This is a genomic window from Streptomyces sp. NBC_00258 (assembly GCF_036182465.1).
Classification (GTDB): domain Bacteria; phylum Actinomycetota; class Actinomycetes; order Streptomycetales; family Streptomycetaceae; genus Streptomyces.
This window is the reverse complement of record NZ_CP108081.1, coordinates 2407116-2463238: the sequence shown is the minus strand read 5'-3', so window position 1 is coordinate 2463238 and position 56123 is coordinate 2407116. Positions and strand designations below refer to the sequence as shown.

Here is a 56123-nt window from a genome sequence, read left to right as displayed (position 1 = left end):
CATCGCCCACTACAAGTCGCCCCGCAGCGTCGACTTCACGGACGAGCTGCCGCGCACACCCACGGGAAAACTGGCCAAGTCCAGGCTGAGGAAGGCCTACTGGGACTGAGAGCCCCCGGTGCCCAGCGCGCGGGCGAGGTACGGAGCCGTGACGCTCGACTCCGCCCGGGCGACCTCCGCCGGCGGCCCCGCCGCCACGATCCGGCCTCCCGCGTCGCCGCCGCCCGGCCCCAGGTCGACCACCCAGTCCGCGCCCGCCACCACCGCCATGTCGTGCTCCACGACCACGACGCTGTGCCCGCCGTCCACCAGACCGTGCAACTGCCGCATCAGGACCTCGACATCGGCCGGGTGCAGACCGGTCGTCGGCTCGTCGAGGAGATAGAGCGTGTGACCCCGGCGTACGCGCTGGAGTTCGCTCGCGAGCTTGATGCGCTGAGCCTCGCCGCCGGACAGCTCGGTCGCTGGCTGGCCGAGCCGCAGATAGCCGAGACCGACGTCGAGGAGCGTGGCAAGGCTGCGCGCGACGGCCGGGGTGTCCGCGAAGAACTCCGCGGCGGCCTCCACCGTCAGGTCCAGCACCTGCGCGATATTCCGTTCCCTGTACGTCACTTCGAGTGTCTCGGGGTTGTAGCGCGCCCCGCCGCAGTCCGGGCACGGGGCGTAGGTGCTCGGCAGGAAGAGCAGCTCGACGCTGACGAACCCCTCGCCCTGGCACGTCTCGCAGCGCCCGCCCGCGACGTTGAACGAGAACCGTCCCACGCCGTATCCGCGCCGGTGCGCCTCCTCCGTGGCCGCGAAGACCTTGCGCACGACGTCGAAGAGCCCCGTGTACGTCGCCAGGTTCGAGCGGGGCGTACGGCCGATCGGCTTCTGGTCAACACTGACCAGCCGCCCCGCACCCGGAAGGTCCTCCGTGATCTCCCCGATGAGCGTGGACTTGCCCGAGCCGGAGACGCCGGTGACAGCGGTGAGCACGCCGAGCGGAAACTCGGCGGTCACCCCGCGCAGGTTGTGCCGTGTCACCGGGCCGACCTTCAACTGGCCGCGCGGCGGCCGGACTCCACGTACCGGAGCGGGGGAGCGGTCGAAGAGGAACCGGGCCGTCGCCGACTCCGTGACACTCTCCAGCTCCGCCACCGGGCCGCTGTGCAGCACCTGCCCGCCGTGCTCGCCCGCCTTCGGGCCCACGTCGACGAGCCAGTCGGCGCCGCGCATGACGTCGAGCTGGTGCTCCACGACGAACACCGAGTTGCCGGCCGCCTTCAGCCGGTCGAGGACCGTGAGCAGCGCCTCCGTGTCCGCCGGGTGCAGCCCGGCGGACGGCTCGTCGAGGACGTACACGACCCCGAAGAGACCGGAACGCAACTGCGTTGCCAGACGCAGCCGTTGGAGTTCGCCGGCCGAGAGCGTCGGGGTGGCGCGGTCGAGGCTGAGATAGCCGAGGCCCAGCTCGGTGACGGGGGAGATGCGCGCGAGCAGATCCTCGGTGAGGACGCGGGCGGTCTCCGAATCGCCATGTCCGGTGAGGGAGCCGGCCAGGTCGACGAGCGGCAGCGCGGCCAGCTCCGCGATGGTCCGGCCCGCGAACGTCACCGCGAGCGCCTCGGGGCGCAGCCGACTGCCGCCGCACACCGGACAGGGCGCGGCCTCCAGAAACCGCTCGGCCTTCGCCCGCAACGTCTGGCTCTTGGAGTCCGAGAAGGTCTTCATGACATAGCGCCGCGCGCTCATGTACGTGCCCTGGTAAGGGCGTTGGATCCGCTCGGCGTCCCGCACCGGATGCACGGTCACGACCGGCTGCTCGTCCGTGAACAGGATCCACTCGCGCTGCTCGGCGGGCAGCTCGCGCCACGGCCGGTCCACGTCGTACCCCAGCGCGTCGAGGACATCGCGCAGGTTCTTGCCCTGCCAGGCACCCGGCCACGCGGCGATCGCGCCCTCGCGGATCGACAGCGACGGGTCGGGGACCAGCGACTCCTCGGTCGTACGGTGCACCCGCCCGAGCCCATGACACTCGGGGCAGGCCCCGGCGGCCGTGTTCGACGAGAAGGCGTCCGAGTCGAGACGCCCGGCCCCCGGCGGATAGTCGCCCGCGCGCGAGAACAGCATCCGAAGCGAATTGGAGAGATTGGTGACCGTACCCACCGACGAGCGTGAGGTGGGCGTCGACCGCCGCTGCTGCAACGACACCGCGGGCGGCAGCCCACTGATGTCCCCGACCTTCGGCGCCCCCACCTGATGGATCAGCCGCCGCGCGTACGGGGCCACCGACTCGAAGTACCGCCGCTGCGCCTCCGCGTAGATCGTCCCGAAGGCGAGCGACGACTTCCCGGACCCGGACACACCCGTGAAGACCGCCAGCACATCCCGCGGAACATCGACATCGACCCCTTTGAGATTGTGCTCACGGGCGCCACGCACACGGACGTAGGGGTCGTGGGGCTGTGCATGGGGTGACTCCTGAGGTACGACGGGCGGGGCAGGACCGATGATGCACGGTGCGGCGTGGCGCGCCCGATAGGGGCGCGGGGAACTGCGCGACCAGCCACGGACGGCCCGCAGACCCAAGGTCACCCCAGTGGAGCACTCACGAGGGGACCAGCCCCGCAACCCGAGCCAGCCGCCGAAACGAGTCCACCAGCGCCTCCCGGTCATACGTGCTGGTCGTGACCAGCACCTCATCCGCCGCGGTCTCCTTGATCAGAGTCTCCAGCTCATGGGCGACCTGCTCCTCGGTCCCCACGACATGGCCGGAGAGACCGGATTCGTAGAAACCGCGCTCCCTCTCCGTCATCGTCAGCGACTCGACGCGCTCGGCAGACGGCAGTGGCGGAAACGTGCCGTGCGTGCGCGAGTAGGCCATCGACCAGGCCTCCGGGAGCAGGAGGCGCCGGGCCTCCTCCGGGGTCTCCGCGACGGCGACCGTGCCGGAGACGACCACGTACGGCTCCGGAGCCCAGGCGGAAGGCCGGAATGTCTCCCGGTAGTGGTCGATGCCGCGGCGCATCCTGTCGCGGTTCCTGAGGTCGCCGATCACCATGGGGAGGCCGGCCTGCGCGGCGATCGTGGCACCCTCGCCCATGGCGAGCACGAACGGCGGCACGGTCAGGCCCTCGGCGGGGCGTGCGTGCACGCCGGTCGGGGACGTACCGCGGAACCATCCGAGCAGTTCGTCGAGCTGGGCCGCGAAGTCGTCGGCCACGTCCTTGTCCCGGCCCAGCGCCTTCCGTACGCCGTCCGTGAACCCGACGGAGCGGCCCAGGCCCATGTCGATGCGGCCGGGGAACAGGGACTCCAGGACACCGAACTGCTCGGCCACCACCAGGGGCTGGTGGTTGGGCAGCATCACCCCGCCCGTGCCCACCCGGATCGAGCCGGTCGCGGCGGCGACCGCGGCGGCAAGGACGGTCGGCGCGGAACCGGCCACACCCGGCACGCCGTGGTGCTCCGAGACCCAGATCCGGTGGTACCCGAGCCGCTCCAGCTCCCGCGCCAGCCCGACGGTGTCGCGCAGCGCCTCGGCATCGTCGTGTCCCTCCCGGGTGCGCGAGCGGTCGAGGACGGAGAACCGTGTCGCTCCGAGAAGAGAGCCCTGGTCCCGTCGGGCTCCGCGATCCTGCTGGTTCGTCATGGCTTCTCCACTGGAAGAACAGTGCTCTGTTCTCTCAACAGTCGTTCCGCCGATTTCTTCCGCGGCTCCCGACAAAGCCGGAGAGGGCGGTGCCGGAGCGGCACCACCCTCTCCCGTCGCTCTCCGACCGTGGCCGGACGTGTCTTCAGACCCCGGCCGGAAGGACCGTCCGCGGTCGCGGCGAGAACCCGGCCCCCCGGTAGCAGTCGTCGATGAGCCGCATGGTGGCGAGCGCGTCATCGGCGTCCAGACGAAGGGGCGTGCCCCGGCGCAGATGCGCCGCGAACGCTTCGAGCTGGTAGGTGTACGAGGACCGGCGGCCGAGCATCTCGGTGCGCTCGCCCGTGGCCGTGCGGACCAACACCCGGTCGTCCACGTGCGGTTGGACGAAGTTCACCGCCGTGGCCTCACCGAGTGAACCCACGATCCGGCAGCTGAACTGCAACTCGTGGTGGGCCATGTGGCAGCGGGCGGTACCGGTGGCACCACCCGGGAACTCCAGGTCCGCGTCCAGCCACTCGTCCACTCCGGGCGCGCCCGGACGCTCGCCGCCGCGCGCCGCGACGAGCCGCGGTGCGCCGCCCGCCCAGGGAGCGAGCACCCGCTGGGCGTGCAGGCTGTAGCAGCCCAGGTCCATCAGAGCGCCGCCCGCCAGCGGAAGCGACCAGCGCACGTCGCTGTCCGCGGGCGCCGGCATGACCATCGTGGTCTCCACGTGCCGGAGTTCGCCCAGCTCCCCGCTCTCCAGCAGCTCGTGCAGGCGCCGCGTGACCGGGTGGAACAGGTAGTGGAAGCCCTCCATGAACGCCGTGCCCGCCTTCGTGACGGCGTCCCGGACCTCGATGGCCTCCTGCGTGCTGCTCGCGGAGGGCTTCTCCGTCAGCACATGCTTGTCCGCGGCGAGGGCGGCGAGGTTCCAGGGACCGTGCAGACCGTTGGCGAGAGGGTTGTAGACGACCTCGACCTCGGGGTCGGCGATCACGTCGGCGTACGAGTCCAGGACCCGCTCGACATCGTGCTCGGCGGCGAACGTCTCTGCGCGGGACCGGTCGCGGGCGGCCACCGCGACAAGCCGGTGGCCGGTCACACGGGCCGGGCCGACGATCGAGAGCTCGGCGATCCGGGCCGCGCCCAGAACGCCGATCCGTAGCGGTTCGTCCGTCATACCTTGCGTACCTCTTCCAGTCGTACGGGCCGGTGCTCGTGGAGCGACAGCGTGCACGCCTCGGCGATCCAGCTGGCTTCGAGGGCGTCGGCCACGGTGCAGGGGGAGGGGCGGGACCCCGCCACGACCTCGGTGAACGCGGTCAGCTCGGCGCGGTAGGCGTCGGCGAAGCGGTCCATGAAGAAGTGGTGCGGGGCGCCGGCGGGGAAGGTGACCCCCGGCTCGACGGACCGCAGCGGCAGCTTGTCCTCCAGGCCCACGGCGATGCTGTCCTTCATACCGTGCACCTCCAGGCGGACGTCGTAACCGCGGGCGTTGTGCCGGGAGTTGGAGATGACGCCGATCGTGCCGTCGTCGAAGGTGAGCAGTGCGGAGGCGGTGTCGACATCGCCCGCCGCCGCGATGTAGTCGGCGCCCCGGTTGCCGCCGGTCGCGTACACCTCGACGACCTCCCGGCCGGTGACCCAGCGCACGATGTCGAAGTCGTGCACGCTGCAGTCGCGGAAGATACCGCCGGAGACGGCCACGTACGCGGCGGGCGGCGGCGCCGGGTCCAGGGTCGTGGACCGTACGGTGTGCAGCAGTCCGAGTTCGCCGCTCACCACGGCCTGGCGCGCGGCGACGCAGCCGGCGTCGAAGCGCCGGTTGTAGCCGATGTGCACCTCGACCCCGCCGTCCTCCACCGCACGCAGCACGTCGAGGCTCTCCTCGACGCCGCGGGCCACGGGCTTCTCGCAGAAGACCGGGATGCCCGCCTTGACGGCGGCGAGGATGAGTTCGGGGTGTGCGTCGGTAGCGGCGGCGATCACCACTCCGTCCACACCGGCGGCCAGCACCGCGTCGGGGGAGTCCACCGCCGTGGCCCCGAACCGCTCCGCGGCGGAGGAGACGGCCGCGGCCACCGGATCGGTGACCACCAGCGAGTCGACCGCTTCGAGTCCTGCCAGGGTTTCCGCGTGGAACGCGCCGATCCGGCCCAGCCCCATGATGCCAATACGCATGTGATTCGTGCTCCTTCAGCCCAGGGGGCGGTTCAGTCGAGTCCGCCGAAGACGATCTGGTCCCAGTCGATCACCGAGCCGGTCACCACACCGCTGCGGTCGCAGAGCAGGAAGACGACGAAATCGGCGATCTCGTCGACCTGCCCGAGTTTGCCCATCGGCTGGGACGCGGCGGCCTTCTCCAGCCAGTCGTCGCCCGCACCGTGGAAGGCGCGCTGGGTGGCGTCCTCGCCCTCGGTGTCGGTCCAGCCGATGTTGAGGCCGTTGACACGGACACGGTCCCAGCGGTGCGCGTGTGCCGCGTTGCGGGTCAGCCCGGCGAGACCGGCCTTCGCCGCGACGTACGGGGCGAGGAAGGCCTGTCCGCCGTGCTCGGAGCTGGAGATGACGTTGACGACCGTGCCGGGGGCCTTGCGCCCCACCATGTCAGCCACCGCGGCCTGCATGGCGAAGAAGGGCGCCCGCAGGTTGATCGCGATGTGCGCGTCGAACAACTCCGGCGTGGTGTCCAGGAGCGAACCGCGTGATGTCAGCCCCGCCGCGTTGACCAGGCAGTCGACGCGTCCGTACGCGTCCACGGTCTGTACGACGCTGTCGCGCGCCTGCGCGGCGTCCGACAGGTCCGCGCGTACGAAGCGGGCGCCGGTGTCCGCGGCGAGTTTCTCGCCGACCTCGGCCCGGCGTCCGGTGAAGACGACGGTCGCGCCTTCGCGTACGGCCGCCCGGACGATTCCCGCGCCGACGCCCTGGCTGCCGCCGTTGACGAGGACGACCTTGTCCTCAAGCAGTCCCATGAGTGCGTTGTTCTCCTTCAGCTCCGGCGGCGCTTGGCGCCCGCCTGTAGTTCCTGGCGGAGGCGGGCCGGGGCCCAGCCTTCGGCGACTGCCTGCCAGAGTGTGTCCGCCTGCGAGGGCGGGGCGAGACCGTCGACCGGCGGGTCGAGGTCCAGGTTGGTGGGGAAGGGGTAGCCCTCGGCGGTGGCGGCGACCACACGGCGCAGCCGGCTCTCCGGGGCGCCCTCCTCCTTGCGGCGCAGCAGTACGGGGAGCAGGGCGACGGCCATGGCCTCCCGGTCCACCGACTCCATGGCGCGGCCGAAGGCGGAGGAGATCTGCAGCAGGTTGGCCATGCGCTTGATGTCCGCCGAGCGGTTGTGTCCGGCGGCGTGGAAGAGCGCGGGGTTGAAGAACACCGCGTCGCCCTTCTCCAGCGGGAGCTGGACGTGATGCTCCTCGAAGTACGCGATGAACTCCGGGCGCCGCCAGGCCAGGTAGCCGGGCTCGTACTTCTGCGAGTGCGGCAGGTACAACGTGGGCCCGGACTCCACGGGCATGTCGCAGTGCGCGACCGCGCCCTGGAGCGTCAGTACCGGGGAGAGACGGTGGACGTGCGCGGGGTACGCGGCGGCGACCTCGTTGCTCAGGAAGCCCAGATGGTAGTCGCGGTGCACGCTCTGCGCGGCGCCGCCCGGATTGACCACGTTGATCTGCGAGGTCACCTGGTAGGCGGGGCCGAGCCAGGCCTCGGCGGCCAGGGCCAGCACGTCGTTGGCGTAGTAGTCCGCGAACACCTCCGGCGCACGCACGGCCACCTTGTCCAGGGCGTTCCACACCCGGTCGTTGGCGCCCGGCGCGGCGAAGTGGTCTCCGCGGGCCGTACCGCTCGACCGCTCCTCCTCGATCAGCGCGTTGAAGGCACCGGAGGCCGCGTCCACGACGGCAGGGTCGGGGAACGCGCCCTTGAGGACCACGACTCCGGGCCCGTCCAGCAGGGCCCGCACCAGTTCGGCCTGCACTTCCCGGCGCCCCCGCGGGGTGACGGCGAGGTCGCGGATCCGGTCACTGGCGTAGATCAGGACGTTCTGCTCGATCCGCTCGGCCGTGGGATACGCCTGCCGTTCGGTGCTCTGCTCGACCAGCGAGCGGAACGCGTCGAGATCGCAGTCGTCGTCGCTGAGCCAAGTCGGTGCTCCCGCATCAGTGGGGGACATCCCGAGTCCTTTCACCATGCCTGCTTTTCTGCCAGTCTTGTGAACCAGAGCCCGTCATTCAATCCGCAGAGACCCATCAAAAGTCCATCATTCTGCTTTCGGGGACCGCCGTGCGACATCCGTATCCGATCAGAGAGATCGCCCGTCAGGCCGGTCTGAGCGAGGCCACCGTCGACCGGGTCCTCAACGACCGGGGCGGTGTACGGGAGAGCACCGTCATGGAGGTGCACCAGGCGATCAAGGATCTGGACCGTCAGCGGACCCAGGTACGCATCGGCGGCCGTACGTTCATGATCGACATAGTGATGCAGACGCCGGAGCGGTTCTCCACCGCCGTGCGGGACGCACTCGAAGCCGAACTGCCGTCACTGCACCCCGCCGTGGTGCGATCACGCTTCCACTTCCGGGAGGCCTGCCCCGCCTCCGACCTGATCGCGACCATGGACAGGATCGCCAAGCGTGGTTCGCAGGGCGTGATCCTCAAGGCCCCCGACCTGCCGGAGATCGGCGCGGCCGTCAGCCGGCTGGTCGCGACCGGCATCCCGGTCGTCACGCTGGTCAGCGACCTGCCCAGCAGCGCGCGCATGGCGTACGTGGGAATCGACAACCGGGACGCGGGCGCCACCGCCGCCTACCTCATCGGACAGTGGCTCGGCGACCGGCCGGGCAACGTCCTCGCCACGATCAGCCGTGGCTCGTTCCGCGGTGAGGAGGAGCGCGAGATGGGCTTCCGCAGTGCGATGCGGATCGCGCAGCCCGGACGGTCCCTGGTGGAGGTCACCGACAGCGACGGCCTGGACGCCACCCAGCGGGACCTCGTCCTCGATGCCCTCAAGCGGGACGAGGACGTCATCGCCGTCTACTCCGCCGGCGGCGGCAACGCCGCGACCCTCGACGCGTTCGACACCCTCGGCAGGGAGTGCGCGGTGTTCATCGCCCACGACCTGGACCACGACAACACCCGCTTCCTGCGCGAACGCCGCCTCTCCGCCGTACTCCACCACGACCTCCGCCAGGACATGCGCCGCGCCTGCCAGACCATCATGCGAGCCCACAAGGCCCTCCCGGACGAGGGCCCCTTCCTGCCTTCGGCGATCCAGGTGGTCACTCCTTACAACATGCCGCCGGGGGCACCGCTGGCACCGTTCGGGGGCTGAGGGGGCGCGCCACCCGGCCCGTCCGGCGTTTGAGGACGAGCGCGTTCAGCGCGATACGGGGGCCTGGGGGCGAAGCCCCCGGAAGGGACGGAACTGGGTAGGGGCGGCGGGGGCGGAAAAGCGGCGAGTCCCACGGGATACCGGCACGAAGAAGAGACCCGCTGTCTGTATATGTAGACAGCGTCTCTAATATGGAACGCCAACGCCTGGCGTGCCAGAACGCCACCGCACCCGTGAAGACAAGAGGTCAACGTGCAAGCGCTGATCGCCGGCCAGCCGGACCCCGGCGCCGCACTGCTGCTCCTGGCCGCAGGCATAGCCTCCGGCCTCGCAGGCTCGATCGCCGGCCTGGCCTCGCTGTTCAGCTACCCCGCCCTCCTGGCCGCGGGCCTCCCACCGGTGGCGGCCAACGTCACCAACACCGTCGCGCTCTTCTCCAACACCGTCGGAACCGCGGTGGGCTCCCGCGAGGAACTCCGAGGGCAGCGCGCACGACTCGTCCGCCTGGCCCTCACGGCGGCACTGGGCGGCGCGATGGGCGCGGCCCTGCTCCTCGGCACCCCGTCGTCGACGTTCGAACTGGTCGTGCCGTGGCTCATAGCCCTCGGCTCGGTCCTGATCCTGGCCCGCGAACCCCTGCGACGGCTGACCGCGAGATTCAGCACCGGCCAGGGCTCCCTGCCGAAGCTCCCGCTGGCCTGTGCCGTTCTGCTCGTCGGCCTGTACGGCGGCTACTTCGGCGCAGCGGCGGGCGTCCTCATGCTGGCCGTCCTCTCCCTGTCCGCCACGGAACCGCTGCGGGTGACCAACGCCGTCAAGAACATCGCCACCGGAGCGGCCAACGTCACCGCGGCCGTCGCCTACGCCTTTCTCGCCCCGGTCGACTGGACGGCCGCCCTCACGCTCGGTGCGGGCTGCTTCGTGGGTGCCTGGATGGGACCCGCCGTCGTACGGCGCCTGCCCGAGGCCCCGCTGCGGATCGCGATCGCCCTCGCCGGCCTCGGACTCGCGTGGAGCCTGTGGCGCGAGGCCACCGCGTCCTGAACGCCGGCTGCGCCGACACAGTGCGGTGCGTATGCCTCCACGTAGGCGTTTGTTTACCTTCTGGGGGTGGTTTTGTTTCTGATGCCTAACAACGCTGTCAGTTCGCACCATCAGTCCCCGGAGGAACAGTGAACGTCTCCCTTGGCGTGTGGGCGCTGTCTGTCGCAGTGCTCTGCGCGCTCATCGCCGTGGATTTCTTCATCGGCCGCAAACCCCATGAGGTCTCCCTGAAGGAGGCCGGCATCTGGAGCGCGGTCTGGGTCGCGCTCGCGGTGGCGTTCGGGATCGGACTGCTGGTGGTCTACGGAGGCGGGCCGGCGGGCGAGTTCTTCGCCGGCTACATCACGGAGAAGTCGCTCAGCGTCGACAACCTCTTCGTCTTCGTCCTGATCATGGCGAAGTTCTCGGTGCCGACCCAGTACCAGCAGCGCGTACTGATGGTCGGCGTGCTGGTGGCGCTGGTGCTGCGCACGATCTTCATCGCCGCCGGTGCCGCGATCATCTCCACGTTCTCCTGGGTCTTCTACATCTTCGGCGCGTTTCTGATCTGGACCGCGTGGAAGCTGGTCCAGGACGCCCGCAAGGGCCACGGGGACGAGGAGTACGAGGAGAACAAGCTGCTCAAGGCGGTCGAACGGCGCTTCGGCGTGGCCGACCGCTACCACGGCACCAAGCTGTGGGTCGAGCAGAACGGCAAGCGCGTGATGACCCCGATGATGGTGGTCATGCTGGCGATCGGCTCCACGGACGTCCTGTTCGCCCTGGACTCCATCCCGGCCATCTACGGCCTCACCGAGGAGCCGTACATCGTCTTCACCGCGAACGCCTTCGCGCTGATGGGCCTGCGGCAGCTGTACTTCCTGATCGGCGGCCTGCTCAAGAGGCTCGTCCATCTCTCGTACGGGCTGTCGATCATCCTCGGGTTCATCGGCGTCAAACTGGTGCTGCACGCCCTGCACGAGTCCGGGGTGCACGTCCCGGAGATCAGCATCCCGTTCTCGCTCGGCTTCATCGTCCTGGTGCTCGCGGTGACGACCTTCACCAGCCTGCGGGCCTCGAAGAAGCAGGAGGCGGAGGCCGACCGGTCTGTGTCCTAGGTGCTCCGGTGGCAGTCCGGCACGTCGTCGGCGGGCGCGTTGTGGCTGGTCGCGCGGTTCCTCGCGCCCCTATGGGGGCGCTGCCGCCGGTGCACCGGACTCTAAGAACCCATCTTTGAACCTCTGCTGATCTCGTACACGCGCCCCGGTGGCGTGCTCGGTGCACACAGACCCCGCTCTTCGCAGTGGTGTGGCAATCCTGCCGCTACGGGGCGGGCCGGGGTTCCCCATTTACGGCGGGGCCGTGCTCCGGTCTGGCAGGGGTGGGCACGGTGCCCAGTACGGAGAAGATCGGCAACCTCAGCGTCCAGCGGTACGAGCAGATCGTGGAGAAGCTGCGCGAGGCCGTCGAAAAGTTGTCGAACCAACACCCCAATACCCCAGCCCTCCGCACTCCGTGATGACCCGCGCCTTCGCTGCGAGCCACGGATCTGACGGACCGGTAGGGCGGCTTCTCGTGGTCCCACCGGTAGCGGCAGTCGAGCTCAACAAGATCGCGGCTGTAAACCAGAGGTGGTCTCGACCGCCGCCTTGCCCGTATTCCGGTGTGCGCGGCGGCCGTTCCTTGTGGGTCAAACGACCGGCACACTCAGCGACCGAGCCGGGCTACCGTGCCCGTCGTACGGGGCTGACACCGGCCATGGCGGTCGCGTGAAGCGGCGCGACCTTGAGGCGGTGCACCACTGACAAAGTTCCCTGCACGGATGACAAAGTCCGAAGCCCACGATGACTCTAAGGTCCATGGGCGAGGACGTCACTGAGGCGGCATCACCGACCGGAAGGATTGCATCGTGCAACGAGTATCAACGACGCTCCGCATGCGGATCGGAGTGTTGGGGGCTTTGGCTCTCCTCTTCGCCGCTGGCCTGACGGCCAGCCCGATGATGACTGCGCCCGCCCACGCCGCCTACGGTCCGTGCAACACGACGGTGAAGCGCACCGATGGGTTGGGCAGTGGCGGCAACCCTGGCAATCACTACAAAATCCCCGCGCGCACCGGTAACGGTCTGAGCTGTTACATGGAATATCAGACGGGCAGCGATAACGCCGTCACGGCGCTGCAGCGTGCCATCACTGAGTGCTACCCCGGTACCTATGCCGCCAGGCGGATCGAAGACACCGGAGGGGCAGACGGGAGCTACGGCACCGGCACGGTGGATGCCGTTCGGTGGCTCCAGGCCAACCGCCTCGGCGTGAGCGCCGACGGCGACTACGGGCCGGCGACCCGTGAACAGATGGAGTGGCCGCTGTATACCGAGAGCGGTCGTTTTATCGCCTGCCTCAACCCCCCTTTCTAGTCAACACAACGTCTGTCGACGCCGACCTGTGTGCCTGAGGTCGGCGTCGACGTCTGCTTTGCAGGCCAATTGGTCAGCCCTGAGCTGGCCAGCGTCCTCGCAACAAACCCCTGCCCGCCCGGTAGCGGCAGAATCCGCCCGCCGACCCGAACCGGAAAGGTGCGCCGCCGCAGTACCTGGAGCACCCGAAAGCTCTCCGCAAAGCCCCTGCCATACCACTGCGGCGAGCGGGTTCTGTGTGTGCACCGAGCCCTCCACCGGGGCTTGTGACGAGATCAGCAGAGGTTCAAAGATGGGTTCTAAGGTTGGCCGAGTGACGAACAGCAGCAAGCCACGCCGCGGGTCGGACGCGCGCCGGCCCCTCGCCGTTTTCGACCTCGACGGCACCCTCGCCGACACCGCGCACCGGCAGAAGTTCCTGGAGCGCAAGCCGCGCGACTGGGACGCGTTCTTCGCGGCGGCGTCCGACGATCCGCCGCTCGCGGAGGGCGTCGCCCTCGCGCTGGAGCACGCGCGGGAGTGCGAGATCCTCTATCTGACCGGGCGGCCCGAGCGCTGCCGCAAGGACACGGAGGCCTGGCTCGCCGCCCAGGGTCTGCCCGAGGGCCGCATGCGGATGCGGCGCAACGACGACCGCAGGCCCGCACGGCGCACCAAGCTGGAGATCCTCCGCGGGCTGGCCCAAGGCCGTGAGATCCGGGTGCTCGTGGACGACGACGAGCTCGTGTGCGAGGACGCCGAACGGGTCGGCTTCACCGTCGTACGGGCGCGCTGGGCGGCCGCGTCCGAGGCGTTGAAGGTGGCGCAGGAGCGGGAGGGGCGGACCTGAGGGGTTCGCGCCCCCCGCTCCCCGCGGCGGTCGGGTTCCGCAGAGGTCAGCCCGCGTCCTCCAGGCGGAAGCCGACCTTCAGGCCGACCTGGTAGTGCTTGATCTGCCCGTCCTCGATCTGGCCGCGGACCTGGGTGACCTCGAACCAGTCGAGGTTGCGCAGGGTCTGCGAGGCCCGGGCGATGCCGTTGCGGATCGCCTCGTCGATGCCCTCGTGCGAGCTCCCGACGATCTCGGTGATCCGGTAGGTGTGGTCGGACATGCGGGTACTCCTCTCCGCCGTGGCCTGTGTGCCACGCGTCATTCCACGGTGCCGCACGAGGCGGGGGACCGCGAGATGTAGGCCCGAGGGACGTGGGTCCGTACGGGTTCCTGCTCGGTGCGGGTCACCGGGCCGTGCTCAGCGACAGCGCGAACCTCCCCTCGGGGTCCGTCCACCAGTGCGTGAGGTCAAGACCGGCCGCGGCCAGCTCCGTACGTACGCTCTCCTCGCGGAACTTCGCCGACACCTCGGTCCGCATCTCCTCGCCCTCCGCGAAGTCGACGGCGAGGTCGAGCGCGGGGATCTTCACGGTCAGCGCCGAACGGGCGCGCAACCGCATCTCGATCCACTCCCGCTCGGCGTCCCAGAGGGCGACATGGGTGAACTCGTCGGGGTCGAAGTTCGCGCCGAGCTCGCGGTCGACCACGGTCAGCACGTTCTTGTTGAACGCGGCCGTCACCCCGGCCGCGTCGTCGTAGGCGGCGACAAGGACCGACTCGTCCTTGACCAGGTCGGTGCCGAGCAGCAGGGCGTCGCCCGGCGACAGCAGGGAGCGTACGGACGCCAGGAACGTGGCGCGTTCGGCGGGCAGCAGATTGCCGATCGTGCCGCCCAGGAAGGCGACGAGCCGCGGACCGGGTGTGTCGGGCAGCGTGAGACCGCCGGTGAAGTCGGCGATCAGCGCGTGCACGTCGAGCGAGGGACGCTCCGCGATCAGCGCATGCCCGGCCTGGGTGAGCGCGCTCTCGCTCACGTCGACCGGCACGTACGTGTGCAGGCCGGGCATGGCGTCGAGGAGGTGACGGGTCTTGTCGGACGACCCGGAGCCCAGCTCGACGAGGGTGCGCGCGCCGGTCGCCTCGGCGATCTCGGCGGCCCGGGCCACGAGGATCTCGCGCTCGGCACGCGTGGGGTAGTACTCGGGCAGTTCGGTGATCTTCTCGAAGAGCTCGCTGCCGTGCGCGTCGTAGAACCACTTGGGCGGCAGCGTCTTGGGCGTGCGGGTCAGGCCGTGCAGGACGTCGGCGCGCAGGGCGGCGTCGGTGGCGTCCTCGGGCAGGGTGCGGGTGACGAGGAACGGGCTCACGTACTGGGCTCCTTGGGTGGGGCGGATGCCAGGTGTTCTTCCACGTCCTTGAGCGGTGTGAGCAGGACGTCCGTGCGGCTCGCGGCCAGAAGGGTGCGGTCCGGCACCTCCTGCCAGTGCGGATCGTCGTCGTACGGCTCGGACGCGACGACGGTGCGCCGGCCGGGCTCGGTCAGGTACCAGAGCGTGTCGCCCCAGGCGGTGGCGGCGATCACCTCGCCGTTGGTGAGCAGGAGGTTGAGCCGTGAACCGGGGGCCGCCGCCGCGACGTCGAGGACCGTGTCGGCGAGCGCCTGACCCTCCTCGTCGCCGCCGCGCAGCCGGTTCAGGACCAGCGCCCAGACGAGCGCCGAGTCGCAGCGCGCCTCCATCGACAGCAGGTCCGCGGCCGGCAGTGTCCGGGCGAGCGGGGCCAGGGAGCGCGGCCAGCCGGCGACCGCGCCGTTGTGGCTGAACAGCCAGGTGCCCGCGGCGAACGGCGCCGCCGCGGCCTCGCCGTCCGCGCTCGCCACGGTCGCGTCGCGCACCGCGGCGAGCAGCGCGCCCGAGCGCACCACCCGCGTGAGATCGGCGAAGGACTGGTCGCCCCAGATCGGCCCGGTACGCCGGTAGCGCGCCGGTACCGGATCGCCCTCGGCATACCAACCGACCCCGAAACCATCGGCGTTGACGGTCCCGTGCTGTTGCCGCCGGGGCGCCCACGACTGCCGGAACAGGCTGTGCGCCGGGTCCACGAGGAGTTTCGCCAGTCGCTCCTCGGGACCCAGGAACGCGAGATGACGGCACATCAGACGGTCTCCGGGTCGGCGTCCCGAGCGGTACGGAACCCGGAGAAGATCTGGCGCCGGATCGGGTAGTCCCAGTTGCGGAACGTCCCCCGGCAGGCCACGGCGTCGACCGCGAACGAGCCGCCGCGCAGCACCTTGTACTCGGGCCCGAAGAAGACCTCCGAGTACTCCCTGTACGGGAAGGCCGAGAAGCCCGGGTAGGGGAGCAGATCGCTGGACGTCCACTCCCACACATCGCCGATCAACTGCCGTACGCCGAGCGGGGACTGGCCCTCCGGGTAACTGCCGGCGGGGGCCGGCCGCAGATGGCGCTGGCCGAGGTTGGCGTGCTCGGGCGTCGGGTCGGCGTCGCCCCACGGGTAGCGCGTGGAACGGTCGGCCGCCGGGTCGTGGCGGGCCGCCTTCTCCCACTCGGCCTCGGTCGGCAGCCGCCGGCCCGCCCAGCGGGCGTACGCGTCGGCCTCGTACCAACTGACGTGCAGAACCGGCTCGTTCGGCGGCACCAGCTCGGTGACGCCGAAGCGCCGCCGGAGCCATTCGCCGCTCTCGCGGCGCCAGAACAACGGCGCCTCGATGGAGTGCGCCCGGATGTGGGCCCAGCCGTCGGGCGTCCACCAGCGAGGGTCGGTGTAGCCGCCGTCCGCCATGAACGCCTGGTACGCGCCATTGGTGACCGGAGTCGTGTCGATGTGGAACGGCGGCACGAGGCGCTGGTGCGCGGGCCGTTCGTTGTCCAGGGCCCACGGCTCGGTGGACGTGCCCATGGTGAACGGGCCGCCGGGGACCAGCACTTCGGACGGCCCGGTGAACGCCGGGTCGGGCATGGGGTCCGGCGCCGTCAGTGCCGTCGGTCCCTTGCGCAGCTGATGGGTGATCAGCATCGTTTCGTCGTGCTGCTGTTCGTGCTGGGCGATCATGCCGAAGGCGAAGCCCGCCTCGGTCAGCTGGGTGCCCGTGCCCTGGAACGAGGCGCTCTCCAGGACGTCCAGCGCCCGGCCGCGCACCTCGGCCGCGTAGTGGCGGGCCTCGGCGGGCGGCAGCAGCGGCAGCGAGGGCCGCTCCGCGCGCGGGTGCTCGAACGCGTCGTAGATGCCGTCGATCTCGGGCCGCATCGCGTCACGGCCGGCGACCGTCCGCAGCAGCCACAGCTCCTCCTGGTTGCCGATGTGCGCGAGGTCCCACACCAGCGGCGACATCAACGGCGAGTGCTGGGCGGTCAGTTCGGGATCCTCCACACAGGAGGTCAGGAGCGCGGTGCGGTCACGGGCCGTGGTCAGCGCCGCCAGCGCGCGCTTCCTGAGCGTCTCCGGGTCGGTGGGGGAGGAGTGGGTGTCGGGGCCGGTCATGTGCGGATGTCCTTCCCGGGGAGCAGGTGTTCCGTGCTCCGGAGTTCCGTGCCGTTGAACAGTTGGTCGGTGCCGTCGGCGTGGTCGAGGATGTCGTCGGCGGGGCAGCGGCCCCGGGCCACGTAGCGGTCGGTGAACTCCGCGACCGCCTCCTGCACCTCGGCGCTCGCGCCGATCCGGGGCAGGGCGTCGGCGGCCGCCGCGAAACAGGTGACGGCGGCCTCGCGCAACTCGGGGTCGGTCAGACCCGCGCGGGCGGCCGCCGTCCACAGCGGGTTCCGCGGAGCGGGCAGCGAACCGGCACGCTCGGCGAGCGGTTTGACCGTCCGGTACGCGGTCTCGGCGGCCTCCGCGTCGTCGAACAGCGCGGCCGTCACGGCGAGCGGCACGATCCAGCCGTTCTCGCCCGGCTGCGCGTCGATCATGCGCAGCTCCAGATGGCCGCGCGGCCGCACCGGCGGGAACAGGGTCGTCTGGTGGTAGTCGAGGTCCTCCCGGTCGGGCGGTGCGTCGGACCGGGTCCACGCACGGAAACTCATCCCCTCCGGCACGCTCCAGGGACCGCTGGGCGCCCGGACGCACATCACCGGCGCGTCCAGGACGTGCCGGGCCCAGGCCGTCCGCGGATCGCCGTCGAGAGGCGGGGCGCTCGAACGGCCCGGATCCATCGCGGCCCACAGGGACTGCCGGGTGGAGCGCCAGCCCGTGAGCCGACCACCGGCCATCGGGGAATGGGCGAACGCGGCCACCAGGACCGCGCCCAGCTGATGCGCGAGCCACCAGCGCCGCCCGTGCCCGAGCGGGCCCGGCTCCTCGTACCCGGCGTCCAGACAGACCTGGACGGAGGCGGAGGTGCACATCATGGCGCGGCCCTCGGGGCCCGTGCGGTCGAGGTAGGTCTCCATGGCGTCGTAGCGCGGGTCATGGAGGAAGCGGGTGGGCGGGTTCCAGGGATCCTGGCCGAGACCGCTGAGGGCCAGGTCCGCCTCGCGCAGTACCGCGCGTACGGCGTCGAGGTCGGCGGACACGGATCCCACGCACTCCATCAGGGAGGCGGCGGGAGCGGAGCTGAGCTCCAGCTGACCACCCGGTTCGACGGTGAGCGCCGAACTCAGGGGCAGGGCCCGCAGTGCGGCGTAGGCCGCTTCGAGACGTTCTGGTGGTACGGGGAGTCGCGGCGAACGCGACTCGTGGACGAGCCATTCGAGTTCAACACCGAGGAATCGGGGTGGGCCGGTCTTGAAACAGATACCACGGACCAGCGCCTCCACCTCGGCCTCGGTGACGGCGGAGCGGCGGCGCTCCGTACAGTCACTCACCGAATCGGACATGTCGGGATCCTCCTGAGATTCCATCCATGCCGCCGGCCCGGCATCGGATGGGCCGGGCCGACAGTCGCTCGTCCCACCCAAGACCCTTACGGCGCCTCGCACAAGGGTGCGTATCGTCGCTTTTGGGGCCGGGAAACTCTGTTGCGGCGCAATACCAGGATCGCTCACCATGCGTTCATGAGCACGACGGGGGATGCGACGGGGGAGTCGGGGGAGATCGCGCGGGACGTGATCATGGCGCGTACAGGGGTGGCGCCATGAGTGCCCGCCTTCGCGGGATCGCGCGGCAGACGGAGGAGATCGTCGCGGCGGGTTCGTACCGCGCGTCCGACGGACGCGAGGTGTCGATCGCCGCGGCGGTGGCCGCCGCGCGACAGGGCACGCGGATGTACGGGCCAGGGCCTGTCGAGACACCGCGAACCGGTCCTGCGGATCCGTCCGGGAGCGGCCCGGTGAACCCCTCTCGGACCAGCCCTGAGGCGTCCTCGCAGGCTGGCCCGGTGGACACGTTCTTCGAGGTCACGGGCGAGAGCAGCCTGGAGGCGGCACGTCGGCTGCCCGGCCCGGTCGCGGTCCTGAACTTCGCCTCTGCACGCAACCCCGGCGGGGGCTATCTGAACGGCGCGCAGGCCCAGGAAGAGGCCCTGTGCCGTGCCTCCGCGCTGTACACGTGCGTGGTGGAGGCCCGGGAGTTCTACGACCACCACCGGGCGCACCGCGACCCCTTCTACACCGATCGGGTGATCCACTCACCGGCCGTCCCGGTTTTCCGCGACGACCGGGGACGGCTCCTGGACGAGCCGTACACCGCCGGATTCCTGACCGCCGCCGCGCCCAACGCCGGGGTGGTCCTGCGCACGGCACCGGAGCGTGTGCCCGAGCTGCCGCGCGCCCTCGCGGCACGGGCCGAGCGAGTCCTGGAGACGGCAGCGGCGCACGGCTACCGACGGCTGGTGCTCGGGGCCTGGGGCTGCGGTGTCTTCCAGAACGACCCGGCGCAGGTGGCGGGCGCGTTCCGCGCCCTCCTCACGGACGGCGGCCGGTTCGCCGGCTCCTTCGAGCACATCGTGTTCGGAGTCCTCGACCGTACGAAGGGCACGGTGGTCCTGAGCGCCTTCGAGCGGGCGTTCCCGGAGGTACTGGAGGCGAAGGCGGTTCAGCGCCAGCCGTAGCGCTCCCGCAACCGGTGCACCACGGAGTTGAACCGCATCCGGTCCAGCGCGCACGCCTCCCGGCGCATCCCCTTCTCGTGCAGCCGCAGCACCCGGTCCACGTCCACCCATGAGTCGCGCCCCGACCGGTCCCACGGCCCGCTGCCGATCGGCACCCACTCCCGGTCGCCGTCGTGCCGCTTGCTCGACAGCTGCACGGCGAGAAACGTCCCGGCGGACTCACGGGCGACGACCAGCACCGGCCGGTCCTTCCCGCGCCCGTCGTTCTCCTCGAAGGGCACCCACGTCCACACGATCTCGCCCGGGTCCGGATCCCCGTCGTGCGCGGGCGAGTACTCGGTACGCACCTGACCCACCCGGCGCGGATCGGCCTCAACGGTGGCGGAGGGACCGGAGTGGCCGGGGATGTCTTGCTCGGCAGAGGCAGTCACGGGGCACACGCTAACGCGCGCCCTTGTGACGAGCCCCGGCGCCCCTTCGCCAGTCGCCCGCACCCCTTTGGCCAGGGGTACGGGCAACTGCCTTCTTGAGGGCGCGGGGAACTGCGCGCTCAGCCCCGCACAACCGCAGGCGGCCACCAACCGTTCTACGACTCCCCATCCACCGGAACCTTCTGCGAAGCGGCCGGCGGGGCAGGAAACCCGTTCACCGCCGAACTGTCCTTACCGACCTGCCCGTTCTGACCCTGACCCATCGACGACAGCAACTGCCGAGCCAGCCCCAACCCGGTACCACCCATCGTCAGAGCCTTGGCGAACATGTCAGACATACCGTCGGCCCCGTTGAGCAGCACCATGTGCTCCACGTTCCCGAACGCCCCCGCACCGGCCCTCACGATCTCCGGCCAGTTCTCGGCGAGTTGCTGTGCGACAACGGCCTCCTGGTTCTCCGCCAGCGCAGCGGCCCGTGCCTTGATGGCCTCGGCCTCCGCGAGCCCTTTGGCCCGCGCGGACTCGGCGATCGCAAGGCCCTTGGCCTGCTGGGCGGCGGCCTCCGCCTCGCCCGTGGCCCGGGTCGCAGTCGCGGCGGCCGAACCACGCGCCTTGGTCGCCTCGGCCTCGGCACCCGCGGCCGTCGTGACCCGGGTCGCCTCCGCCGCGGCCGCGAGCTCCGTCTCCTTCGCCTTGGCCTGCGCCGCGGAGATCCGGACGTCGCGCTCGGCCTCGGCCAGCGTGCGCTTCTCGTACGCCTTCGCGTCCGCGGGCTTGCGGACGTCCGCCTGGAGCTGCTGCTCACGGCGGTGCGCCTCCAGCTCGGCGACGCGTGTCTCCTGGACCACGACCTCCTGCCGCGCGGCCGCGTCGGCGAGCGGTCCGGCCTGCCGGGCCTTGGCGGAGGCGTTGTCGCGCTCCGCCTGGTATCCGGCCTGCAGGATCTCGCTGTCCCGGGTCGCCTCCGACATCCGCGCGGCGGCCTGCTGTTCGGCCTCGGTGGCCCGCCGGTTCGCCTCGGCCTGCGCGATCCGGGCGTCCCGCTGCACGGCCGCCGCGTGCGGCATGGCCAGGTTCTTGATGTAGCCCGTCGGATCCTCGATCTCGTGGATCTGCAGCGAGTCGACGATCAGTCCCAGCTTCTCCATCTCCGTACCGCAGGCGGCCCGGGTCTGCCCGGTGAGCTTGTCGCGGTCGCGGATCATGTCCTCGACCGTCAACCCGCCGACGATGGACCGCAGATGACCTGCGAACACGTTGTGCACCCGCTCCGACATCAGCTTCTGCTGGTCGAGGAAGCGGCGGCCCGCGTTGGCGATCGACACGAAGTCGTCGCCCACCTTGAAGATGACCACGCCCCGCACCTTGAGCGGAATGCCCTGGTGGGTCACGCAGTCCACGGACAGCTCGGTCTCGTTGAGGTCGAGCGAGAGTTTGCGCACCGCCTGGACGCCAGGCAGCACGAGCGTGCCGCGTCCGGTGACGATGCGGAAACCCATGCCCTCCTCAAGGCCTTCGGTGCGGTGCTTCGAACCGGAGATGATCAGTGCTTCGTTGGGCTCCGCGACACGCCACATGAGCTTGAAGACCACAACGACGAAAATGAGCGCGAGGACCGCTGCCCCCGCCACGACGCCGACAACCATCGGCATACGCCCCCTGTTGGATGGTGCCCTTTCGGCACCGAACGAACGGAGTGTGCGCCCGGTCGGGCCCGGGGGTACAGACGCCGGCGGGTCTTTGGTGCATCTTTGACGAGCACGACACGCTCACATGGCACAGACGCCCACGGCCGGCTCAACTGTCGTACGCCGCCGACACGTACACCGTCCGGGGCGGCAGGTACTCCACCACCATCACCACCGTGCCCGTCTCGATGCGGTCCTTCGGGGAGGCGGGATACGCGAGGAAATGCTCCGCGCCGCCGCGGACCCGGACGATCACCTCGCCGACGAGCCCCGGCCCGATCGTGCCGGTCACCCGTCCCATGAGGCCCACCATCGACGCGTCGTCCATGGTCCCCAGACTACGGGCCGGAGGGCGCCCCGAACTCAGGTACGGCACCGTCCACTTCACCGCTCGGCCAGCGCTCGTACCACCGCTGGTCCGCCTCCAACTGCGCGGCCAGCGACACGAGAAGGGGTTCGCTGTTCGCGGGCCCGAGCAGCTGCGCACCCACCGGCAGGGAGCCGTCGACGAACCCCGCGGGGACGTTGACGCCGGGCCAGCCCAGCACGTTCCACGGCCAGGCGTACGGACAGGCGGCGATCATGGCCCGGTCGGTGCCGAAGCCGCTCAGATCGTGCAGGGCGCCGATGCGCGGCGGGGGAGCGGCTGTCGTCGGCGCGAGCACCACGTCGTACGTGTCGAAGAGCGCGCCGATGCGCCGGTGCAGCCTCGCCTCGGCGCGCCGGGCCAGCCGCAGCGGGGCCCCGCCGAGCACCCGGCCCAGTCGGGCGGCTTCCAGGGTGCGCCGGTCGAGCAGGTCGGGATGGGGCGTCTCGCGCACTCGCTCCGCGATCCCGGCCGTGGCGCGCGGGATGAAGGTCAGCCCGATCTGCCCGTACGGCGGATCGGCCTCCTCGACCTCGTGGCCGAGCGCGGCCAGCCGTTCCGCGAGCGCGAGGACCCGGGCCCGTACGTCGGACCGCAGCCGTGCGGGCAGCGCCGTGAACGGCGGCTTCAGCGAGAGCGCGATGCGCAGCCTGCCCGGATCGCGGCCCACCGCGTCCGACACGCTCAGCGCGGACGGGCGGTGCAGATCGCGCTCGTGGCTGCCGCTCGCCGAGTCCAGCAGCAGCGCGGCGTCCTCGACCGTGCGGGCGAGCGTGCCGTTGACCGTGATGCCGTGGAAGGACTCCGCGCGGGGCCAGGTCGAGATGCGGCCGCGCTGCGGTTTGATGCCGATCAGATGCGTCCAGGAGGCCGGGATCCGCACGGAGCCCGCGCCGTCCGAGCCCAGCGCGGCGGGCACCAGACCGGCCGCGACCGCGGCCGCCGAACCGCCGGACGAACCGCCCGGCGTGTGCCCGGTGTGCCACGGGTTGCGCGTGTCGCCGAAGGCCGGCCCCTCGGTGAAGGGCCACTGTCCGAACTCGCAGGTGTTGGTCTTGCCGACGACCACGGCCCCGGCCGCCCGCAGCCGGCGGACCGCCTCGCCGTCCTCGGCCACCGGCGGGAACTCCCCGCGGCAGCCGAACGCGGTCGGCTCGCCCGCCACGTCCATGTCGTCCTTGACCGCGACCGGGACCCCGAGCAGCGGTCGGCGTTCGCCCGCCGCCAGCTCCTTGTCCGCGGCGTCGGCCTCGGCGAGCGCGGCCTCGGCACGTACCAGCCGGAAGGCGTTGAGCGTGCCCTGAGCGGCCTCGATCCGGGCGAGGGTCTCCTCGACGAGCGCCCGTGAGGAGACCGTTCCCTCGGCCAGGGCACGGGCACACTCCGCGAGACCCGCGGCACGGTCGGGAGTCACGGGAGTCATACGGCCACCTCCGGGAGTGCGTTGTCTACTGAACGGTAACGTCAACGCGGGCTCAGTGGTACGGGAAGGGCGACTTCCCCCGGCGCGGTGATTCGCCCGTCCGTGGCGTCGCTCCCACCGGTCGGAGGGCGCGTCGGCCCTTGACTTGGAGAGCGCTCCAAGATCTACCGTCATGACAGTCGGTGACGGTCCGACGGTGAGCCCAGGGCGACGGAGACGGACATGCGGGTCGGCGTACACATCAACCGGTTCAACCACCCCCGGGGCGCGGCCGCGCTCGGTCCCGAGCTGGCCGCGGCGGGCGCCGCCGCGGAGGCGGCGGGCGTGAGCTGGATGTCGGTCATGGACCACTACTTCCAGATGGAGTTCAACGGCGGCGCCGAGAGCGACATGCTGGAGGCCTACACGACCCTCGGTTTCCTGGCGGCCCACACCTCCACGGTCCAGCTCGGCACGCTGGTGACCGGCGTGACGTACCGGCATCCCGGACTGCTCGCCAAGATCGCCACCACGCTCGACGTCCTGTCCGGCGGCCGGGCCGCCCTGGGCATCGGAGCGGCCTGGTACGGCCGCGAGCACGAGGGTCTGGGCGTGCCGTTCCCGCCGCTCGCGGAGCGCTTCGAGCGCCTTGAGGAGACGCTGCGGATCTGCCTGCAGATGTGGGACCCGGAGGTCAATGGCCCCTTCGAGGGCAAGCACTACCAGCTCGCCGAAACCCTCTCCGTACCGGCGCCGGTGAGCACTCCGCGTCCGAGGATCATGATCGGCGGGGGTGGCGAGAAGAAGACCCTCCGGCTGGTCGCCCAGTACGGGGACGCCTGCAACCTCTTCGCCTCGACCCCGGAGGAGGTCGCGCACAAGCTCGACGTCCTGCGCGGGCACTGCGACGCCGTGGGGCGCGAGTACGCCGACATCCACAAGACGCTCACCCACTCGGGCGATCCGCGGGGCGAGGCCGAACTCGACGCCTTCACCCGGGAGTTGGAGGGCTACGCCAAGATCGGCATCGAGACCGTGATCCTCGGCCCGCGCGTGGACGAGCCGGCCGAGTGGATCGAACGGAGGGTGGCCCCGGCGGTCGAGCGGCTGGCCGAACTCGGCTGAACCACAAGGCTTCTGGCGCCGCCCGACCACCGGGCTCGAGGCGCGGCCCGACCACAGGGCCTCGGGTGAGGCCTCAGCCGCGGAACTTCGGGTGAGGCCTGAGCCGCGGGGCTTCGGGTGCGCCGCCTACGCGGGCTGGCGGCGCGCCAGTGCGACGAACTGCTCCAGCACCCGGGCCACCCCGTCCTCGTCGTTCGAGGCGGTGTGGAACCGCGCCGCCCTCGTGACCGACGGATCGGCGTTGGCCATGGCGTAAGAGCGGCCCACCGCCCTGAGCATGGGCAGGTCGTTGGGCATGTCACCGAACGCGGCGATGTCGTCGGGACGTATGCCGAGGCCGGCACTCCAGGCGGTCAGCGCGCTGGCCTTGGTGACTCCCGGGGCGCTGAACTCCACGAGCGCGAGCCCCGTGGAGTGCGTGGTCTCGGCGTCCGTGCCCGCGCTGACATGCGCCCGCGCATGGAAGTCGCGCAACGACAGCGTCGGATGATGAGCAAGGATCTTGAGGAGCGGACGGCCGGGAGCCCCCGCCAGCAACTCCTCGGCACTGCCGATCAGTTCGACCTCGGACTCCCCGTACGACCAGGCGGGGTACGCCGGTTCGTGGCCGAAGACCGTCTCGTACTCGAAGGCGAAGGCTGCACCCGGCACCGCCGCGCGCACCCGAGCCACGAGCGGGGCCACCGATGGGGTGGGGAACGGCGACAGCCGTACGGGCGTGCCGTCGGGCGCGTACACGGCGGCGCCGTTGGCGGTGACGGCGAAGTGCCGGCCGATGTCGCGGTGCAGGGCGGGAAGCCCGCGCGGGGGTCGGCCGGTGACGAGGGCCAGGCGGATTCCGGCCGCCTCGGCCGCGGCGAGCGCGGCCGCCGTCCGCCCGGAGAGGGTCCCGTCGCTGCGCAGCAGCGTCCCGTCCAGGTCGGTGGCCACGAGCTTCGGCGGCGTGGCGGGTACGGGGGCCGGGTCGGGCGTCGTCGTCATCGTGAACCGGTGCCTTCCGGGCCGGACCGATGGCCCGGCCGGGCCGTGGGGACCGGTGCTGCCGGGAGGCGGCCACCGGACGAACGTGCGGGAGGGGGCCGGAACCAGGTCGGTTCCGGCCCCCTCCCGCCCTCGCGGCGAGCCGCGGGAGCCTGCCGTCGTGAGGCAGGCGGCGACGGGCGTGGTCGTCAGGCGGCGACGGGCGCGCCGGCCTCGCCGTGGATCCGGCCGATGACCTCGGTGAGCTGAGCGGCGACCTCGGTGTCGTCTGCCGGGTGCGTCTCGGCGAAGCGGACCACGGAGCCGGGGATGGAGAGCTTGATGTCCTCGAGGACCTTGGCGCCGGCGATGCCCGCTGCCTTGCGGGTCTCGTCCTGCGCCCAGACGCCGCCGAACTGGCCGTAGGCGGTGCCGACTACGGCGAGGGGCTTGTCCTTGAGGGCGCTTGCGCCGAACGGGCGGGACAGCCAGTCGATGGCGTTCTTCAGGACGGCCGGGATGGTGCCGTTGTACTCGGGCGAGAAGAGCAGCAGGGCGTCGGCGGCGGCCGCGGCCTCGCGCAGCCGGACGGCGGCGGCCGGGACGTTGCCCTCCACGTCGATGTCCTCGTTGTAGAAGGGGATCTCGGCGAGGCCCTCGAACAGGTCGATCTCCGCGCCCTCGGGGGCGAGCTTGACGGAGGCCTCGGCGAGCTGGCGGTTGTGGGAGCCGGCGCGGAGGCTGCCGACGAGCGCGAGGATACGAACAGACATGGGGAACTCCAAGGGGGCTGAAACATTGCCGTTACGATCCGGACCGGGGTCCGTTTAAAGTTCTAGCACCTAAACGGACCGCGGTCCAGTTTTCTTCCCGGGGCGATACGCTGTGTTCATGTCCGCCTCCCTGCCGCCCCTCCCGAAGCCCCAGGAACCGACCAGTGAGCCCGTCCTGCTGGAGCTCACGTCCGCCGAGGACGAGCCCTGCCTGCGTGCCGACGCGGCGCGGAACCGGGCCCGGCTGCTGGAGGCGGCCACCCGGCTGATCGAGGAGCACGGAGCGGCCGGCGTCACGATGGAGGCGGTGGCCGTGGCGGCCTCGGTGGGCAAAGGGACGGTCTTCCGTCGCTTCGGCGACCGCACCGGCCTGTTGACGGCCCTCCTCGACCACTCCGCGAAACAGCTCCAGGCGGCCTTCCTCGGCGGGCCGCCGCCGCTGGGCCCAGGGGCGCCGCCCGTCGAGCGGCTGCGGGCTTTCGGCCAGGCCGTCCTGCGTCAGGCGGCCGACCATCTGGAGCTCCAGCTGGCGGCCCAGCCGGAGGCGGCCCGCCGATACTCCAACCCGCCTACGCGTTTTCTGTCCGGTCACGTCACCCTGCTGCTGCGGCAGGCGGTGCCCGACGCCGACTGCGCCCTCCTCGCGCAGACCCTGATGGGCTATCTCGACCCCGCCCTGATCCACCACCTGACCAAGGAGTGCGGGATGTCGATCGAGCGCCTGGAGGCAGGATGGATCGACCTGGTCGCGCGCGTGACCCGTACGGAACTGCCCCAGTAGGGCTTCCAGTTGGGCCGAACCGAGCCCGGGGCGGCGGTTCCGCAGGTCCGGCACGCGCGGCGCCCCCGGCCCCGAGCCCTTCCCCGGCTTCTGCGAAGATGCCGTACGTCATGGTGCAGATACCGAAAACATCCGCCCCTACGTCGCCCGCGCCGCACTCCGTGCCCACGAGTGCCGATGTGGCCCGCCTGGCGGGGGTCTCGCGCGCGACCGTCTCCTACGTCCTGAACAACACCAGCGCCGTACGGATCAGTGAGCCCACCCGCCGCCGCGTCCACCAGGCGGCCAAGGAACTCGGGTACGTCCCGCACGCCGCGGCCCGCAGCCTGCGCGCCGGGCACAGCCGCATGGTCCTGATGCCCGCGCCGGACGTGCCCGTGGGCCCGCTCTACAGCCAGTTCTTCAACGAACTCCAGTGGGCCCTGAGCCGCCTCGACTACACCGTCGTGCAGTACGGCAGTGTCGGCCTCCAGGGTGACGAGGCGGCCCGCGCCTGGGCCGAGCTGCGCCCGGTCGCCGTGCTCGTGCCCGGCAGCGGACTCGGCACGGAGGGCGTGGCCGTCCTCAAGCGCTCCGGCGCCCGGGCCGTCGTCACCCTCGGCCCCGACCGGGTCGAGGGCGCGCACGCCCTGATCATGGACCACCACGAAGTCGGCCGGAGCGCGGGCGCCCATCTGCGGGCCCGCGGCTACCGCCGCGTCGGGGTCGTGGTGCCCGAGGACCCCGGCCTGGAGATCTTCTCCAAGCCCCGCTTCGAAGGCGTACGGCAGGCCCTCAGCGGCAGGGACACGACGGTGACCGAGGTGTCGCTCGCCTACGACGAGGAGGCCGCGTCCCAACTCGCCGCGCGCTGGAGCTCGTTGGGCCTGGACGCAGTGTTCGCATACAACGACGAGTACGCGATGCTGCTGATGCGCGCCCTTCAGGATGAAGGCATCGGCATCCCGGGGGACACTGCTGTCATCGGCGCCGACGACCTGATGCTCGGCCGACTGTTGCGTCCCCGGCTGAGCACCGTCCACCTCGACCTGCCGTCCGGACGGGAGCTCGCCGAGCTGGTCGACCGCGCGGTGCGGGAGCCCGGCGCCCCGCCGGAGGCGCACGAGGTGCTGGGAGCGACGGTCGTGCACCGCGAATCGAGCTGAACACCTGGGAGGCGCGTCATGCGGACCACGGTCGGCATCATCGGCGGGGGCCCGGCAGGGCTCCTGCTGGCCCGGCTGCTGCACCGGACGGGGATCGACTGTGTCGTCCTGGAGAGCAGGACCCGCGCGTACGTCGAGCAGCGGCAGCGCGCCGGGATGCTGGAGCAGGGCACGGTGGACGCACTGCGCGAGTGCGGTGCCGCCGACCGGCTGGAGGTCGAGGGGCTGGTCCACAACGGCATCGAACTGCGCTTCGACCGGGAGCGGCACCGCATCGACTTTCCCGTGCTCACCGGCGGCCGCACGGTCACGATCTACGCCCAGACAGAGATCGTGAAGGACCTCGTGGAACTCCAACTCGCCGACGGGCCGCCGCTGTTGTTCGAGGCCGAGGTCCTCGCCGTGGAGAACGCCGCCGAGGAGCCCGGCGGCGGCGCACCTCTCGTGCGCTTTGTGCACGACGGCCGCGAACAGACCCTCACCTGCGACTACGTGGTCGGCTGCGACGGCTTCCACGGCATCGCCCGCGACGCCTTCCCGGCCGCCGTCAGTCGCACGTACGAGCACGACTACCCCTACTCCTGGCTCGGGATCCTGGCCGATGTGGCGCCCTCCTGCGAGGAGTTGATCTACGCGCGCGGCCCGGGAGGCTTCGCACTGCACAGCATGCGCTCGACGTCGGTCTCGCGGCTGTATCTGCAGGTCCCGAACGGCACCGACGCCGACGACTGGCCCGACGAACGCATCTGGGACGAGCTCGACGCACGCTTCGCGATCGACGGCGACTGGCGGCTGGAGCGCGGCCCGATCACCTCCAAGTCGGTCACCGGGATGAGGAGTTACGTCCACGAGCCGATGCGCCACGGAAGCCTCTTCCTCGCCGGGGACGCCGCGCACATCGTGCCGCCGACGGGCGCCAAGGGGCTGAACCTGGCCGTCTCCGACGTCCGGGTCCTGGCCCGCGGCTTCGCCGAGCTCCACCGCTCTGGATCGACCCAACTCCTCGACTCCTACTCGGAGTTGTGCCTCGACCGGGTCTGGCAGGCGACGCGCTTCTCGTACGACATGACTAAGATGTTGCACGCTCAACCAGATGGGGATGCCTTCGAGGACCGGCTGCAGCTCGCGCGACTGCGGCGGATCGCGGCATCCCGGCCCGCGGCCGCCGAACTGGCCGCGAACTACACGGGACTTCCGCTCGCGGCCACCGTTCGCGCTGTGGGTCCCCACCGGTGTCCACTGACCGATCGGAGAGCCGACATGCCGCTGCTCGACCCGGAGAACTGGCAGTCCCCCAGCTTGTCGGGCGGTGAGTACGCCGTCACGGAGCCCGCGACCGGCGACCCGCTCGGCACCGTCACGCTTGCCTCTGCCGAGGACGTCACGGCAGCCGCAGGTGCCGCCCGTGCGGCCCAGGCCGAGTGGGCCCGCGCCCCGCACTTCGTGCGCGCCGCCGTCCTGCGCAAGGCCGGCGACCTGTTCACCGAGCACGCCGGCGAACTGCGCGACTGGATCGTGCGCGAGTCCGGCTCCATACCCGGCAAGGCCGACTTCGAACTGCACGTCGCGGCCCAGGAGTGCTACGAGGCGGCCGCGCTCGCGTCGCGTCCGGCCGGGCAGGTCCTGCCCTCGGAGGCCGCCCGGCTGTCGTACACACGGCGTGTCCCGGTCGGCGTCGTGGGAGTGATCTCGCCCTTCAACGCCCCGCTGATCCTCTCGATCCGCTCGGTGGCCCCGGCGCTCGCGCTCGGCAACGGCGTCGTGCTGAAGCCGGATCCGCGCACCGCGGTCTGCGGCGGCCTCGCGCTCGCCGCGGTCTTCGCGGAGGCGGGCCTGCCGGAGGGACTGCTGCACGTGCTGCCCGGAGGACCGGAGGCCGGGCAGGCACTGGTCGCCGACCCGCAGGTACCGGTGATCTCGTTCACCGGCTCGACTGCCGCCGGACGCGCGGTGGGTGAGGCCGCGGGGCGCCATCTCAAGCGCGTACACCTGGAGTTGGGCGGCAACTCCGCGCTGATCGTGCTGGAGGACGCCGACATCGACGCGGTGATCTCCACGGCGGCCTGGGGCTCGTTCTTCCACCAGGGCCAGATCTGCATGACCACCGGCCGCCACCTCGTCCACGCCTCGCTCTACGAGGAGTACATCGAGCGGCTCGCGGCGAAGGCCGACTCGCTGGCCGTCGGCGACCCGCACCGGGAGCACGTGCACCTCGGGCCGATCATCGACGACGCCCAGCTCGCCAAGATCCACGGCCTGGTGGAGTCCAGCACCGCACGCGGCGCGAAGCTGGCGGCGGGCGGCACCCACGACCGGCTGTTCTACCGTCCGACGGTCCTCGCCGGGGTCGACGACTCGACCCCCGCGTACGCCGAGGAGGTCTTCGGACCGGTCGCGCCGGTGCGCTCCTTCAGCACCGTCGACGAGGCCGCCGCCCTCGCGTCCGCCGGGCCGTACGGCCTCTCGCTGGGCATCGTCACCCGGGACACCGCGCGTGGCCTCGACCTCGCCGAGCGCGTTCCCACCGGGATCGTCCACATCAACGACCAGACCGTCAACGACGAGGCCGTCGCGCCCTTCGGCGGCATCGCCGCCTCCGGCACCGGCGCCAGGTTCGGCGGCGAGGCCAACCTGGAGGCCTTCACCGACCTGCGCTGGACGACAGTGCGAGGGGACGTGGCGGGCTACCCCTTCTAGGGGCGCCGACGAGGCACTGGTTCTAGGAAGACCGGCGGATCACTGGGCCTGCTGACCCTGCTCCGCGATCGACTTGCGGACCTCGTCCATGTCCAGCTTCCGGGCCTGTCCGATGACGTCCTCAAGGGCGGCCTCGGGCAGCGCCCCGGGCTGGGCGAAGACGGCAACCTGGTCACGGACGATCATCAGCGTCGGAATCGACTGGATGTTGAAGGCCGCGGCCAGCTCCGGCTGCGCCTCGGTGTCCACCTTGCCGAAGACCAGGTCGGGATTGGCCTCCGCCGCCTTCTCGTAGACCGGGGCGAACTGGCGGCACGGGCCGCACCAGGACGCCCAGAAGTCGATCAGGACGAATTCGTTGTCCGTGACCAGCTGGTCGAAGTTGTCCTTGGTGAGCTCCACGGTGCTGCTCATGGCGTTGAATCCCTCTTCCTGGGGTCGGGGCCTTGCCGCTGTCCACAACGGCGTCGATCAGTGGCGTATTCCGCGCACGTACCCGTGTGGCCACGGCCCACACCAAGCACCAGACTGACCCCATGACGGAATCGGAATCCATCGCGTACGACGTCGTGGTGCTCGGGGCCGGGCCCGTGGGGGAGAACGTCGCCGACCGCGCCCGCGCGGCAGGCCTCTCCACCGCGATCGTGGAGAGCGAGCTGGTCGGCGGCGAGTGCTCCTACTGGGCGTGCATGCCCAGCAAGGCCCTGCTGCGCCCGGTCATCGCCCGTGCGGACGCACGCCGCGTACCGGGCCTCAGCCAGGCCGTGCAGGGGCCCCTCGACGCGGACGCGGTCCTCGCCCACCGCGACTACTTCACCTCGCACTGGAAGGACGACGGCCAGATCCAGTGGCTCGACGGCATCGGCGTCGACCTCTACCGAGGACACGGACGGCTCGCCGGGCCACGCAAGGTCACGGTCGACGGCCCCGACGGGGAGCGGCACGTCCTGACCGCCCGGCACGCCGTGGCCGTCAGCACCGGCACCCGCGCGGTCGTGCCCGACCTGCCCGGGATCGCCGAGGTCAAGCCCTGGACCAGCCGCGACGCCACCAGCGCGCACGCCGTGCCGGGCCGCCTCGTGGTCGTCGGCGGCGGGGTCGTCGGCGTCGAGATGGCCACCGCCTGGCAGGCCCTCGGATCGAAGGTCACGCTCCTCGTCCGGGGAAAGGGCCTGCTCCCCAAGATGGAGCCCTTCGCCGGGGAGCTGATCGTCGAGGCGCTGACGGAGGCGGGTGCGGACGTGCGTACGGGCACGTCGGTCGAGGCGGTGACACGGGACGGCACGACGGTCGTGGTCACCACCTCCGCGGGCGACCGCATCGAGGCCGACGAGATCCTCTTCGCCACCGGCCGCGCCCCGCGCACCGACGACCTCGGACTCGAGACGATCGGCCTGGACCCCGGCTCCTGGCTGTCGGTCGACGACAGCCTGCGGGTGACGGGCAGCGACTGGCTCTACGCGGTCGGCGACGTCAACCACCGCGCCCTTCTCACCCACCAGGGCAAGTACCAGGCCCGTATCGCAGGCGCCGCCATCGCGGCCCGCGCCGCCGGTGTCCCGCTCCTGGAGTCGGACCAGTGGGGCGCCCACGCGGCGTCGGCCGACCACGCGGCCGTTCCCCAGGTCGTCTTCACCGACCCGGAGGCCGCCGCCGTCGGCCTCTCCCTCGCCGAGGCCGAACAAGCCGGTCACCGGGTCCGCGCGGTCGACGTCGACCTCTCCTCGGTCGCCGGCGCCGGCCTCTACGCCGACGGCTACCGCGGCCGCGCCCGCATGATCGTGGACCTCGACACCGAGACCCTCCGTGGCGTCACCTTCGTCGGCCCCGGCGTCGGCGAACTGCTCCACTCCGCCACGATCGCGGTCGCCGGCGAGGTCCCGGTGAGCCGGCTGTGGCACGCGGTTCCGGCGTATCCGACGGTGAGCGAGGTGTGGCTGCGGTTGCTGGAGGCGTATCGGGACGCGTAACGCTCCGCTGGGGCGCGGGTTTTGTCTGCGGGTTCGTTGTGGCTGGTCGCGCAGTTCCCCGCGCCCCTTTTGAAGAGGCCTCGCGGCCCTTCAAAAGGGGCGCGGGGGCTCAGCTCTCCGCCGGCAGGTCGAAGCCGAGGGCCGTGGCGGCCCGGCTCGGTGTCGGGTGGGACCAGCGTTCCAGCATCGCCTGGTTCGAGGAGAGGGAGCGCAGTTCGGCGCGGTCCAGGTAGAGGGTGCCGTTCAGGTGGTCCGTCTCGTGCTGGACGATGCGGGCGGGCCAGCCCGTGAACACCTCGTCCAGCGGGCGGCCGTTCTCGTCCTGGGCCAGGAGCCGCACCTCGGCGGGCCGGGCCACCACCGCCTGCCAGCCCGGCACGCTCAGGCAGCCCTCGAAGAACGCGGTGCGGGCGGGCCCCAGTGGCTCGTACGCCGGGTTGACCAGGACGCGGAAGGGCAGGGGCACCCGGCCACGTGCCTCGCGGATCTCGTCCGGCACCGGTGCCGGGTCCTCGACGACCGCGAGGCGCAGCGGCACGCCGACCTGGGGCGCGGCCAGCCCGACGCCCGGTGCCGCGTGCATCGTGTCGCGCAGGGCCGCGACGAAACGCGCGAGGAGCGTCGGGTCCAGCTGGCCGTCGAAGGGCTCGGCCGCGCGGCGCAGCACCGGGTCACCGGCGGCGACGATCGGCAACGGGCCCGTACGGGAGAGCAGTTCCTCCACCTGGTCGCTGAGGGACGAGGGCACGGGATCACTGGGGGAAGCCATCGCGCCAGGATGCCAAGCGGGACGCCGGGGTGCGAGGCGGCTCTCCCTGGATTCCGGATGCTCCATGGTTCCCTCCCCGGACTCCCTCCCCGATTCCTGTCCCATTCCTATCCAGCGGCCTCCAGCAACGCCGTCACGCTCTCCCTGGCGCGCGCGACCCGCGACCGTACGGTCCCGACCGGGCAGCCCACGGCCGATGCGGCGTCCGCGTACGGCAGGCCCGCCAGCTGGGTCAGGACGAACGCCTCGCGCCGTGGGGCGTCCAGGGTTTCCAGGAGGTCGAGGAGGGCCACGCCCTCGTCGAAGCCGGGCAGCCCGCGCGGCTGTGCGCGCTCGGCGGCCGTCTGCCAGTCGCCGGTGTCGGACATACGCGGCCGGGCCGCCGCCGTGCGGAAACGGTCGGCCACCGTGCGGCGGGCGATCGACAGCAGCCAACTGCGGGCGCTGGAGCGGGCGGAGAAGCCCGGGAGGGCGGTCAGCGCGCGGAGGAACGTTTCCTGGGTGAGGTCGTCGGCGCCGTGCACATCGCCGCTGAGGTGGGCCACGAAACGCCATACGTCCCGGTGGGTGGCCCGCACGAACCGCTCGACCGCGTCGGGGTCGCCGGCCCCGGCGGCCAGCGCCCAGCCGGTGATCCGTTCGTCGTCGTGTGCCTGAAGCAGGGCAGAAGCCATCGCAAGTGGTCCTTCGGTGAAGGGAAGCGCGGAGTGAGGAGAGCGGCGTACGGCCCGCGCGACCCGGAGGTGTGCGCGTGAGGCACGCGCGCGTGGGCCTCGCGTGGACCAAAGGGCCATCGCACGCGCGCGTGGGCCTACGGCAACGGCACGCGCGCGTGGCTTCGTACGACGCCTGGGCGCAGTACGACAAGGACCAGGATTCGGTCTACGAGGACCGGGACCGGCACCTACGGGAAGGACCGGGACCGGCCCATGAGGGGAACCGGAACCTGGTCGCCGGGCACGCGAGCCGTCCGCCGACGGCAGGCACGTACGCCGCGGATCCGGCCGTCACCGGTCGTGGGACGGTCGGTCAGCGGGCGGCCGGTGCGACCGGCGGCCCTCTCCGCGCGACCGCGTACTCCAGCAGAACTCCGCGCAGCCGACGCACCGGGGCGAACACGGGGGTCCGTACGGGCCCGGCAGGCCGGATGGCCGCCGACACCCGCAACGCCTGCAACGCCCGCCGCAGCGGCTCGAAGAGCGCGGTGCCGAGCAGACGGCCGGTCCGGTACGCGATCGCCCGCGCCGTGCGGAACGCGGCCTCCTCGCCGTGCCACAGCCACACACCGCAGACGAGCGCGGCGAGCAGGTGGGCCGCGAACATGCCGACGTCACCGCCCATGAGCAGGGTGTCCGCCGGATCGGGGCTCATCGGGTAGTGCGTATGGCCCGCGTCCATGGACGTCGAGGGCATGAAGGCGTCCGACGAACGCACGCTCTGGGCAAGTCCGAACAGCTGGTGCAGCCCGAGCTGTGCCACGACCGTGGCCCCGGTCACCAGCCCTGCGCCGCGCTCCCGCCCGGTGAGCCACCACGCGGCGGCCGTCGTCGCGGCGAACGCGTACCCGACGGCCCACCACGGCAGGCCCGCCCCGGACATCAGCGCGTGCCCCAGGGCCGCCGTCACCACGCACACGGCCGCGAACACGGCGGCACGCGCGAGGCGGAAGGCGATCCCGGAGGTCATGGCGAGCATCGTGCCAGTACAGGGCCGCCCGGATGACCGGAGCCCCGATTTGCGCCTCACGATGTGACTCACGCCACGCGAACCTCCGGGAACTGGACGCCCCCGCCCACCGACTACTGCACCGCAACGGCCGAGCACGGCCCGTCGTCCCCTGCCCCACCGGAGAAGCCCGCCGATGACCACCGCTCCCACGACCGAGACGGACGAGTCCCCGCAAGCCGTCGCCCCCGCCCCGAAACGCGGCCTCTGGTCGCCGCTGCGCCCCCTGGTCCTGCGGCTGCACTTCTACGCCGGAGTGCTCGTCGCCCCGTTCCTGTTGGTCGCCGCCACGACCGGATTCCTGTACGCGGCCTCGTTCCAGGCCGAGAAGATCCTGTACTCGCATGAGATGACCGTCCCCGTCGGCGACGAGAAGCTGCCGATATCCGAGCAGGTCACCGCCGCCCGCAAGGCGCACCCGGAGGGCACGGTCTCAGCCGTACGCCCCTCGCCGAAGGACGACGAGACCACCAGGGTGATGCTGTCGGGCGTCCCCGGCATCGAAGAGACGCACACCCTCGCGGTGTTCGTCGACCCGTACACCGCCAAGGTGCGCGGCTCGCTCGAACAGTACGGATCCACCGGCGCCCTGCCGCTGCGCACCTGGATCGACGAGTTCCACGCCAACCTGCAACTCGGGCAGGACGGGCGGCTCTACAGCGAACTCGCCGCAAGCTGGCTGTGGGTGATAGCGGGCGGCGGTCTGGTGCTGTGGTTCAGCCGCCGCCGTACGCAGCGGAAAATACGCGGCACCAGCGGCCGCCGCCGCACACTCGGTCTGCACGGCACGGTCGGCGTCTGGGCAGCCCTCGGGTTCTTCTTCCTCGCGGCGACGGGACTGACCTGGTCGACGTACGCCGGCGCGCACATCGACGAACTGCGCACCCAGCTCCACCAGGCCACCCCCGCGGTGTCGGCGGCCGCGGGCGGCGAGCACTCCGGCCACGGCTCCGCCTCGGCAGAGGGAGACGTCGAGCACGGCGTCGGCCTCGACAAGGTGCTGGCGTCCGCGCGGGCGGAGGGCCTGGGCGACCCGGTGGAGATCGTCCCGCCCGCCGACGCGGAGTCCGGGTACGTGGTGAGGCAGGTCCAGCGCAGCTGGCCCACCAAGCAGGACGCGGTCGCCGTCGATCCCTCGAACGGCGAGGTCACCGACACGGTCCGCTTCGCCGACTACCCGATCCTCGCGAAGCTGAGCCGCTGGGGAATCGACGCGCACACCGGAGTCCTGTTCGGCATCGGCAACCAGCTCGTGCTGATGGCCCTCGCCCTCAGCCTGATCCTGCTGATCCTGTGGGGCTACCGCATGTGGTGGCAACGAGGCCGAGCCTCCGCCTTCGGCCGCCCCATCCCACGCGGCGCATGGCAGCAGGTCCCCCCGTACATCCTGGTCCCCCTGATGGCGGCGATAGCCGTCCTCGGCTACTTCGTCCCCCTCCTCGGCATCCCCCTGGCCGCCTTCATAGCCGTCGACATCGTGCTGGGCGAGATCGCCCACCGCCGCGGCAAACGGACGTACGCGACGGCCAAGTAGCGGCCCGCCGTTGCCCGCACGGCCGGGTCCCTTCGGGCGGGGACTCGGCCGACCCCAACCAGGTGATCGCGAAGAGATGTTCGCGAAGAACTCTTCCGGAAGAGTTCTTCGCGTTCTACGCTGCGCCCCATGGCGGACGACGACATCACCCTCGACACGGCCGCACTGCGTGTACTGGCGCACCCCATGCGGCTCGCACTGCTGAACCGCCTGCGCCGGCAAGGCCCGGCGACCGTGCGGCAGTTGGCCACCCACTTCGAACTGGACTCCGGCGCGGCCAGCTACCACCTCCGGCGTCTGGCGGCGGGCGGACTCATCGAGGAGGACACGGAGCGGGGAACGCGGCGGGACCGGTGGTGGCGTGCGCGGCACCGGATCTCGATGCACGACCCGTCCACGTCACCGGACGCCACCGAGAGCCGTGCGTACGTGCAGGCTCTGGCCCTGGCCGACGGCGAGACGTTGCGCAGGGTGGCCGGCGAGGTCGTACCCGTCCTGCCCGACGAGTGGTTCGGGGTCAGCATGTTCATGAGTCAGACGCTGCACCTGACGACCGGCGAACTCGACGCGATGAAGCGGGAGTTGGCGGGAGTGATCGAGCGGTACCGGACGGGGGAGCCGACCGAGGGGGCCGAGCGGGTGGCCGTTCAGCTGCAGATGTTCCCGCTGCTCGCCGAAGAGACGTGACCGCGAAACCCGCCTTCCGTGATCCCAACGTCCTGCGCTGGCTGGGCGCCTACACCACGTCGGTCACCGGCGACGTCGCCTATTTCATGGCCCTGTCCTGGGCCACTGCCCGGGTCGCTGGTCCCGCACAGGTAGGTGTCGTCCTGGCCGTCGGGGCGATACCCCGTGCCGTCCTCATGCTGGGCGGCGGTGTGCTCGCCGACCGCTTCGGCCCGCGCCGCGTCCTGATCGGCAGCGACCTCGTACGGTGCGGCGTGCTGCTCGGTGCCGCCACTGCGACCTGGGCCGGCGGCCCTCAACTATGGCTGTTGTACGCCCTGTCAGTGCTCTTCGGCGTGGTCGACGCCGTGTTCATGCCGGCGGTGGGCGCCCTGCCACCGAGACTCACGGACCATGGGCAGCTGGCCCGCGTACAGGGCATGCGGGTCCTGGCGGTGCGGTTCAGCAACGCGGTGGGGCCGTTGGCCGGCTCCTTCGCCCTGGTCGTGGCGGGGGCGACGGGCGCGTTCGCCGTGGTGGGGGTGCTGTTCGGGGTGTCGTTGGGGCTGCTGTCGGCGGTGCGCATGACACCGGTCGTCGCGACGCCGGTCGCCACGGCGTCGGTGGAGGGGGATGTCGAGCCCGCGCCGCCTCGGCACAGTTCCGTCGAATCCATTCCGCCCCGGCGCCTGTCGGCCGATCTGCGCGACGGCATCCGCTATCTGCGCGGGCACCGGCGGCTGCGCCGCCTCGTCTGGGTCATCGCTCTCGGTGAGATGTGCTTCAGCGGCCCGCTCGCGGCCGGACTCGTCCTTCTCGCCGATGAACGGAAGTGGGACGCCGCCGCACTCGGCTGGATTCTCGCCGCGTTCAGCGTCGGCGGAGCCGTCAGCGCCCTGGCGATGGCCGCAGTCGGCCGGGTACCACGCGCCGGAACCGTTCTGGCGGTCTCGCTCGCCGCCACCGCCGGTCTGGTCACGGTGCTGGGCAGGGCCACCACACCAGGAACAGCCGTCGTGCTCAGCGGGATTCTCGGTGGCGTCAGCGGTGTCGCGATGGTTCTGGGCAACGCGCTGCTGCAGAAAGAGGCCGAGCCCCGGTACCTCGGGCGCGTCACCTCCGTGACGACCCTCGGCACCCTGGGGCTCAGCCCTCTGCTCTTCCCGCTCACCGGCCTGGCCGCCGCACTCTGGGGTACGGCGGCCTTCTTCACCGGGTGCGGCGCGGTCTGCCTCCTCGCGGCCGCGACCGCCCTCAGCCGGCCGCTGCGCGGCGCGAGTCTCTAGGCGCTCCCGAACGTCCCGGTCCTCCCAAGGTCCTCCCGAGTACTCACAAGGACTCGAACTCGCCCGCGAGGGCCGAGGCGAGGCGTATGTGGGGTTCGGCCTCGGTGGTTCGGCCCTGGCGTTGGAGTGTGCGGCCGAGCATCAGGCGGGCGTAGTGCTCCACGGGGTCGCGCTCGACGAGCAGCCTCAACTGGGTTTCCGCGCGGCCCAGTTGGGCCGAGTGGTAGTACGCGCGGGCCAGCAGCAGTCGCGGGCCCACCTGCTCCGGCACCTCCTCGACCAGGCCGTCGAGGATGCGCGCCGAGGCGGCGTATTCCTTGGCGTCGAAGAACATCCGGGCGCGCTCCCAGCGCTCCGCGGGGGTTCCGTGGTCGTAGTACGTCGTGTCCACTTCCGACCTCCTTCGACGGGCAGAACGACCGCGTTTCGTTGAATATTCCACGACCTTGGTGAGGGCTCAGCCGTGGTCGACGATGGCTTTTACGCGCGGGCCAGTTCGGCGTTCGCCCGCTCGGTGACGAGTGTCAGTACGCGGCCTGCCGTCGCCAGGTCCTCCGCGGGAATGTCCGCGTAGATCCGGGCGGATATCTCGCTGGTCTCTGCGGTGATCCGCTCGTACAGTTCCCGGCCGGCCGCCGTGAAGTGCAGCCGGGAACCGTCCGACGGGACTTCCTCGACCAGCTTCGCTGCCACCAGTTCGTCGATGGTGGTCCGCACCGCCGACTCGTCGATCTTCAGCGAGCCCATCACGTCGGCCACCAGCTTGTCGCGCTCGACGGGGCCGTCCTCGGCGGCGACGACCCTGAGGGTCACCGACTGGTGGAACGTGTTGCCCGTACGCGTCAGAACGCGCTCCAGGACGGCACGTGCCGCGTAGTGGGCCAGGGCGATGACGCGGCCGTTGACGGTGGGTGTGGTGGGTGCGGTGGTGGTCATGACTGCTCCGTCTCGTTCTCGGTCGGTGGATCGAGTGGTACGTCCAGCAGGGTCGCCAGCTCGCGGCTGAAGGTCTTCGTGCGTGGGCCGTCGAGGCCTCCGAGCGGCGTCAGCAGTTGTTCCAGCAGACCGTGCACGATCCTGACCGCGCGGCGGGTGACCTCGCGACCCTGATCGGTGAGCGTCAGCTGCACCGCGCGGGGATCGGCGGGGTCCCGCGTGCGCTCGACGAGGCCGGCGGCCTCCAGGGCGCGGGCGAGCTTGGACACGTACAGCGGTTCGAGCCCTGTGTGGTCGGCGAGTTGCCGCTGGCTGGGGCGCAGTCCGCTCCGGTGCATGCCGTGCAGCGACGCCACCAGCGAATACTGCGCGTGGGTCAGGCCGAGCGGCGCCACCGCCCGGTCCACGGCGACCCGCCATTTCATGGAAAGACGCCAGACCAGGAAGCCGGGCGTCGCGCCCTCGGGGTTCGTACTCACGAGAGATACAGTACATGGCTACTATGTACATGGCTAGTATTTACGGCGCGTGCGCTGTGACCGCCGATCGGCGGGTGGATGGACTGACGGAGGGTCCCCCACGGGGCTAGGTTGTGGGCCATGAGCAATCTTGATCGCGAGGCAGTTCCCGCTCTGTGCGGCGGCCGGGGTTTCGTGGTGGCGGAGCCGGTGCGCGAACTCCTCAGCCCCCGCCGGGTCAAGCTCGGCGAGTCCAGCGAAGTCCGCCGTCTGCTGCCCAACCTGGGCCGGCGCATGGTGGGCGCCTGGTGCTTCGTCGATCACTACGGCCCCGACGACATCGCCGACGAGCCCGGCATGCAGGTTCCGCCCCATCCGCACATGGGCCTGCAGACCGTCAGCTGGCTCCACGACGGCGAGGTCCTGCACCGCGACTCCACCGGCAGCCTCCAGACCGTCCGGCCGCGCGAGCTGGGCCTGATGACGTCCGGACGGGCCATCAGTCACTCGGAGGAGAGCCCCAAGTCGCACGCCCGCTTCCTGCACGGCGCACAGCTGTGGGTCGCGCTCCCCGACCGTGACCGCCACACCGAGCCGCTGTTCGAGCACCACGCCGAACTGCCCGTCGTCACCGCACCCGGCATCGAGGCCACGCTCATCCTCGGCAGTGTCGACGGGGCCGCCTCGCCCGGCACGACGTACACCCCGATCGTCGGCGCCGACCTGGCCCTGGCTCAGGGCGCCGACGTACGTCTCCCGTTGGAGCCGGACTTCGAGTACGCCGTGCTGTCCATGTCCGGCGAGGCCCACGTGGACGGCGTACCGCTGCTGCCCGGTTCCATGCTCTACCTCGGCTGCGGCCGCTCCGAACTCCCCCTGCGCGCCGAGTCGGACGCGGGCCTCATGCTCCTCGGGGGTGAGCCGTTCGAGGAGGAGCTGATCATGTGGTGGAACTTCATCGGCCGCTCCCAGGAAGAGATCACCCAGGCCCGTGCGGACTGGATGACGGGCTCCCGGTTCGGTGAGGTGGTGGGGTACGGCGGCGCCCCGCTGCCCGCTCCCGAACTTCCGCCCGTGCCGCTGAAGCCGCGTGGAAGGGTGCGCTGACGTGGAGTTGTGACGCGGCGGCCGCTCTCTCGGGGCGCGTCGGCTTCTGTGCGGTGTCTGGTGCACCGGACGGGCCGTCGCGCCCCTTCTGTTTTCTGCTTCTGTTTTCTGACTGTGCTTTCCGCCCGTTTTCTGCCGGGCGGCGCCCCGCCTTCGCGGGCGGCGCGCGCGTGAAGGTCGTGGACCCCTCGCGGAGAAAGTGGGCGTCCCTGCGCCCGAGTCGGACTCCTATGCCCGGATTGCGGGTGGAGGAAACTATGAATCTGAGAATTCAGTGAACATCCTGTGACCACATCCGTATCAAAGGAGAGCTTCGCCCACACCGGAAGTCCCGCCGGTTCCGAGGATGTTCAGAGAGGCCTGATGAGACGCAACACGCGAAAGAAGTCGAAGACCACCGTTCGGGTGGTTGGCGCTGCGGCGGCACTGGCCATGGGGGCCGGCGGACTCGTCGCGGCCAACATCTACGCCTCTGCCGACGAAACCGGCGCAGCGAAGGGCACGGCCCAGAACCAGGCGTTGGCGGCCGGATCCTCCACGATCGACTGCCCCGACGTCGGCCAGCAGTTGAAGGCGGTGCCCGCCAAGGCCCGAACCCAGGTCGACAGGGAGCTTGCCCTGCTCGACAAGCAGGTGTCCGAGGCCTATCAGCGCCTCTCCACCTCGCAGCGGGCGATTCAGCAGGACGCCAACTTCGCGCAGAACGCGATCGTGAATCCGCTGAAGGACAAGCGGAAGGCGACGATCGACCGGATCGTCATCGCCATCGGCCGTGTGGGCACCAAGCCGCAGGGCCTTGAGGCGCTGGCGCCCTGCACGTTGCGCTCCACCGGCAATCAGCCCGCCGCGGGTCAGCCCTCCGGGCAGCCCGCCTCCGGGCAGCCGGCTTCGGGTCAGCCCTCGGGTCAGCCGGCCGCCGGCCAGCCCGCGGCGGGCAACGGGCCCGTCGCCGCCGACTTCGTGGACATCACCAAGGTCAAGCCCAACGTGAGTTCGCCGCGCAAGTCGTCGAAGGCGTCCAAGGGCACCTTCGTCACCAAGTGCGGGGTGAACGCCAACAAGCTGTACAACAGCGACAACGTCATCGTCGCGCCCGGTGTCACCAACGGCGCCCACCACGTGCACGACTACGTCGGCAGCCAGGACAACGACGCCTTCACCAGCGACCAGGACTTCCTCAAGGCCAATACCAGCTGCAAGAACAAGGGCGACAAGTCGTCCTACTACTGGCCGGTGCTGCGCCTGCAGGACGGCACCAAGGAGTTCGACGCCGACCAGCTGGGCGGCGGGGCCGAAGGCAACACCGGCCGGATCCTGACGGCCAAGCAGGCCACGCTGGACTTCGTGGGCAGCCCGCGCGGCAAGGTCGTGGCGATGCCTCAGCTCCTGCGCATCATCACCGGTGACGCCAAGGCGTTCACGAACGGCCCGGGCAACGCCAACGCCTCCTGGAGCTGCACGGGCTTCGAGAACAAGGTGCAGCTGAAGGACAAGTACCCCCTCTGCCCGTCGGGCCGGGACGTGGTGCGCACCTTCAAGTTCCAGAGCTGCTGGGACGGCACCAACATCGACAGCGCCAACCACCGTACGCACGTGGCCTTCGCCGACGCCAAGGGCAACTGCCCGAGCGGCTTCAAGGCCATTCCGCAGCTGGTTCAGCGTCTGGTGTACGACGTGGACGCGCCCAGCCTGAAGGACAACGGGAAGACCCGTCCGTTCTTCTCCCTGGACGGGTTCCCCGAGCAGGCGCACAAGCCGATCACGGACCACGGTGACTTCATCAACGTGTTCGACACGAAGGTGCAGAACAAGATGGTCCAGTGCATCAACTCCGGACGCAGGTGCAGCTGAGTCCGAAGAGCGGGTCTAGTCAGCGGTAGGTAGAGGTGGGCGTCGTGCGAACGGCGCCCACCTCCCCGCGTTCGCGCCCACCCCGGTGCCTTCGCGCGCACCCCGGCGCTCTCAGGGCAGCGTGGCCATGGCACGGCACGGCCTCCCGTGCGCGTCACCGGGCGGGCCGACGGCCTAGGCTTCCGGTCGGAACCGGAACCGGCACCCACCCCAGGAGCGCACACCGTGTTCGACCCCGCACCTGAGCACCCGTACCCCGACGGCCATCAGCCGGACGAGGCGCCGGCGCCGCACGCACTGCTCGAACCCGTGCTCGGCCTCCTGGGCTGCTGGCGCGGCCGGGGCCAGGGCGAGTACCCGACGCTCACCGGAGACTTCACGTACGCGCAGGAGGTGACCTTCAGTCATGACGGCCGCCCCTTCCTGCGTTACGAGGCCAGGGCCTGGCTGCTCGACGCCGACGGCGCTCCGCTGCGTCCGTCGGCCCGGGAGAGCGGCTGGTGGCGGCTGCAGCCCGACGGCCGGGTGGAGGCACTGATCACCCAGCCCACCGGTGTTGCCGAGATCATGGTCGGCCGTGCGGCCGACAAGACGGTCGACCTCTCCACCCACGAGGTGGCTCTCGCCCCCACCGCCAAGAAGGTCGACGCCACCCGGCGCCGCTACACACTGACCGACGACGACACGCTCAGGTTCGACCACGACCTGGAGGCTGTCGGCCAGCCCCTGCAGCACCATCTCTCGGCGCTGCTGCGACGCGAGGCCAAGGACGGCTCCGGCCGGCGGTTCACGGGGCGTTGAGCAGGGGCGACGCCTTCACGCCGAACCGACCCCGAGGATCGAGGAAGAGCATGACCAGCATCGCCATCGTCGGAGCCGGACCCGGACTGGGAGCGGCCGTCGCGCGGCGCTTCGGGCGCGAGGGCTTCGACGTCGCGCTCATCGCCCGCGACCACGAACGGACGAACGCCCTCGCCGCCGAACTGTCCCGCGAGGGCGTCACGGCCCGCGGCTTCGCCGCCGACGTACGGGACCCGAAGGCCCTCGCCGCCGCCCTCGACGCGGCGAACGCGACTCTGGGCCCGGTCGAGGTCCTGCAGTACAGCCCGGTCCCGCAGCGGGACTTCATGCTGCCGGTCCTGGAAACCACCCACGCCGACCTCACCGGCCCGGTCGAGTTCTCCGTCTACGGGCCCGTCGTCGCCGTACAGCAGGTGCTCCCCGGTATGCGCGCCCTGGGCCGCGGCACCGTCCTCTTCGTCAACGGCGGCACCGCGGTCGTCCCCCATCCCGACCGCGCCGGTACGTCGATCGCCTTCGCCGCGGAGAGCGCGTACGGCCATCTGCTGCACGACGCGCTCGGCGGGGAGGGCATCCATGTCGCGCAGCTGATCGTCCCCGGCGCGATCATCGCCGGACACCACAGGAAGGACCCCGCCGTGCTCGCGGACACCTTGTGGGGGATCCACCAGGAGCGGCACGGGTTCCGGCACTTCGCCGACGACCTCGACTCGTGACGGTCGGCCGGTGACCCGGGCGATGGACTCCGCGGCTTAGGCGGCGGACTCCGCCGGGCGGGGGACGAGCCGCATCGTGGTGGAGTTCGCCTCGGGGCCGGTGATGGCCTTGATGATGTTCGCGGCGTAGTGGCCGTACTTGGCGCGGTAGGCGGCGTCGACCGAGTCGTTGAGAGCGGGATCGGCGTCGACGAAGGTCACGTCCTTGTCCACGCCACCGGCCTGGATACGGCCCTGCAGACGGGCCCGCGTGCCCCGGTACCAGGCGGCCGTCGGCCCGTTGACGGACCGTACACAGATGTCGTCGCCGACGCGGACGACCCAGATGGTCCGCCAGCTGCCCGGCGATCCGTCGCGCCGCAGGGAGACGACGCGCAACTCCTCGGCGTTCTCGATCCGGGCGAGTTCGTCATTCGGCCAAGTCGTCATGGACGGGTCTCCTTGTCGCTACCGGTGTGCCGGCTTCGGAACCAGACTCACCGCCACGATCGGCACCGGCAACAGCACGGCGCTCAATGGGCTGACGGCGTGCCGGCGGGCGACGCGGATGCCGCGGGCGAGCCACTGTTCGCCCTGGTCGCCGGGCGAGGCGGGCGCTCGATGGCGGAGGAGGACGGTCGGGTGCGGCCAACGTCCATGACTCCAGGAGGAGTTCACGCCGCACCACTCTGGCGCGCGTGCGATCACTTGGGCTACCGTCGGTAACACCTTGCCGTCCCAGCGGCATCTTTGGCGTCTCCCGCCCCCTCCGCACCTCCTCCGGAAGGCACCCCCATGGAGAATTCAGCAGTCACGGCTGCCATCACGCGCCGCCGTGCCCTGACGGTGGCGGGCGGCACGCTCGCTGGTGCCGCCCTGGCCCAGTCGGCGGGATCCGCCTTCGCCGCCTCGTCGTCGGACGCGGACGCGATCGTCGTCGGCGGCGGGCTCGCCGGGCTGGTCGCCACCGCGGAGCTTGCCGCGGCGGGCCGCAAGGTGCTGCTCCTGGACCAGGAACCGGAGACGAACCTCGGCGGACAGGCGTTCTGGTCCTTCGGCGGTCTGTTCCTCGTCAACTCCGACGAGCAGAGACTCATGGGCATCAAGGACACCCAGGAGCTGGCCTGGCAGGACTGGCTGGGCACGGCCGGCTTCGACCGCGGCATCACCGATCCGAAGGGCCAGGACCACTGGGCCCACAAGTGGGCCGAGGCGTACGTCGACTTCGCCTCGGGTGAGAAGCGCTCCTGGCTCGCGGGCCTCGGGGTGCAGTGGTTCCCGATCGTCGGCTGGGCCGAGCGGGGCGGCGGTCTCGCGGACGGCCACGGCAACTCGGTGCCCCGCTTCCACGTCACCTGGGGCACGGGACCGGCGGTCGTCGAGCCGTTCGAGAAGAAGGTGCGGGCCGCGGTCGAGGACAACAAGGTGACCTTCAAGTTCCGGCACCGCGTCGACGGGCTCGTGACCACGGGCGGCGCCGTCACCGGCGTACGCGGCGCAATCCTGGAACCGAGCAGCGCCGCCCGCGGAAAGCCCAGCTCCCGCACGGTCGTGGGCGAGTTCGAGCTGCGCGCCCCGGTCGTGATCGTCACCTCCGGCGGCATCGGCGCCAACCACGATCTCGTACGCCAGAACTGGCCGGCCCGGCTCGGCACCCCGCCCAAGACCATGATCACCGGCGTGCCGGCCCATGTCGACGGCCGCATGCTCGCGATCACCGAGAAGGCGGGCGGCCGGATCGTCAACCCGGACCGCATGTGGCACTACACCGAGGGCCTCAGGAACTACGACCCGATCTGGCCGGGCCATGGCATCCGCATCCTGCCGGGCCCGTCGTCCATGTGGTTCGACGCCACCGGCAAACGCTTCGGCGCACCCGACATGCCCGGCTACGACACCCTCCACACGCTCAAGTCGATCACTGACACCGGGTACGACTACTCCTGGTTCGTGACCACCCAGAAGATCATCGCCAAGGAGTTCGCGCTCTCCGGCTCCGAGCAGAACCCGGACCTCACCGAGAAGAACATCTGGAAGCTCCTCTCGCGCATCTGGCAGACCCCGGAGCCGATCGAGAAGTTCAAGAAGAACGGCGTGGACTTCGTCGTCGCCACGACACTGTCCGAACTCGTCCGCGGCATGAACAAACTGACCGGGGACGGCCTGATCGACCTGAACGACCTCAAGCGGCAGATCGACGCACGCGACCGGGAGATGGACAACCCCTACAGCAAGGACGCCCAGGTCATGGGCATCCGCAACGCCCTCTCCTACCCCGGGGACACCCTCAGCCGCACGGCAGCCGCCCACAAGATCATGGACAGCAGTGCCGGGCCACTGATCGCCGTGCGCCTCAACATCCTCACCCGCAAGAGCCTCGGCGGCCTCCAGACCGACCTCTCCGGCCGCGTGCTGAACGCGGCCGGAGAAGCCGTACCCGGTCTGTACGCGGCCGGTGAGGTGTCGGGATTCGGCGGAGGCGGCGTCCACGGATACCGCTCCCTGGAGGGCACGTTCCTCGGCGGTTGCCTCTTCTCCGGCCGTACGGTGGGACGAGCCGCGGCAGCCGCGACCGCGTCCTGACGACGGTGTTCTGACGGCGACCGCGTCCTGATCCCGACGCGGTGCCGATGCGCGCCGAGATGGTGCCGGCGCGGAGATCAGTCCCGCGCCGGCGCCCGAAGCTTCGCGAGCGTCAGTACGTCGCCGCCGATTCCCCACCCGCCGTCGGTGACCTCCTCGACCAGTACGAGGGTGGTGGCGCGGGCGCGTTCGCCGTAGATCTCGACGTAGAGCTCGGTGGTGCGGGCGATGATCTGCTCCTTCTGCTTCTCGGTGAGGGTGTCGGCGGGCACCTTGAAGTTCGCGAACGGCATGTTCGTACTCATTCCTGTGATTTCCGGTGGTGGCTGACTGCTACCGGGGGTGGCGGGAGGGGCGGCCGTCAGACGATGCCGCCGTTGGCCCGGACGACCTGTCCGTTGATCCAGTGACCGGCCGGGGAGACGAGGAACGCGACCGTCTCGGCGATGTCGGCAGGGGTGCCGAGGCGTTCCAGCGGAGGCTGCGCGGCCAGTTTGGCGATGGTCTCCTCGTCCTTGCCGTCGAGGAACAGATCGGTCGCGGTGGGACCGGGGGCGACGGCGTTCACCGTCACATCCCGGCCGCGCAGCTCGCGGGCGAGGACCATCGTCAGCGCTTCCACCGCTCCCTTGCTCGCGCTGTAGGCCCCGTACGTGGGAAACGCGAGACCGACGACGGACGTCGAGAAGGTGATGATCGTGCCGCCCGGCCGGATCCTTCGGGCGGCCTGCTGGGCGACGACGAACGTGCCGCGGATGTTGGTCCGGTGCAGCGCGTCCAGATCCGCCAGGTCCAGGTCGACGACGGCCGCATTGTGGGCCCGGCCCGCCGCGTGGACGACCACGTCGACACCGCCGTACGTGGACTCGGCCAGGTCGAACAGCGCGGACATCTCGTTCTCGTCGGCGACGTCCCCGCGTACGGCGATGGCCCGGCCGCCGGTGGCGGTGACCTCCTTGACCGCGGCTTCGGCGAGGTCCGCGTTGCCCGAGTAGCCGGCCACGACCGCGAATCCGTCGGATGCCAGACGGGCCACGGTCCGGCGGCCTATGCCGCGTGAGCCGCCCGTGACGACGGCTACGCGGGGGTGGGCGGGCGCACCCGGCACCTCCGGGTTCTGCACGTTTTCCCCGGGACTCGTCTCCGCGGGATTCGTCCCCGCCGGATTCGGAATGGACATGATGCTGATGGCTCCTCGCTGCGGTATCCGCGGTGTCTGCGATGTCGGTGAGCGCTGCTCCGAGACTTCTCTGCGCGGCGCCCCTGAGATCCACCATCGGCGGCCCTTCCCGCGTTAACCAGGGCTGTCTCCACCCTGGGGTTGGCATCCCCTGGCTCCGGACACGCGCGCGAGTGAGGATGGCGGGGTGACCTTTCCCGAACTGGCGGCATTCCTGAGGTCCCGGCGCGACCGTGTGAAGCCGGGTGACGTGGGGCTGCCGGTCGGTCCCCGGCGGCGCGTTCCGGGGCTGCGCCGGGAGGAGGTCGCCCAGCTGGCCGGCCTGTCCGCGGACTACTACACCGAACTGGAGCAGGGGCGCGGCGCCCAGCCCTCGGAGCAGACGCTGACCGCTCTCGCCCGCGCTCTGCGGCTGGCCGGCGATGAGCGCGACCACCTCTACCACCTCGCGGACCGACGAGTACCCCCGGCCGCGCACGGCCCCGCCGCCCACGTCCAGCCGGCCCTGCTCCGGCTCCTCGACCAGCTCACCGGTACGCCCGCGCAGGTCATCACCGACCTCCACGAGACGCTCGTCCAGAACGAGGCGGCCGCCGCCCTGATCGGCCGCCCGCCGGCCGTCCGCGGACCGGCGGCCAGCTTCGTCCACCGCTGGTTCACCGACCCCGCGGCACGCTCCATCTACCCGGCCCCGGACCATCCCCGCCAGTCCCGGGCCTTCGTGGCGGACCTCCAGGTGGTCGCCGCCCGACGGGGCCGCGATGCCGAGGTGACCCGGATGATCCGCGAACTGCGCCGACGCAGTACGGAGTTCACCGAGTTGTGGGACACCCACGACGTGGGCCTGCGCAGGAACGACCACAAACGCATCGTCCACCCCGGCCTGGGCGTCATCGAGGTCGAATGTCTCAGTCTCTTCAGCGAGGACGGCCGTCAGCGCCTCCTCTGGTTCACGGCACCGCCCGGCAGCCGGGCCGCCGAGCAACTGCGGCTCCTGTCCGTCATCGGCACCCAGGACATGACGGACCGCGAGCACACGGCACAGGACCCGACGGATCAGCCCTGGCTCGGCGGATGACCTCCAGGAGGGAGAGGCCGCCTGTGCGGGGCCCGGGAGCCTAGGAGTGGCAGGGCCACCTTGTGCCGTCGCCACGGGGCTACGGTCGAGTCATGGACAGCGACAACCTCCTGGGACAGTTCCTCCGAGCCCGCCGCGGACTGGTGCGGCCCGAGGACCTGGGCATGCCTGCCGGCGACCGGCGCCGGGTTCCGGGCCTGCGCCGGGAGGAGGTCGCGATGCTGGCCGGGCTCAGCACCGACTACTACGTACGTCTCGAACAGGGGCGTGAGCGGAACCCCTCCGCGCAGGTGCTCGACGCCCTGGCCGGTGCGCTGACGCTGGACGACGACGCGATCGCCCATCTGCACCAGCTGGCACGGCCGTTGCCCGCCAGGGAACGGCGGAGGACGCGCGCGCCTCGGCTCGGCACGGGCCTGCTGCGGATGCTGGACAACTGGCCGAACACCCCGGCCGTGATCCTGGACCGCTGCATGAAGGTACGGGCCCACAACCTGCTCGGCGAGGCCCTGTTCGCCGGGCACACCTACAGCGGGGATCTGATGCGGCTGGTCTTCCTCGACCCCGACGCCCGGGACTTCTATCCCGACTGGGACCGGGTCGCCGTCAACACGGTGGCCGGGCTGCGCGAGGCGGCGGGGGCGGACCACGACGATCCCCAACTGATCGAGGTGGTGGGCGAACTGTCGCTCAAGAGCGCCGTCTTCCGCAGGTTGTGGGCGCGCCACGACATCCGCCAGAAGAGGCACGAGACGAAGCGTTTCCACCACCCCGTCGTCGGCGAACTCACCCTGGAATACGAGTCGTTGACCGTCAACAGCGCGCCAGGACAGCAACTGGTCGTCTACCAGGCCGAACCCGGCAGCTCCTCCGAGCACGCGCTCTCCCTGCTGGGCAGCCTGACCGCCACGGAGACCCAGAAGGCCGAGAAGGCCCAGAAGAGCCAGGGGCCCCGGAGGCGGTAGCGGCTTCGGAGGCCAGGGACCGCTCTGCCCGCTGCCGTCGCTGAACGGCCCCGGCCCAGCGCCTACCTCACCTCCCGGCCTTCCCCTCTCCCCATATCTCCTTTCCCCGAGCGCGCCGTAGAGCGCTCTGCTCGCCGTGCCCGAACAACGGTATCCACGAAGGAACATGTCGACATGTCAACCAACGCCGTACCCGTCTGGTTCATCACAGGCTGCTCAACAGGTCTGGGCCGCGCCCTGGCCACCGCCGTGCTCGACCGCGGGTGGAAGGCCGTGGTCACCGCCCGCGACCCGGGAACGGTCGCGGACATCGTCTCCGGTCACGAGGACCGGGCCGTGGCACTTGCCCTGGACGTGACCGACAGCGACCGGATCGACGCTGTCGTCAAGGCGGGGACCGCGGCGCTCGGCCCCGTCGACGTGCTGGTCAACAACGCCGGATACGGATATCTGGCCGCTCTCGAAGAGGGCGAGGACCACGAGATCCGTGCCCTCTTCGACACCAACGTCTTCGGTCTCGTGGACGTCACCAGGGCCGTGCTGCCGGGCATGCGCGCGCGGCGCAGCGGTCACATCGTCAACATCTCGTCCCTCGGCGGCCTCGCCGCCTTCGGGGCCACCGGCTACTACCACGCCACGAAGTTCGCCGTCGAAGGCCTCTCCGAATCGCTCGCGGCCGAGGTCGCGCCGCTGGGTGTCAACGTCACCATCGTCGAACCCGGAGCCTTCCGCACCAACTGGTCCGGCCCGTCCATGCGTCAGTCCGCGACCCGCATCGAGGACTACGCGGCGACCGCGGGAGCCCGGCGCAGGAGCACCTTGGAGACGTACGGCCACCAGCCGGGGGACCCCGAGCGCGCCGCCGCCGCGATCATCGCCGCCGTCGGCGCGGAGGACCCGCCGCTGCGACTGCTCCTGGGCAAGGTCGCCCTCGACGTGGCGCTGGCCAGGCTCGACGCCCTGCGGACCACCTTCACCACGTGGCGCGACGTGACGCTCAGCGCCGACTACCCCGACAACGACTGACCCGATCCACAGACCGAACGACCGACTCGATGCACAGGCCGAACGACTGGCTCGATCCACACACCAGGAGACCCGACATGCCTCATACATCGTCCCTCGACGACTATCGCCTTCTCGGCCGTTCCGGGCTGCGCGTCTCGCCCCTCGCGCTGGGAACCATGACCTTCGGTGAGGAGTGGGGCTGGGGAGCCGGCCCCGACGAAGCGGCCAGGATCTTCGACCTCTACCTCGACCGTGGTGGCAACTTCGTCGACACCTCCGTCAACTACACCGACGGCGCGGCGGAACGCCTGCTGGGCCACTTCCTCAAGGGCCGCCGCGAACGCGTCGTGGTCGGCACCAAGTTCACGATGGCGCGTGAGCCGGGCAACCCCAACTCCGGCGGCAACCACAGGCTCAACATGATCCGGTCGGTGGAGACCAGCCTGCGCCAGTTGGACACGGACCGCATCGACCTCCTCTATCTGCACGGCTGGGACTTCACCACGTCCGCCCAGGAGGTCATGCGCGGACTGGACGACCTCGTCACCGGCGGGAAGGTCGTCTACGTCGGCATCTGCAACACGCCGGCCTGGCGCATCGCCGAAATGCAGACGACGGCCGACCTGTTGAACTGGTCGCCCTTCGTCGCCCTCCAGATCGAGTACAGCCTCATCCAGCGCACGGTCGAGCACGAGCTGATGCCTCTGGCCGCGAACAAGGGGATGGGCGTGGTCCCGTGGTCGGCGCTCGGCGGCGGCGTGTTGACCGGCAAGTACGGCCGGGACGATCTGGCCGACGGCAACGGGCAGGGCGCCGCGGCCGGTTCCCGCAAGGGGGTCATCGAAGCGTCCGGCAATCTGACGGAACGCACGCTCGCGATCGCCGACGTGGTGCGTGAGGTGGCCGCCGAACTGCACGCCGAGCCGGCGCAGGTGGCGCTCGCCTGGACGCTCGCCCACCCCTCGGTGACCGCGCCCGTCATCGGGGCCCGTACGCTCGCCCAGGCCGAGAAGAACATCGCCGCTCTCGATGTGGTCCTGGCGGAGGAGCACCTTCAGCGGCTGGACGCGGCCAGCTCGCCCGAGCCGATCTTCCCGGCGTCGTTCATGCAACGGCCCCTCGCCAAGGGCCTGGTCTTCGGCGGTGCCACGGTCGCCACTCGCGGCTGAACCGGCCCGCCTCCGGCCGCGAACCAAAGTCCCCGCGACGCGCGTCCCAACCTTCAACTGCTTTGAGCCGAACGACGTAATGTGATCGGTCATGAGAGATTCGGTTCGGTTCATGAGGGGCTCAGGGACATGGGGGACGGCGGCTCGTTAGGCGACCTCGTGGTCGCGGCGCGGGACCGGGCGTTCGTCGGGCGGGCGGCGGAACGGGCGATGTTCCGGTCCGCGCTGGCCGGGGACCCCCACGGTTCGCCGGTGCTGTATCTGCACGGGCCCGGCGGAATCGGCAAGTCCACGCTGCTCAGGCGGTTCGCGCTGGAGGCACGGGAGGCAGGACGGCTGGTGGTCGAGGTCGACGGCCGTACGGTTCCGGCAACGCCCGACGACTTCGAGCAGGCCGCGGGAAAGGCGATCGGCGAGCCGGGGTCGGTGCTCCTGGTCGATGCCTTCGAGCACTGCCAGGGCCTGGAGCACTGGTTGTGGGAGCACTTCCTGCCGCGGCTGCCGCTGGGCACGGTCGCGGTGGTCGCCGGGCGCTCGGCCCCCGATCCGCGCTGGGTCGCCGACCCGGGATGGGCCGACCTGATGCACGTCGTACCGCTGCGGAACCTTGCCCGGGGCGACGCCGCCACCTTCCTGCGGGTACGCGGCGTCCCGAACGGGGCACACCACGCGCTGCTGTCCTTCACCGGCGGCAATCCGCTGGCCCTGTCCCTGGCCGCGGCGGTCGTCGTGCGGCAGGACGCGGACGGTACGGCTCGGGCGGCCGACTGGGCACCCGGCCGGGACGTGATCGCGACCCTGCTGCCGCGACTCGTGGGCGATCCGCCGAGCCCGGCGCACCGCACCGCGCTGGAGGTCTGCGCCCAGGCCGACGTCACCTCCGAGGCCCTCCTGCGGGCGATGATGGGCGAGCGCGCCCCCGAACTCTTCGCCTGGCTGCGCACCCAGCCCTTCATCGAATCCACCGCGGCCGGGCTCTTCCCGCACGACGTGGTGCGCGAGGTACTGGCGGCCGACCTGCGCTGGCGCGACCCGGACGGATTCGCCGCCCTGCGCCGGCGGATGTACGAGTATCTGCTCGGCCGCGTCCGGGAGGCGTCCCCCGCCCAGATGCTCCCGGCGATGCAGGCGCTGGTGTACCTGCACCGGACCCTCGGCCATCTCGCAAAGGCCTTCGAGTGGCAGTCCAGCGGCCTGGTGCGGGAACTCCCATGCACTCCCGCCGACGAGAAACGCGTGGTGGAACTGGTCCACGAGGCGGAGGGCCCCGAATCCGCAGCGCTGGCCCGGTTCTGGCTGGACAGGCAGCCCGAAGCGTTCGTCGTCTACCGGTCGACCGGCACCGATGACATCGTTGCCCTCTCCGCCTGGCTGCGACTCGCCGAGCCGGAGGGGGAGGAAGTCGATCCGGTGGTGGCCGCCGCCTGGGCCCATGTACGTACGGCCGGGCCGTTGCGAGCGGGGGAGCGCGTGGCCGTCGCGCGTTTTCATGTGAACCCGCAGGCGTACCAGCGGCCTTCGGCCGCCATGAACCTGATCCAGTGGCGCGTGATCGGGGAGATCGTCCGGTCCGACGATCTCGCGTGGTCGTTCGTCGTGATGCGGGACGACGGCTTCTGGGACGACTACCTCGAACGCAGCGACATGCTGCCGACCGACGCCGGACCCGTGGTCGGCGACCACCGATACCGTCTGTTCGCCCACGACTGGCGTACCCGGCCCGCCCTGGCCTGGATGGTGGAGAAGAACAAAGCCCTGCTGGCCGGCGCCGGCATAGATGTCGGCACCGGCACCCATCTCGTTGACGCCACCGGCGAGTCGGCGCCCTCGGCCTCGGACGGAACCGCGCGGGAAGGGACGGACCACGTCGTGCTGTCCCGGCGGGAGTTCGACACCGCGGTACGGGACGCCCTGCGCGCGCTGTGGTGGCCCAACGAGTTGGCGGCCAGCCCCCTCAGTCGCAGTCGTCTGGTCGCGGCGCACGGCCAGAGCCTCCATGACGTCCTGCTGTGCGCCATCGACACCGTTCTCGAAGAGCGCGGCGGGGAGAAACGACACCGCGTCGTGACGACCACCTACAGCAAGGCCGCGCCCACCCAGGAGGCGGTGGCCAGACGCCTCGGGATGTCCTTCAGCACCTACAGGCGGCATCTGACGGCCGCGGTGAAGCGCATAAGCGATGTGCTGTGGAGTCATGAACTGAGCGGACAACCGATGGTGCCCGTCGGCCGGGACCTGTCGGCGGACCAGCGGGACGGGCAGTCACTCGACGGCCCGGGCCCGGGTTGATGGACAGTTGTGAGCAGTCATTGACCACGAATACGGCTGTTGCCGAGATTCCGGCCCGCCGAGAATTCCGGGCCGTGCCCATCCGACATCCGTACCCGGCCTCTTCGCCGTCGACAGGGGAACTCGCCCACCCGTCCGCCGACTCCACGTCGACCGGCCGGCCATCCGCCTATCCGGTCGACGTCGTTGTCTCCTTACGGCGCGAGGGGACGGCAAGGCTGTTGCGCAACTTGCGCAGTTACCAGGTCCTGCCTGCTCTCCTCCATCCGTGGGGCTCCGGAACGGCCTACCGGTCGCTGCTGCGGGAGCCGGATGCGCTGAGTCTGCTGGACGTCCCGGAAGGGGCGGCGACGGACGACCTCGCGCAGCGCGTTCAGGTGCTCAGTGCCCTCTCCTCCGTCGTCGTGCTGACCCCGGGCCACATCGACTCCGTCGAACTGCTGCGGGCAGGAGCCGCCAACGTGCTGCCCCGCGCCATGCCGCCGCTCGAACTCGCCGGCCGACTGGCCGCCGAACGGCGCTGGCTCGGCGCGTCGGCTCCGCCCCGGGTCCGCCACATGCGCTCCCTGCCGCAACAGGTCACGCGGCCCCGGCAGTTGTCCCAGGGGATACTCCTCGACGTCCTGCTGTCGTCCGCCCGCCCGTGGTGCTGCCATGACCTGTGTCTGCTGCTGGGTACGGCCCGCGCCCCGATGAGCCGGCGGGCCCTGCAGGCGCGCATGCTCCGGCTGAGCGAACGCCTGATGCCGTACGGGCTGTCCGTCACCAGCACCGTCCAGTGGGGCAGGACCACGTACACGGGCATCAGCGGCTAGCCCGGCGGGATCAATGAATGCGCCCGCTCACGTCGGCAGCGTCATCCGGTGGCACGGAGCGGCCGCCGTGCCGGACGCCCGGCCAGCAGCCGAAGGCACGCCACCGGACGGTCCCGTACCGGACGACGGGCCACCGAGGCACCGCGGGCCGTCACCGACGCCAGTCGCTGGTGGTGCAGGTCCAGGATGAACCGCATCAGTCGCCGGTGCTCCTCGGAGCAGTGCTCCAGGAGCACGGTGGCCTCGTGGAGCGTGGCGCGCGCAGCCTCGACGGTGGCCGCGACCAGCGCACGGACTCCGGGCAGGTCGCGACCCTTCTCGAGGTCGGCGCGCGTGATGCCGTGCCGGTCCAGATCGCTGAGGGGCAGATACAGCCGCCCGCCGCGCAGGTCCTCCGACAGGTCGGTGAGGATGTCCGTGCGCTGGGCGGCGTCGGCGAACAGGCGGCAGGAGGCGGCGAACTCGGCGCTTCCGCCCCCGAGATGGGCCAGCCCCGACGTGATCATCAGGAACGGCCAGGTGAGCTGCTCCACATACCGCTGGTAGTCGGCCTCGGTCTCGAACCCGGAGAAGTCGAGGTCGATCCGCGCACCCTCCAGGTACGAGTCGACCCAGCGGCGCGGCAGTTCACGCTCCGCCGCGGTGTGCAGGAACGCCCGCAGCAGGGG

General features: G+C 71.0%; 55 protein-coding genes and 1 pseudogene (2 of these 56 cut by a window edge). 28 read left to right on the top strand and 28 right to left on the bottom strand.

The features are described 5' to 3' along the window. Positions 1–109, top strand: the 3' end of a protein-coding gene (locus OG718_RS11355) for an acyl-CoA synthetase (protein WP_328844067.1). It extends 1403 nt beyond the left edge of the window; the window shows 109 of its 1512 coding nt (coding positions 1404–1512); the start codon falls outside the window, past its left edge; the stop codon is at positions 107–109. Here OG718_RS11355 and OG718_RS11350 read toward each other — a convergent pair. From OG718_RS11350 to OG718_RS11325, 6 genes are all read right to left on the bottom strand, one after another. Continuing rightward, complete coding sequence (locus OG718_RS11350) at positions 97–2424, bottom strand: excinuclease ABC subunit UvrA (RefSeq protein ID WP_328844066.1); 2328 nt, start codon at positions 2422–2424, stop codon at positions 97–99. The genes OG718_RS11355 and OG718_RS11350 overlap by 13 nt on opposite strands. 166 nt (positions 2425–2590) lie before the next feature. After that, the gene (locus OG718_RS11345) at positions 2591–3634 is read right to left on the bottom strand and encodes an LLM class flavin-dependent oxidoreductase (protein ID WP_328844065.1); all 1044 of its coding nucleotides are present in this window, start codon (positions 3632–3634) and stop codon (positions 2591–2593) included. 145 nt (positions 3635–3779) lie between these two features. Next, positions 3780–4799: a Gfo/Idh/MocA family protein gene (locus OG718_RS11340; RefSeq protein WP_143634695.1), complete on the bottom strand. Its 1020-nt coding sequence runs from the start codon at positions 4797–4799 to the stop codon at positions 3780–3782. After that, positions 4796–5800 (bottom strand): Gfo/Idh/MocA family protein, encoded by a 1005-nt coding sequence (locus OG718_RS11335; RefSeq protein ID WP_306936255.1) that lies wholly within the window; start codon positions 5798–5800, stop codon positions 4796–4798. The genes OG718_RS11340 and OG718_RS11335 overlap by 4 nt, the downstream gene beginning before the upstream one ends. Before the next feature lie 32 nt (positions 5801–5832). After that, entirely contained in the window at positions 5833–6594 is a 762-nt protein-coding gene (locus OG718_RS11330) for an SDR family oxidoreductase (RefSeq protein ID WP_143634699.1), read from the bottom strand. 17 nt (positions 6595–6611) lie between these two features. Further along, entirely contained in the window at positions 6612–7790 is a 1179-nt protein-coding gene (locus OG718_RS11325) for a phytanoyl-CoA dioxygenase family protein (protein ID WP_143634701.1), read from the bottom strand. 110 nt (positions 7791–7900) lie between these two features. Here OG718_RS11325 and OG718_RS11320 point away from each other — a divergent pair, with 110 nt between their 5' ends. From OG718_RS11320 to OG718_RS11295, 6 genes are all read left to right on the top strand, one after another. Continuing rightward, positions 7901–8947: a LacI family DNA-binding transcriptional regulator gene (locus tag OG718_RS11320; protein WP_143634703.1), complete on the top strand. Its 1047-nt coding sequence runs from the start codon at positions 7901–7903 to the stop codon at positions 8945–8947. Positions 8948–9199: 252 nt separating this feature from the next. Further along, on the top strand, positions 9200–9991 hold the full coding sequence (locus tag OG718_RS11315; RefSeq protein WP_306936252.1) for a sulfite exporter TauE/SafE family protein: 792 nt from the start codon (positions 9200–9202) through the stop codon (positions 9989–9991). A gap of 128 nt (positions 9992–10119) precedes the next feature. Next, positions 10120–11088, top strand: coding sequence for a TerC family protein (locus tag OG718_RS11310; protein WP_143634707.1), 969 nt, complete (start codon positions 10120–10122; stop codon positions 11086–11088). Positions 11089–11360: 272 nt separating this feature from the next. Continuing rightward, positions 11361–11489 carry a hypothetical protein gene (locus tag OG718_RS11305; protein WP_328844064.1) on the top strand — a complete coding sequence of 43 codons (129 nt, stop codon included), beginning with the start codon at positions 11361–11363 and terminating at the stop codon, positions 11487–11489. Positions 11490–11906: 417 nt separating this feature from the next. Beyond that, positions 11907–12386: a peptidoglycan-binding domain-containing protein gene (locus OG718_RS11300; protein WP_260694904.1), complete on the top strand. Its 480-nt coding sequence runs from the start codon at positions 11907–11909 to the stop codon at positions 12384–12386. 313 nt (positions 12387–12699) lie between these two features. Further along, positions 12700–13215, top strand: a complete 516-nt coding sequence (locus OG718_RS11295) for a phosphatase domain-containing protein (RefSeq protein WP_328844063.1) — start codon at positions 12700–12702, stop codon at positions 13213–13215. A 46-nt stretch (positions 13216–13261) separates the two neighbouring features. Here the strand turns inward: OG718_RS11295 and OG718_RS11290 are convergent, their stop codons facing one another. From OG718_RS11290 to egtA, 5 genes are all read right to left on the bottom strand, one after another. Then, entirely contained in the window at positions 13262–13477 is a 216-nt protein-coding gene (locus OG718_RS11290) for a dodecin (protein WP_143634711.1), read from the bottom strand. Between the two features lie 124 nt (positions 13478–13601). Next, positions 13602–14564 (bottom strand): L-histidine N(alpha)-methyltransferase, encoded by a 963-nt coding sequence (egtD, locus tag OG718_RS11285; protein ID WP_143634713.1) that lies wholly within the window; start codon positions 14562–14564, stop codon positions 13602–13604. Further along, positions 14561–15352, bottom strand: a complete 792-nt coding sequence (egtC, locus tag OG718_RS11280; RefSeq protein ID WP_328844062.1) for an ergothioneine biosynthesis protein EgtC — start codon at positions 15350–15352, stop codon at positions 14561–14563. The genes egtD and egtC overlap by 4 nt, the downstream gene beginning before the upstream one ends. Beyond that, positions 15352–16698 (bottom strand): ergothioneine biosynthesis protein EgtB, encoded by a 1347-nt coding sequence (gene egtB, locus OG718_RS11275; RefSeq protein WP_328844061.1) that lies wholly within the window; start codon positions 16696–16698, stop codon positions 15352–15354. Before egtB ends, egtC begins: the two co-directional genes overlap by 1 nt. Continuing rightward, positions 16695–18029: an ergothioneine biosynthesis glutamate--cysteine ligase EgtA gene (gene egtA / locus OG718_RS11270; protein ID WP_143634720.1), complete on the bottom strand. Its 1335-nt coding sequence runs from the start codon at positions 18027–18029 to the stop codon at positions 16695–16697. The genes egtB and egtA overlap by 4 nt, the downstream gene beginning before the upstream one ends. Positions 18030–18286: 257 nt before the next feature. Here egtA and OG718_RS11265 point away from each other — a divergent pair, with 257 nt between their 5' ends. After that, positions 18287–19201, top strand: a complete 915-nt coding sequence (locus OG718_RS11265) for a TIGR02452 family protein (protein WP_328844060.1) — start codon at positions 18287–18289, stop codon at positions 19199–19201. Here OG718_RS11265 and OG718_RS11260 read toward each other — a convergent pair. The 4 genes from OG718_RS11260 to OG718_RS11245 form a co-directional block, all read right to left on the bottom strand. Next, positions 19186–19641 (bottom strand): type II toxin-antitoxin system PemK/MazF family toxin, encoded by a 456-nt coding sequence (locus OG718_RS11260; protein WP_443054991.1) that lies wholly within the window; start codon positions 19639–19641, stop codon positions 19186–19188. The two genes, OG718_RS11265 and OG718_RS11260, sit on opposite strands and share 16 nt — an antisense overlap. Before the next feature lie 146 nt (positions 19642–19787). Further along, the gene (locus tag OG718_RS11255; protein WP_143634723.1) at positions 19788–21284 is read right to left on the bottom strand and encodes an SPFH domain-containing protein; all 1497 of its coding nucleotides are present in this window, start codon (positions 21282–21284) and stop codon (positions 19788–19790) included. A gap of 145 nt (positions 21285–21429) precedes the next feature. Next, positions 21430–21648 carry a hypothetical protein gene (locus OG718_RS11250; protein WP_143634725.1) on the bottom strand — a complete coding sequence of 73 codons (219 nt, stop codon included), beginning with the start codon at positions 21646–21648 and terminating at the stop codon, positions 21430–21432. 10 nt (positions 21649–21658) lie between these two features. After that, positions 21659–23101: an amidase gene (locus tag OG718_RS11245; protein ID WP_328847734.1), complete on the bottom strand. Its 1443-nt coding sequence runs from the start codon at positions 23099–23101 to the stop codon at positions 21659–21661. Between the two features lie 231 nt (positions 23102–23332). Here OG718_RS11245 and OG718_RS11240 point away from each other — a divergent pair, with 231 nt between their 5' ends. Then, entirely contained in the window at positions 23333–24214 is an 882-nt protein-coding gene (locus OG718_RS11240; protein ID WP_328844058.1) for an LLM class F420-dependent oxidoreductase, read from the top strand. Positions 24215–24340: 126 nt separating this feature from the next. On the opposite strand, the gene OG718_RS11235 is transcribed toward OG718_RS11240, so the two are convergent. Together OG718_RS11235 and OG718_RS11230 are read right to left on the bottom strand one after the other, a co-directional pair. Continuing rightward, complete coding sequence (locus OG718_RS11235) at positions 24341–25195, bottom strand: HAD family hydrolase (RefSeq protein ID WP_328844057.1); 855 nt, start codon at positions 25193–25195, stop codon at positions 24341–24343. 188 nt (positions 25196–25383) lie between these two features. Further along, entirely contained in the window at positions 25384–25947 is a 564-nt protein-coding gene (locus OG718_RS11230) for an NAD(P)H-dependent oxidoreductase (protein ID WP_143634731.1), read from the bottom strand. A gap of 118 nt (positions 25948–26065) precedes the next feature. On the opposite strand from OG718_RS11230, the gene OG718_RS11225 reads away from it, so the two are divergent. From OG718_RS11225 to OG718_RS11210, 4 genes and pseudogenes are all read left to right on the top strand, one after another. Then, positions 26066–26728 (top strand): TetR/AcrR family transcriptional regulator, encoded by a 663-nt coding sequence (locus OG718_RS11225; protein ID WP_328844056.1) that lies wholly within the window; start codon positions 26066–26068, stop codon positions 26726–26728. Positions 26729–26838: 110 nt separating this feature from the next. Continuing rightward, positions 26839–27873 carry a LacI family DNA-binding transcriptional regulator gene (locus tag OG718_RS11220; RefSeq protein WP_143634735.1) on the top strand — a complete coding sequence of 345 codons (1035 nt, stop codon included), beginning with the start codon at positions 26839–26841 and terminating at the stop codon, positions 27871–27873. 18 nt (positions 27874–27891) lie between these two features. Beyond that, positions 27892–29073: pseudogene (locus OG718_RS11215) on the top strand (4-hydroxybenzoate 3-monooxygenase); the annotation flags it as partial. A gap of 60 nt (positions 29074–29133) precedes the next feature. Continuing rightward, positions 29134–30570: a benzaldehyde dehydrogenase gene (locus OG718_RS11210; protein WP_328847733.1), complete on the top strand. Its 1437-nt coding sequence runs from the start codon at positions 29134–29136 to the stop codon at positions 30568–30570. 39 nt (positions 30571–30609) lie between these two features. On the opposite strand, the gene trxA is transcribed toward OG718_RS11210, so the two are convergent. Continuing rightward, positions 30610–30984 carry a thioredoxin gene (gene trxA, locus OG718_RS11205; RefSeq protein ID WP_055616075.1) on the bottom strand — a complete coding sequence of 125 codons (375 nt, stop codon included), beginning with the start codon at positions 30982–30984 and terminating at the stop codon, positions 30610–30612. Between the two features lie 122 nt (positions 30985–31106). Between trxA and OG718_RS11200 the strand changes: the two genes are divergently transcribed. Then, positions 31107–32540 (top strand): dihydrolipoyl dehydrogenase family protein, encoded by a 1434-nt coding sequence (locus OG718_RS11200; protein WP_328844055.1) that lies wholly within the window; start codon positions 31107–31109, stop codon positions 32538–32540. Positions 32541–32649: 109 nt separating this feature from the next. Here the strand turns inward: OG718_RS11200 and OG718_RS11195 are convergent, their stop codons facing one another. The 3 genes from OG718_RS11195 to OG718_RS11185 form a co-directional block, all read right to left on the bottom strand. Continuing rightward, a complete protein-coding gene (locus tag OG718_RS11195; RefSeq protein ID WP_328844054.1) occupies positions 32650–33309 on the bottom strand; it encodes a peptide deformylase in 660 nt (219 codons plus the stop codon). Between the two features lie 107 nt (positions 33310–33416). Beyond that, entirely contained in the window at positions 33417–33983 is a 567-nt protein-coding gene (locus OG718_RS11190; protein ID WP_143634746.1) for a sigma-70 family RNA polymerase sigma factor, read from the bottom strand. A gap of 355 nt (positions 33984–34338) precedes the next feature. Continuing rightward, entirely contained in the window at positions 34339–34995 is a 657-nt protein-coding gene (locus OG718_RS11185; protein ID WP_143634748.1) for a hypothetical protein, read from the bottom strand. A 175-nt stretch (positions 34996–35170) separates the two neighbouring features. On the opposite strand from OG718_RS11185, the gene OG718_RS11180 reads away from it, so the two are divergent. The 3 genes from OG718_RS11180 to OG718_RS11170 all read left to right on the top strand — a co-directional run bounded on the left by OG718_RS11180 (position 35171) and on the right by OG718_RS11170 (position 38520). Then, positions 35171–36568, top strand: coding sequence for a PepSY-associated TM helix domain-containing protein (locus OG718_RS11180; protein WP_328844053.1), 1398 nt, complete (start codon positions 35171–35173; stop codon positions 36566–36568). 129 nt (positions 36569–36697) lie between these two features. Beyond that, a complete protein-coding gene (locus OG718_RS11175) occupies positions 36698–37255 on the top strand; it encodes a winged helix-turn-helix domain-containing protein (protein ID WP_143634752.1) in 558 nt (185 codons plus the stop codon). After that, entirely contained in the window at positions 37252–38520 is a 1269-nt protein-coding gene (locus OG718_RS11170) for an MFS transporter (protein WP_328844052.1), read from the top strand. Before OG718_RS11175 ends, OG718_RS11170 begins: the two co-directional genes overlap by 4 nt. 43 nt (positions 38521–38563) lie before the next feature. Here the strand turns inward: OG718_RS11170 and OG718_RS11165 are convergent, their stop codons facing one another. The 3 genes from OG718_RS11165 to OG718_RS11155 all read right to left on the bottom strand — a co-directional run bounded on the left by OG718_RS11165 (position 38564) and on the right by OG718_RS11155 (position 39935). Further along, positions 38564–38911 carry a tetratricopeptide repeat protein gene (locus OG718_RS11165; RefSeq protein WP_143634753.1) on the bottom strand — a complete coding sequence of 116 codons (348 nt, stop codon included), beginning with the start codon at positions 38909–38911 and terminating at the stop codon, positions 38564–38566. Between the two features lie 89 nt (positions 38912–39000). Next, positions 39001–39456 (bottom strand): MarR family winged helix-turn-helix transcriptional regulator, encoded by a 456-nt coding sequence (locus OG718_RS11160; protein ID WP_328844051.1) that lies wholly within the window; start codon positions 39454–39456, stop codon positions 39001–39003. Further along, a complete protein-coding gene (locus OG718_RS11155) occupies positions 39453–39935 on the bottom strand; it encodes a MarR family winged helix-turn-helix transcriptional regulator (protein WP_328844050.1) in 483 nt (160 codons plus the stop codon). Before OG718_RS11155 ends, OG718_RS11160 begins: the two co-directional genes overlap by 4 nt. 120 nt (positions 39936–40055) lie before the next feature. On the opposite strand from OG718_RS11155, the gene OG718_RS11150 reads away from it, so the two are divergent. From OG718_RS11150 to OG718_RS11135, 4 genes are all read left to right on the top strand, one after another. Next, on the top strand, positions 40056–41021 hold the full coding sequence (locus OG718_RS11150; RefSeq protein ID WP_143634759.1) for a pirin family protein: 966 nt from the start codon (positions 40056–40058) through the stop codon (positions 41019–41021). A gap of 363 nt (positions 41022–41384) precedes the next feature. Next, complete coding sequence (locus OG718_RS11145; RefSeq protein WP_328844049.1) at positions 41385–42872, top strand: DUF1996 domain-containing protein; 1488 nt, start codon at positions 41385–41387, stop codon at positions 42870–42872. Positions 42873–43097: 225 nt separating this feature from the next. Beyond that, positions 43098–43673: an FABP family protein gene (locus OG718_RS11140; RefSeq protein ID WP_328844048.1), complete on the top strand. Its 576-nt coding sequence runs from the start codon at positions 43098–43100 to the stop codon at positions 43671–43673. Positions 43674–43723: 50 nt separating this feature from the next. Continuing rightward, positions 43724–44389, top strand: a complete 666-nt coding sequence (locus tag OG718_RS11135) for an SDR family NAD(P)-dependent oxidoreductase (protein ID WP_143634765.1) — start codon at positions 43724–43726, stop codon at positions 44387–44389. Positions 44390–44425: 36 nt separating this feature from the next. Here the strand turns inward: OG718_RS11135 and OG718_RS11130 are convergent, their stop codons facing one another. Beyond that, positions 44426–44818, bottom strand: a complete 393-nt coding sequence (locus tag OG718_RS11130; protein WP_143634767.1) for a DUF2255 family protein — start codon at positions 44816–44818, stop codon at positions 44426–44428. A gap of 345 nt (positions 44819–45163) precedes the next feature. On the opposite strand from OG718_RS11130, the gene OG718_RS11125 reads away from it, so the two are divergent. Continuing rightward, the gene (locus OG718_RS11125) at positions 45164–46951 is read left to right on the top strand and encodes an FAD-binding dehydrogenase (protein WP_143634769.1); all 1788 of its coding nucleotides are present in this window, start codon (positions 45164–45166) and stop codon (positions 46949–46951) included. 77 nt (positions 46952–47028) lie between these two features. Here the strand turns inward: OG718_RS11125 and OG718_RS11120 are convergent, their stop codons facing one another. Continuing rightward, positions 47029–47244, bottom strand: coding sequence for a tautomerase family protein (locus OG718_RS11120; protein ID WP_143635128.1), 216 nt, complete (start codon positions 47242–47244; stop codon positions 47029–47031). A gap of 68 nt (positions 47245–47312) precedes the next feature. Then, positions 47313–48131 carry an SDR family oxidoreductase gene (locus OG718_RS11115; RefSeq protein ID WP_328844047.1) on the bottom strand — a complete coding sequence of 273 codons (819 nt, stop codon included), beginning with the start codon at positions 48129–48131 and terminating at the stop codon, positions 47313–47315. A gap of 187 nt (positions 48132–48318) precedes the next feature. Here OG718_RS11115 and OG718_RS11110 point away from each other — a divergent pair, with 187 nt between their 5' ends. The 6 genes from OG718_RS11110 (at position 48319) to OG718_RS11085 (ending at position 55455) form a co-directional block, all read left to right on the top strand. Further along, positions 48319–49209, top strand: a complete 891-nt coding sequence (locus tag OG718_RS11110; RefSeq protein ID WP_328844046.1) for a helix-turn-helix transcriptional regulator — start codon at positions 48319–48321, stop codon at positions 49207–49209. A gap of 92 nt (positions 49210–49301) precedes the next feature. Then, complete coding sequence (locus OG718_RS11105; RefSeq protein WP_328844045.1) at positions 49302–50174, top strand: helix-turn-helix domain-containing protein; 873 nt, start codon at positions 49302–49304, stop codon at positions 50172–50174. Positions 50175–50348: 174 nt separating this feature from the next. Further along, entirely contained in the window at positions 50349–51200 is an 852-nt protein-coding gene (locus OG718_RS11100) for an oxidoreductase (RefSeq protein ID WP_143634777.1), read from the top strand. Positions 51201–51277: 77 nt separating this feature from the next. Beyond that, positions 51278–52351 carry an aldo/keto reductase gene (locus OG718_RS11095; RefSeq protein ID WP_143634779.1) on the top strand — a complete coding sequence of 358 codons (1074 nt, stop codon included), beginning with the start codon at positions 51278–51280 and terminating at the stop codon, positions 52349–52351. Positions 52352–52480: 129 nt separating this feature from the next. Then, the gene (locus OG718_RS11090) at positions 52481–54640 is read left to right on the top strand and encodes an ATP-binding protein (RefSeq protein WP_328844044.1); all 2160 of its coding nucleotides are present in this window, start codon (positions 52481–52483) and stop codon (positions 54638–54640) included. Between the two features lie 74 nt (positions 54641–54714). Beyond that, a complete protein-coding gene (locus OG718_RS11085) occupies positions 54715–55455 on the top strand; it encodes a hypothetical protein (RefSeq protein WP_328844043.1) in 741 nt (246 codons plus the stop codon). 41 nt (positions 55456–55496) lie between these two features. Here OG718_RS11085 and OG718_RS11080 read toward each other — a convergent pair whose 3' ends face one another. Next, positions 55497–56123, bottom strand: partial view of a squalene/phytoene synthase family protein gene (locus tag OG718_RS11080; RefSeq protein ID WP_328844042.1) — the 3' portion only. 300 nt of this gene lie beyond the right edge of the window; only the last 627 of its 927 coding nucleotides appear in the window; its start codon lies beyond the right edge, outside the window; its stop codon occupies positions 55497–55499.

Excerpts from the sequence above, each read along its gene's own strand:
- OG718_RS11175 (WP_143634752.1), top strand. The coding sequence starts at position 36,698 with ATGGCGGACGACGACATCACCCTCGACACGGCCGCACTGCGTGTACTG.
- OG718_RS11180 (WP_328844053.1), top strand. The coding sequence starts at position 35,171 with ATGACCACCGCTCCCACGACCGAGACGGACGAGTCCCCGCAAGCCGTC.
- trxA (WP_055616075.1), bottom strand. The coding sequence starts at position 30,984 with ATGAGCAGCACCGTGGAGCTCACCAAGGACAACTTCGACCAGCTGGTC.
- OG718_RS11250 (WP_143634725.1), bottom strand. The coding sequence starts at position 21,648 with ATGGACGACGCGTCGATGGTGGGCCTCATGGGACGGGTGACCGGCACG.
- OG718_RS11115 (WP_328844047.1), bottom strand. The coding sequence starts at position 48,131 with ATGTCCATTCCGAATCCGGCGGGGACGAATCCCGCGGAGACGAGTCCC.
- OG718_RS11200 (WP_328844055.1), top strand. The coding sequence starts at position 31,107 with ATGACGGAATCGGAATCCATCGCGTACGACGTCGTGGTGCTCGGGGCC.
- OG718_RS11325 (WP_143634701.1), bottom strand. The coding sequence starts at position 7,790 with ATGTCCCCCACTGATGCGGGAGCACCGACTTGGCTCAGCGACGACGAC.
- OG718_RS11120 (WP_143635128.1), bottom strand. The coding sequence starts at position 47,244 with ATGCCGTTCGCGAACTTCAAGGTGCCCGCCGACACCCTCACCGAGAAG.
- OG718_RS11185 (WP_143634748.1), bottom strand. The coding sequence starts at position 34,995 with ATGACCTCCGGGATCGCCTTCCGCCTCGCGCGTGCCGCCGTGTTCGCG.
- OG718_RS11125 (WP_143634769.1), top strand. The coding sequence starts at position 45,164 with ATGGAGAATTCAGCAGTCACGGCTGCCATCACGCGCCGCCGTGCCCTG.
- OG718_RS11160 (WP_328844051.1), bottom strand. The coding sequence starts at position 39,456 with ATGACCACCACCGCACCCACCACACCCACCGTCAACGGCCGCGTCATC.
- OG718_RS11265 (WP_328844060.1), top strand. The coding sequence starts at position 18,287 with ATGAGTGCCCGCCTTCGCGGGATCGCGCGGCAGACGGAGGAGATCGTC.
- egtC (WP_328844062.1), bottom strand. The coding sequence starts at position 15,352 with ATGTGCCGTCATCTCGCGTTCCTGGGTCCCGAGGAGCGACTGGCGAAA.
- OG718_RS11335 (WP_306936255.1), bottom strand. The coding sequence starts at position 5,800 with ATGCGTATTGGCATCATGGGGCTGGGCCGGATCGGCGCGTTCCACGCG.
- OG718_RS11195 (WP_328844054.1), bottom strand. The coding sequence starts at position 33,309 with ATGGCTTCCCCCAGTGATCCCGTGCCCTCGTCCCTCAGCGACCAGGTG.
- OG718_RS11330 (WP_143634699.1), bottom strand. The coding sequence starts at position 6,594 with ATGGGACTGCTTGAGGACAAGGTCGTCCTCGTCAACGGCGGCAGCCAG.
- OG718_RS11235 (WP_328844057.1), bottom strand. The coding sequence starts at position 25,195 with ATGACGACGACGCCCGACCCGGCCCCCGTACCCGCCACGCCGCCGAAG.
- OG718_RS11210 (WP_328847733.1), top strand. The coding sequence starts at position 29,134 with ATGCCGCTGCTCGACCCGGAGAACTGGCAGTCCCCCAGCTTGTCGGGC.
- OG718_RS11090 (WP_328844044.1), top strand. The coding sequence starts at position 52,481 with ATGGGGGACGGCGGCTCGTTAGGCGACCTCGTGGTCGCGGCGCGGGAC.
- OG718_RS11105 (WP_328844045.1), top strand. The coding sequence starts at position 49,302 with ATGGACAGCGACAACCTCCTGGGACAGTTCCTCCGAGCCCGCCGCGGA.
- OG718_RS11095 (WP_143634779.1), top strand. The coding sequence starts at position 51,278 with ATGCCTCATACATCGTCCCTCGACGACTATCGCCTTCTCGGCCGTTCC.
- OG718_RS11220 (WP_143634735.1), top strand. The coding sequence starts at position 26,839 with ATGGTGCAGATACCGAAAACATCCGCCCCTACGTCGCCCGCGCCGCAC.
- OG718_RS11290 (WP_143634711.1), bottom strand. The coding sequence starts at position 13,477 with ATGTCCGACCACACCTACCGGATCACCGAGATCGTCGGGAGCTCGCAC.
- OG718_RS11145 (WP_328844049.1), top strand. The coding sequence starts at position 41,385 with ATGAGACGCAACACGCGAAAGAAGTCGAAGACCACCGTTCGGGTGGTT.
- OG718_RS11340 (WP_143634695.1), bottom strand. The coding sequence starts at position 4,799 with ATGACGGACGAACCGCTACGGATCGGCGTTCTGGGCGCGGCCCGGATC.
- OG718_RS11100 (WP_143634777.1), top strand. The coding sequence starts at position 50,349 with ATGTCAACCAACGCCGTACCCGTCTGGTTCATCACAGGCTGCTCAACA.
- OG718_RS11130 (WP_143634767.1), bottom strand. The coding sequence starts at position 44,818 with ATGACGACTTGGCCGAATGACGAACTCGCCCGGATCGAGAACGCCGAG.
- OG718_RS11150 (WP_143634759.1), top strand. The coding sequence starts at position 40,056 with ATGAGCAATCTTGATCGCGAGGCAGTTCCCGCTCTGTGCGGCGGCCGG.
- OG718_RS11345 (WP_328844065.1), bottom strand. The coding sequence starts at position 3,634 with ATGACGAACCAGCAGGATCGCGGAGCCCGACGGGACCAGGGCTCTCTT.
- OG718_RS11240 (WP_328844058.1), top strand. The coding sequence starts at position 23,333 with ATGCGGGTCGGCGTACACATCAACCGGTTCAACCACCCCCGGGGCGCG.
- OG718_RS11135 (WP_143634765.1), top strand. The coding sequence starts at position 43,724 with ATGACCAGCATCGCCATCGTCGGAGCCGGACCCGGACTGGGAGCGGCC.
- egtA (WP_143634720.1), bottom strand. The coding sequence starts at position 18,029 with ATGTCCGATTCGGTGAGTGACTGTACGGAGCGCCGCCGCTCCGCCGTC.
- OG718_RS11230 (WP_143634731.1), bottom strand. The coding sequence starts at position 25,947 with ATGTCTGTTCGTATCCTCGCGCTCGTCGGCAGCCTCCGCGCCGGCTCC.
- OG718_RS11255 (WP_143634723.1), bottom strand. The coding sequence starts at position 21,284 with ATGCCGATGGTTGTCGGCGTCGTGGCGGGGGCAGCGGTCCTCGCGCTC.
- egtB (WP_328844061.1), bottom strand. The coding sequence starts at position 16,698 with ATGACCGGCCCCGACACCCACTCCTCCCCCACCGACCCGGAGACGCTC.
- OG718_RS11300 (WP_260694904.1), top strand. The coding sequence starts at position 11,907 with ATGCGGATCGGAGTGTTGGGGGCTTTGGCTCTCCTCTTCGCCGCTGGC.
- OG718_RS11190 (WP_143634746.1), bottom strand. The coding sequence starts at position 33,983 with ATGGCTTCTGCCCTGCTTCAGGCACACGACGACGAACGGATCACCGGC.
- OG718_RS11225 (WP_328844056.1), top strand. The coding sequence starts at position 26,066 with ATGTCCGCCTCCCTGCCGCCCCTCCCGAAGCCCCAGGAACCGACCAGT.